This is a genomic window from Haloarcula marismortui ATCC 43049, assembly GCF_000011085.1.
GTDB classification, from domain to species: domain Archaea; phylum Halobacteriota; class Halobacteria; order Halobacteriales; family Haloarculaceae; genus Haloarcula; species Haloarcula marismortui.
In genome coordinates this window covers 2,525,306-2,580,211 of sequence record NC_006396.1, presented here as the reverse complement: position 1 = coordinate 2,580,211, position 54,906 = coordinate 2,525,306, and the positions used below count along the sequence as shown (strand labels likewise).

The 54,906-nt window shown below is 64.0% G+C and carries 58 protein-coding genes (2 of these 58 only partly in view); 26 read left to right on the top strand and 32 right to left on the bottom strand.

The window, feature by feature from the left end; translation table 11 throughout:
• Window positions 1-812, top strand: the 3' portion of a protein-coding gene (locus RR_RS16940) for an aldo/keto reductase (RefSeq protein ID WP_007187909.1). Its footprint begins 241 nt before the window's first position; the window shows 812 of its 1,053 coding nt (coding positions 242-1,053); the start codon falls outside the window, past its left edge; its stop codon occupies window positions 810-812.
• 431 nt (window positions 813-1,243) lie between these two features.
• Here RR_RS16940 and radA read toward each other — a convergent pair whose 3' ends face one another.
• The 4 genes from radA to htpX all read right to left on the bottom strand — a co-directional run bounded on the left by radA (window position 1,244) and on the right by htpX (window position 4,808).
• Window positions 1,244-2,293 (bottom strand): DNA repair and recombination protein RadA, encoded by a 1,050-nt coding sequence (gene radA / locus RR_RS16935; RefSeq protein WP_007187908.1) that lies wholly within the window; start codon window positions 2,291-2,293, stop codon window positions 1,244-1,246.
• Between the two features lie 141 nt (window positions 2,294-2,434).
• Window positions 2,435-2,893: a hypothetical protein gene (locus RR_RS16930; RefSeq protein WP_011224503.1), complete on the bottom strand. Its 459-nt coding sequence runs from the start codon at window positions 2,891-2,893 to the stop codon at window positions 2,435-2,437.
• A 1-nt stretch (window position 2,894) separates the two neighbouring features.
• Window positions 2,895-3,512, bottom strand: a complete 618-nt coding sequence (locus tag RR_RS16925; RefSeq protein ID WP_004960279.1) for a PspA-associated protein PspAB — start codon at window positions 3,510-3,512, stop codon at window positions 2,895-2,897.
• A 417-nt stretch (window positions 3,513-3,929) separates the two neighbouring features.
• Window positions 3,930-4,808: a zinc metalloprotease HtpX gene (gene htpX, locus RR_RS16920; RefSeq protein ID WP_011224502.1), complete on the bottom strand. Its 879-nt coding sequence runs from the start codon at window positions 4,806-4,808 to the stop codon at window positions 3,930-3,932.
• 127 nt (window positions 4,809-4,935) lie between these two features.
• Here htpX and RR_RS16915 point away from each other — a divergent pair, with 127 nt between their 5' ends.
• From RR_RS16915 to RR_RS16905, 3 genes are all read left to right on the top strand, one after another.
• Window positions 4,936-5,829: an NAD-dependent epimerase/dehydratase family protein gene (locus tag RR_RS16915; RefSeq protein ID WP_007187905.1), complete on the top strand. Its 894-nt coding sequence runs from the start codon at window positions 4,936-4,938 to the stop codon at window positions 5,827-5,829.
• An 86-nt stretch (window positions 5,830-5,915) separates the two neighbouring features.
• On the top strand, window positions 5,916-7,055 hold the full coding sequence (locus tag RR_RS16910) for a 60S ribosomal export protein NMD3 (RefSeq protein ID WP_007187904.1): 1,140 nt from the start codon (window positions 5,916-5,918) through the stop codon (window positions 7,053-7,055).
• Entirely contained in the window at window positions 7,048-8,142 is a 1,095-nt protein-coding gene (locus RR_RS16905; protein WP_049939069.1) for a class I SAM-dependent methyltransferase, read from the top strand. The genes RR_RS16910 and RR_RS16905 overlap by 8 nt, the downstream gene beginning before the upstream one ends.
• A gap of 173 nt (window positions 8,143-8,315) precedes the next feature.
• On the opposite strand, the gene RR_RS16900 is transcribed toward RR_RS16905, so the two are convergent.
• Window positions 8,316-10,043 (bottom strand): ATP-dependent DNA helicase, encoded by a 1,728-nt coding sequence (locus tag RR_RS16900; protein WP_049939068.1) that lies wholly within the window; start codon window positions 10,041-10,043, stop codon window positions 8,316-8,318.
• Window positions 10,044-10,204: 161 nt separating this feature from the next.
• On the opposite strand from RR_RS16900, the gene RR_RS16895 reads away from it, so the two are divergent.
• Window positions 10,205-10,399 (top strand): cold-shock protein, encoded by a 195-nt coding sequence (locus RR_RS16895; protein WP_004516469.1) that lies wholly within the window; start codon window positions 10,205-10,207, stop codon window positions 10,397-10,399.
• A 108-nt stretch (window positions 10,400-10,507) separates the two neighbouring features.
• On the opposite strand, the gene RR_RS16890 is transcribed toward RR_RS16895, so the two are convergent.
• A complete protein-coding gene (locus RR_RS16890; protein ID WP_007187901.1) occupies window positions 10,508-10,729 on the bottom strand; it encodes a DUF7561 family protein in 222 nt (73 codons plus the stop codon).
• 109 nt (window positions 10,730-10,838) lie between these two features.
• Here RR_RS16890 and RR_RS16885 point away from each other — a divergent pair, with 109 nt between their 5' ends.
• The 3 genes from RR_RS16885 (at window position 10,839) to RR_RS16875 (ending at window position 13,570) form a co-directional block, all read left to right on the top strand.
• Window positions 10,839-11,825: an SDR family oxidoreductase gene (locus RR_RS16885; RefSeq protein ID WP_049939067.1), complete on the top strand. Its 987-nt coding sequence runs from the start codon at window positions 10,839-10,841 to the stop codon at window positions 11,823-11,825.
• Between the two features lie 75 nt (window positions 11,826-11,900).
• The gene (locus RR_RS16880) at window positions 11,901-12,839 is read left to right on the top strand and encodes an NAD(P)H-binding protein (protein WP_011224498.1); all 939 of its coding nucleotides are present in this window, start codon (window positions 11,901-11,903) and stop codon (window positions 12,837-12,839) included.
• On the top strand, window positions 12,836-13,570 hold the full coding sequence (locus tag RR_RS16875) for a DUF7530 family protein (protein WP_004960298.1): 735 nt from the start codon (window positions 12,836-12,838) through the stop codon (window positions 13,568-13,570). The genes RR_RS16880 and RR_RS16875 overlap by 4 nt, the downstream gene beginning before the upstream one ends.
• Here RR_RS16875 and RR_RS22535 read toward each other — a convergent pair.
• Window positions 13,557-13,730 carry a DUF5786 family protein gene (locus tag RR_RS22535; RefSeq protein ID WP_004960301.1) on the bottom strand — a complete coding sequence of 58 codons (174 nt, stop codon included), beginning with the start codon at window positions 13,728-13,730 and terminating at the stop codon, window positions 13,557-13,559. The genes RR_RS16875 and RR_RS22535 overlap by 14 nt on opposite strands.
• 154 nt (window positions 13,731-13,884) lie before the next feature.
• On the opposite strand from RR_RS22535, the gene RR_RS16870 reads away from it, so the two are divergent.
• The 4 genes from RR_RS16870 (at window position 13,885) to RR_RS16855 (ending at window position 18,365) form a co-directional block, all read left to right on the top strand.
• Window positions 13,885-14,859: a DUF5784 family protein gene (locus RR_RS16870; protein ID WP_049939066.1), complete on the top strand. Its 975-nt coding sequence runs from the start codon at window positions 13,885-13,887 to the stop codon at window positions 14,857-14,859.
• Between the two features lie 146 nt (window positions 14,860-15,005).
• The gene (locus RR_RS16865; RefSeq protein ID WP_011224496.1) at window positions 15,006-16,001 is read left to right on the top strand and encodes an ATP-binding protein; all 996 of its coding nucleotides are present in this window, start codon (window positions 15,006-15,008) and stop codon (window positions 15,999-16,001) included.
• A gap of 146 nt (window positions 16,002-16,147) precedes the next feature.
• Window positions 16,148-17,830 (top strand): thermosome subunit alpha, encoded by a 1,683-nt coding sequence (thsA, locus tag RR_RS16860; RefSeq protein ID WP_049939188.1) that lies wholly within the window; start codon window positions 16,148-16,150, stop codon window positions 17,828-17,830.
• Window positions 17,831-18,140: 310 nt separating this feature from the next.
• Window positions 18,141-18,365, top strand: coding sequence for a hypothetical protein (locus RR_RS16855; RefSeq protein ID WP_011224494.1), 225 nt, complete (start codon window positions 18,141-18,143; stop codon window positions 18,363-18,365).
• A gap of 8 nt (window positions 18,366-18,373) precedes the next feature.
• Here RR_RS16855 and RR_RS16850 read toward each other — a convergent pair whose 3' ends face one another.
• From RR_RS16850 to RR_RS16830, 5 genes are read right to left on the bottom strand one after another with little or no spacing between them, the layout of a single operon-like run.
• A complete protein-coding gene (locus RR_RS16850; protein WP_011224493.1) occupies window positions 18,374-18,832 on the bottom strand; it encodes a TIGR00725 family protein in 459 nt (152 codons plus the stop codon).
• Window positions 18,833-18,871: 39 nt separating this feature from the next.
• The gene (gene phaC / locus RR_RS16845) at window positions 18,872-20,299 is read right to left on the bottom strand and encodes a poly(3-hydroxyalkanoate) polymerase subunit PhaC (protein ID WP_011224492.1); all 1,428 of its coding nucleotides are present in this window, start codon (window positions 20,297-20,299) and stop codon (window positions 18,872-18,874) included.
• A gap of 2 nt (window positions 20,300-20,301) precedes the next feature.
• Window positions 20,302-20,847 (bottom strand): poly(R)-hydroxyalkanoic acid synthase subunit PhaE, encoded by a 546-nt coding sequence (locus RR_RS16840; protein WP_004960317.1) that lies wholly within the window; start codon window positions 20,845-20,847, stop codon window positions 20,302-20,304.
• A 45-nt stretch (window positions 20,848-20,892) separates the two neighbouring features.
• A complete protein-coding gene (locus RR_RS16835; protein ID WP_007187894.1) occupies window positions 20,893-21,450 on the bottom strand; it encodes a hypothetical protein in 558 nt (185 codons plus the stop codon).
• 7 nt (window positions 21,451-21,457) lie between these two features.
• A complete protein-coding gene (locus RR_RS16830; protein ID WP_011224491.1) occupies window positions 21,458-21,757 on the bottom strand; it encodes an AbrB/MazE/SpoVT family DNA-binding domain-containing protein in 300 nt (99 codons plus the stop codon).
• 300 nt (window positions 21,758-22,057) lie between these two features.
• On the opposite strand from RR_RS16830, the gene RR_RS16825 reads away from it, so the two are divergent.
• A complete protein-coding gene (locus RR_RS16825) occupies window positions 22,058-22,603 on the top strand; it encodes a MaoC family dehydratase (RefSeq protein WP_004960322.1) in 546 nt (181 codons plus the stop codon).
• Here the strand turns inward: RR_RS16825 and RR_RS16820 are convergent, their stop codons facing one another.
• The 5 genes from RR_RS16820 to RR_RS16800 all read right to left on the bottom strand — a co-directional run bounded on the left by RR_RS16820 (window position 22,604) and on the right by RR_RS16800 (window position 28,076).
• Complete coding sequence (locus RR_RS16820) at window positions 22,604-23,446, bottom strand: alpha/beta fold hydrolase (RefSeq protein WP_011224489.1); 843 nt, start codon at window positions 23,444-23,446, stop codon at window positions 22,604-22,606.
• A 76-nt stretch (window positions 23,447-23,522) separates the two neighbouring features.
• Window positions 23,523-24,827 carry an NADH-dependent flavin oxidoreductase gene (locus RR_RS16815; RefSeq protein WP_049939065.1) on the bottom strand — a complete coding sequence of 435 codons (1,305 nt, stop codon included), beginning with the start codon at window positions 24,825-24,827 and terminating at the stop codon, window positions 23,523-23,525.
• Window positions 24,824-25,111: a hypothetical protein gene (locus tag RR_RS16810; RefSeq protein WP_011224487.1), complete on the bottom strand. Its 288-nt coding sequence runs from the start codon at window positions 25,109-25,111 to the stop codon at window positions 24,824-24,826. The genes RR_RS16815 and RR_RS16810 overlap by 4 nt, the downstream gene beginning before the upstream one ends.
• A gap of 38 nt (window positions 25,112-25,149) precedes the next feature.
• Window positions 25,150-25,677: a KEOPS complex subunit Cgi121 gene (gene cgi121 / locus RR_RS16805; protein ID WP_011224486.1), complete on the bottom strand. Its 528-nt coding sequence runs from the start codon at window positions 25,675-25,677 to the stop codon at window positions 25,150-25,152.
• Complete coding sequence (locus tag RR_RS16800) at window positions 25,677-28,076, bottom strand: ATP-dependent DNA helicase (RefSeq protein ID WP_011224485.1); 2,400 nt, start codon at window positions 28,074-28,076, stop codon at window positions 25,677-25,679. The genes cgi121 and RR_RS16800 overlap by 1 nt, the downstream gene beginning before the upstream one ends.
• Before the next feature lie 115 nt (window positions 28,077-28,191).
• Here RR_RS16800 and RR_RS16795 point away from each other — a divergent pair, with 115 nt between their 5' ends.
• Window positions 28,192-28,437 carry a ferredoxin gene (locus tag RR_RS16795; protein ID WP_004960333.1) on the top strand — a complete coding sequence of 82 codons (246 nt, stop codon included), beginning with the start codon at window positions 28,192-28,194 and terminating at the stop codon, window positions 28,435-28,437.
• On the opposite strand, the gene RR_RS16790 is transcribed toward RR_RS16795, so the two are convergent.
• From RR_RS16790 to RR_RS16770, 5 genes are all read right to left on the bottom strand, one after another.
• The gene (locus RR_RS16790) at window positions 28,427-28,873 is read right to left on the bottom strand and encodes a MaoC/PaaZ C-terminal domain-containing protein (protein ID WP_011224484.1); all 447 of its coding nucleotides are present in this window, start codon (window positions 28,871-28,873) and stop codon (window positions 28,427-28,429) included. The genes RR_RS16795 and RR_RS16790 overlap by 11 nt on opposite strands.
• A 72-nt stretch (window positions 28,874-28,945) precedes the next feature.
• The gene (locus RR_RS16785; RefSeq protein ID WP_011224483.1) at window positions 28,946-29,752 is read right to left on the bottom strand and encodes an ABC transporter permease; all 807 of its coding nucleotides are present in this window, start codon (window positions 29,750-29,752) and stop codon (window positions 28,946-28,948) included.
• Window positions 29,746-30,588: an ABC transporter permease gene (locus RR_RS16780; protein ID WP_011224482.1), complete on the bottom strand. Its 843-nt coding sequence runs from the start codon at window positions 30,586-30,588 to the stop codon at window positions 29,746-29,748. The genes RR_RS16785 and RR_RS16780 overlap by 7 nt, the downstream gene beginning before the upstream one ends.
• Window positions 30,575-31,666, bottom strand: coding sequence for an ABC transporter ATP-binding protein (locus RR_RS16775; protein ID WP_004960350.1), 1,092 nt, complete (start codon window positions 31,664-31,666; stop codon window positions 30,575-30,577). The genes RR_RS16780 and RR_RS16775 overlap by 14 nt, the downstream gene beginning before the upstream one ends.
• Window positions 31,666-32,733 (bottom strand): ABC transporter substrate-binding protein, encoded by a 1,068-nt coding sequence (locus RR_RS16770; RefSeq protein WP_165896789.1) that lies wholly within the window; start codon window positions 32,731-32,733, stop codon window positions 31,666-31,668. The genes RR_RS16775 and RR_RS16770 overlap by 1 nt, the downstream gene beginning before the upstream one ends.
• Window positions 32,734-32,829: 96 nt before the next feature.
• Here RR_RS16770 and RR_RS16765 point away from each other — a divergent pair, with 96 nt between their 5' ends.
• Entirely contained in the window at window positions 32,830-34,296 is a 1,467-nt protein-coding gene (locus RR_RS16765) for an MATE family efflux transporter (protein WP_007187886.1), read from the top strand.
• Window positions 34,297-34,320: 24 nt separating this feature from the next.
• Here RR_RS16765 and RR_RS16760 read toward each other — a convergent pair whose 3' ends face one another.
• Window positions 34,321-34,707 carry a Rid family hydrolase gene (locus RR_RS16760; protein WP_004960360.1) on the bottom strand — a complete coding sequence of 129 codons (387 nt, stop codon included), beginning with the start codon at window positions 34,705-34,707 and terminating at the stop codon, window positions 34,321-34,323.
• Window positions 34,708-34,874: 167 nt separating this feature from the next.
• Here RR_RS16760 and RR_RS16755 point away from each other — a divergent pair, with 167 nt between their 5' ends.
• Window positions 34,875-35,660, top strand: coding sequence for a DUF7089 family protein (locus RR_RS16755; RefSeq protein ID WP_011224478.1), 786 nt, complete (start codon window positions 34,875-34,877; stop codon window positions 35,658-35,660).
• A gap of 6 nt (window positions 35,661-35,666) precedes the next feature.
• Here RR_RS16755 and RR_RS16750 read toward each other — a convergent pair whose 3' ends face one another.
• The 3 genes from RR_RS16750 to RR_RS16740 all read right to left on the bottom strand — a co-directional run bounded on the left by RR_RS16750 (window position 35,667) and on the right by RR_RS16740 (window position 39,970).
• Window positions 35,667-36,524: a hypothetical protein gene (locus tag RR_RS16750; protein ID WP_007187884.1), complete on the bottom strand. Its 858-nt coding sequence runs from the start codon at window positions 36,522-36,524 to the stop codon at window positions 35,667-35,669.
• Between the two features lie 168 nt (window positions 36,525-36,692).
• Entirely contained in the window at window positions 36,693-37,820 is a 1,128-nt protein-coding gene (locus tag RR_RS16745) for an ORC1-type DNA replication protein (protein WP_007187883.1), read from the bottom strand.
• A gap of 83 nt (window positions 37,821-37,903) precedes the next feature.
• Entirely contained in the window at window positions 37,904-39,970 is a 2,067-nt protein-coding gene (locus RR_RS16740) for a helix-hairpin-helix domain-containing protein (protein WP_004960373.1), read from the bottom strand.
• Window positions 39,971-40,111: 141 nt separating this feature from the next.
• Here RR_RS16740 and larE point away from each other — a divergent pair, with 141 nt between their 5' ends.
• Entirely contained in the window at window positions 40,112-40,984 is an 873-nt protein-coding gene (gene larE, locus RR_RS16735) for an ATP-dependent sacrificial sulfur transferase LarE (RefSeq protein WP_007187881.1), read from the top strand.
• Between the two features lie 11 nt (window positions 40,985-40,995).
• Here larE and RR_RS16730 read toward each other — a convergent pair whose 3' ends face one another.
• A complete protein-coding gene (locus RR_RS16730; protein ID WP_049939064.1) occupies window positions 40,996-41,625 on the bottom strand; it encodes a histidine phosphatase family protein in 630 nt (209 codons plus the stop codon).
• Window position 41,626: 1 nt separating this feature from the next.
• Window positions 41,627-43,246, bottom strand: a complete 1,620-nt coding sequence (locus tag RR_RS16725) for a twin-arginine translocase subunit TatC (protein ID WP_011224475.1) — start codon at window positions 43,244-43,246, stop codon at window positions 41,627-41,629.
• Window positions 43,247-43,350: 104 nt separating this feature from the next.
• Here RR_RS16725 and RR_RS16720 point away from each other — a divergent pair, with 104 nt between their 5' ends.
• From RR_RS16720 to RR_RS16710, 3 genes are all read left to right on the top strand, one after another.
• Window positions 43,351-45,546 carry a twin-arginine translocase subunit TatC gene (locus RR_RS16720; RefSeq protein WP_049939063.1) on the top strand — a complete coding sequence of 732 codons (2,196 nt, stop codon included), beginning with the start codon at window positions 43,351-43,353 and terminating at the stop codon, window positions 45,544-45,546.
• Window positions 45,547-45,812: 266 nt separating this feature from the next.
• Window positions 45,813-45,989 carry a ribbon-helix-helix domain-containing protein gene (locus RR_RS16715; protein ID WP_004960391.1) on the top strand — a complete coding sequence of 59 codons (177 nt, stop codon included), beginning with the start codon at window positions 45,813-45,815 and terminating at the stop codon, window positions 45,987-45,989.
• Complete coding sequence (locus RR_RS16710) at window positions 45,979-46,677, top strand: queuosine precursor transporter (RefSeq protein WP_011224473.1); 699 nt, start codon at window positions 45,979-45,981, stop codon at window positions 46,675-46,677. Before RR_RS16715 ends, RR_RS16710 begins: the two co-directional genes overlap by 11 nt.
• A 17-nt stretch (window positions 46,678-46,694) precedes the next feature.
• Here RR_RS16710 and RR_RS16705 read toward each other — a convergent pair whose 3' ends face one another.
• Window positions 46,695-47,486 (bottom strand): 23S rRNA (uridine(2552)-2'-O)-methyltransferase, encoded by a 792-nt coding sequence (locus RR_RS16705; protein WP_011224472.1) that lies wholly within the window; start codon window positions 47,484-47,486, stop codon window positions 46,695-46,697.
• A gap of 314 nt (window positions 47,487-47,800) precedes the next feature.
• Between RR_RS16705 and nirK the strand changes: the two genes are divergently transcribed.
• The 4 genes from nirK to RR_RS16685 all read left to right on the top strand — a co-directional run bounded on the left by nirK (window position 47,801) and on the right by RR_RS16685 (window position 51,341).
• A complete protein-coding gene (gene nirK, locus RR_RS16700) occupies window positions 47,801-48,886 on the top strand; it encodes a copper-containing nitrite reductase (RefSeq protein WP_011224471.1) in 1,086 nt (361 codons plus the stop codon).
• 160 nt (window positions 48,887-49,046) lie between these two features.
• Window positions 49,047-49,790, top strand: a complete 744-nt coding sequence (locus RR_RS16695) for a DNA polymerase sliding clamp (protein WP_007187874.1) — start codon at window positions 49,047-49,049, stop codon at window positions 49,788-49,790.
• Window positions 49,791-49,796: 6 nt separating this feature from the next.
• The gene (locus RR_RS16690; RefSeq protein ID WP_011224469.1) at window positions 49,797-50,693 is read left to right on the top strand and encodes an alpha/beta fold hydrolase; all 897 of its coding nucleotides are present in this window, start codon (window positions 49,797-49,799) and stop codon (window positions 50,691-50,693) included.
• Between the two features lie 36 nt (window positions 50,694-50,729).
• Window positions 50,730-51,341 (top strand): DUF7139 domain-containing protein, encoded by a 612-nt coding sequence (locus tag RR_RS16685; protein WP_011224468.1) that lies wholly within the window; start codon window positions 50,730-50,732, stop codon window positions 51,339-51,341.
• Window positions 51,342-51,344: 3 nt separating this feature from the next.
• Here the strand turns inward: RR_RS16685 and RR_RS16680 are convergent, their stop codons facing one another.
• On the bottom strand, window positions 51,345-52,295 hold the full coding sequence (locus RR_RS16680; RefSeq protein WP_011224467.1) for a DUF4382 domain-containing protein: 951 nt from the start codon (window positions 52,293-52,295) through the stop codon (window positions 51,345-51,347).
• Window positions 52,296-52,487: 192 nt separating this feature from the next.
• Between RR_RS16680 and hjc the strand changes: the two genes are divergently transcribed.
• Window positions 52,488-53,006 (top strand): Holliday junction resolvase Hjc, encoded by a 519-nt coding sequence (hjc, locus tag RR_RS16675; RefSeq protein WP_011224466.1) that lies wholly within the window; start codon window positions 52,488-52,490, stop codon window positions 53,004-53,006.
• 18 nt (window positions 53,007-53,024) lie between these two features.
• Here the strand turns inward: hjc and RR_RS16670 are convergent, their stop codons facing one another.
• Window positions 53,025-53,672, bottom strand: a complete 648-nt coding sequence (locus tag RR_RS16670; protein WP_011224465.1) for an SWIM zinc finger family protein — start codon at window positions 53,670-53,672, stop codon at window positions 53,025-53,027.
• Between the two features lie 129 nt (window positions 53,673-53,801).
• Here RR_RS16670 and RR_RS16665 point away from each other — a divergent pair, with 129 nt between their 5' ends.
• Window positions 53,802-54,011, top strand: a complete 210-nt coding sequence (locus RR_RS16665; protein WP_004960423.1) for a DUF7472 family protein — start codon at window positions 53,802-53,804, stop codon at window positions 54,009-54,011.
• Here the strand turns inward: RR_RS16665 and priL are convergent.
• On the bottom strand, window positions 54,008-54,906 hold the 3' portion of the coding sequence (gene priL, locus RR_RS16660; RefSeq protein ID WP_011224464.1) for a DNA primase regulatory subunit PriL. Its footprint extends 178 nt past the window's final position; the window shows 899 of its 1,077 coding nt (coding positions 179-1,077); its start codon lies off the right edge, out of view; it ends in the stop codon at window positions 54,008-54,010. The genes RR_RS16665 and priL overlap by 4 nt on opposite strands.

Below are 54,906 nucleotides of genomic sequence, written 5' to 3'. Positions count from 1 at the left end.
CGAAAATCGGGTACGACTTCTACAATAATCCACAGGCCGGCCACGGCGAACTCCCGAAGAAGGTCACGCCCGAATGGGTGCACACTGCTGTTGACCGCTCGCTCGACCGCCTTGGCATGGACCACGTCGAGCTCCTGATGCTCCACAACGCCAACGTCGACGAGGTCGACGAGGACGTGCTGGAAGCGCTCGACGAACTCCGCGAGGAGGGGAAGGTCGACGCCATCGGCTGGGCGCTTGGCCCCTCTATCGGCTGGCTCGCCGAGGGCGACGCCGCAGTCGCAAACGAGTTCGACGCGCTCCAGACCGTGTTTAACCTCTTCGAACAGACCCCCGGACAGCACTTCATCGACACCATCCGCGAGCAGAACGCCGACACGTCGGTGCTGGCTCGCGTCCCTCACTCCTCTGGGCTGCTGAACGAGCAGGTGACCCCCGAGACAGAACTCGGTAAGGGCGACCACCGCTCGCACCGACCGAGCGAGTGGTACGAGACCGGCTGGGAGAAGGTCGAGGAAATCCGGTTCCTCGAACGTGACGGGGCACGCACGATGGGCCAAGCCGCCATCCAGTGGCTCCTCTACAACGACGAAGTGGCGTCGGTCACCCCGACGTTCCGGACGAACGCCGACATCGACGAGTGGGCCGGCGCGCCCGACACGCCGCCGCTCAGCGACGAGGAGTACGACCGCGTGCAGGAACTGTACCGAGACAACTTCGGCATCGACCGCGACGACGGGATGGACGCCCTGCGCTCGTCGGTCGGCGGTGCGGACCTCGAAGAGACCGGTATGAAATCTGCCGGGGACTGACAGCGAGGCGTTGGAGCGCCGACGCACAGGCACGACAGAACAGGTCGGCGACTAAGTTTACCGCCACTCACCTGCTTTTCGCACCGTCCGAGCAACGACAGTTTGAGACTAAAATCTCCAGTCGACGGTTTACCCTCCGCAACCATCGACGACCAGACAGCCGTCTGTCGGTTCCCGACTGCTACCCCTCTGTTTCGACAGGAGATGTACCGCCGTCCTGCGGTTAGGGTGTCGAAGTTTCACATTCACCACGGTGCGTCTGACGGGCGCAAGACGGCAGACGGAAGCCGGTTCGAGATGAAACGAAGGGGTTCGAGGCGAGGGAGCAGTCCACATACCAGTCCGGATGACGGCTGTAGCAGGTGTCAGAGACTGCCGCAAAAATGGTCTGCAATCGTGGGTCAACGATGGCCGCTACTGCTAGGTCCGGGCTACTCGTTCAGCAGGCCGTCTTCTTCGACACGCATGACACCCTCGCCGTCCGGGAGGTTCGGCGCGTCGACGAGCTTGACGATACGCTTGTTCCCCTTGGACTTCCGGAGGTACATCCGGAACGTGGAGGTGTGGCCGAGGATGTTGCCACCGATGGGCTGGGTCGGGTCGCCGAAGAAGGAGTCAGGGTTGGAGGCGACCTGGTTCGTGACGACGACGGCGGTGTTGTTGAGGTCGCCGACCCGCATCAGGTCGTGGAGGTGCTTGTTGAGCTTCTGCTGGCGGTCGGCAAGTTCGCCACGACCGACGTACTCAGCGCGGAAGTGAGCGGTCAGCGAGTCGACGGCGAGCAGGCGAACGGGGAACTCCTCTTCCTGACTCTCGCTGGCGATTTCCTGTGCCTTCTCGGCCAGCAGGATTTGGTGATTGGAGTTGAACGCCTTCGCGACGTGGATTTTCTCCAGCACAGAGGCAACGAGGTCGTCAAGTAGCGCCTCGTCGGTTGGGTCTGCGTCGGCCTCCTCTTCGACAATGCCGTGGAGGACCATCGTATCTGCCAGTACCTCGTCGGCGAGGCCCTTGACCATCTGTTCGATACGCTCAGGTCGGAACGTGTCCTCGGAGTCGACGAAGATAGCGCTGCCCTCCAGCCCGCCGTGTTCGGCCGGAAGCTGGACGTTGACTGCGAGCTGGTGCGTTACCTGGGACTTCCCCGCGCCGAACTCACCGTACACCTCGGTGATGGACTGGGTCTCGACGCCGCCGCCGAGCAGGTCGTCGACCTCGTCGACGCCCCAGGAGAGCTTCCCGATCTGCTCACGGCGTTCGAGCACCGTCGACCCGGTTTCGAAACCACCGATGTCGGCCGCTTCGCGGGCAGCCTGAATGATATCTGCCGCCGACGACTCGCCGATGTCGGCCGTATTCGACAGTTCGCCGGGGGAGGCGACTGCAATTCCCTGATAGGAGTCGTAGCCGTTGTCTTCGAGTTTCTCTGCTGTCGCCGGACCGACACCCGGCAGCTCTTCGAGGTCCTCACTTGCGGACATAGACATGCCTTGTGCGTCCGGGGGTATAAAGCCTCGTTAACACCAGAGTGAAAGTGAAAGTGTCGGACGGAAGCGGGACGCTTCGAGATGGTATCGGGAGTTTTAGATGGGAAGGAGGGTCGGTGGGCGGTGGAAACGGATTCAGGCCGGACCCGCTCGACCGAGATAGACGAGCAACAGCGTCCCCAGCAGAACGAGTACAGTCAGCACCGTCTCGGACACCGGCAGTATCCCTTCGCCGAACGTGCCGACGAGGAGGAGCGTAATCGCAGTCGTGCCGGAAATCGGCTTGGAGCGGATTGAGCGCCAAAACAGCCAGAGCGACCACCGGAGGCCGGCAAGCTGTGAGAGAATGCGTGTGGCAAGTGAGCGACTTGCGTCCGGGTTCTCGGCGAGCTCGAACGTGTCGAGTTCCTCGCAAGCGACTGTCACTATCTCGCCGGTGTGGACCCGACGGCCGGCCGCGTCGCCGACCACCAGTAGCGTCACAGCGTCTTCGTCCGTACCGACGACGCGGTAGACACCGGCGGGAACGCGGCTGTCGCGGCCGGCCTCGGTCGGCCGGACGTGGTCACCGACAGCGACGCTGCCGTCGGCCATGTCACTCCCAGGGGTGGTAGCCGGGACGATCCGGCCACAGCGGATACCAGTACTCCTTGTCGTCCTCGACGGTGATTTCGTCGCTGAGGTTACTGTCCAGTTTGAACTCTGCGGAGGTGTTGCGCTCGTGGCTGTCGTGTGGGTCCGGCGCGAACGGGTAGTACGCGCCCCGGCGGAAGGAGTACACCCAGTAGACGGTCTGATCGCTGCGCGCGTCCTCGAACGAGAACAGCGCCGCGAGCAGGCGGGAGCCGTAGCGCCGTTCGACGAGCGTGTCCGCCGCGAAGTGGATCGACGTGAGCAGGTCCTCGAAGTCGTTGTCGTGCAGCACGACCCACTGATAGCCGTGGTCGTCGGTCTCGAAGGTCGCCCGGGTGCCCGTCTCGACCATTCCGGCGTCGAGAATGGATTCGACCTCGTCGATAGCGTCCTGAAAGTCCGTACTGTCGACGTCGGCGAAACACAGCGCCGCCTCGCCGGTCGGTTCGTACCCCAGATCGGCCTCCATCGTGATGTAGGCGGTACTCATCCCGAACAGGTCGTCCGGGTCGGCGTCCCGTGTCGCGTCGGCCTCGGCTTTCACCCCGAGGACGCTCTTGAGTCCGTCGAGCAGTCCCATATGCGAGCCCCTACGGGCCGGAGACCAAGGTGGTTTGTGTCTCGACTAGTTGCTGTGGTTGCGTACGAAGACAGGGACAACTGTTCTAACAGCCAGAAAGCCCCGAGTCGCTGGGCTACTGCGACTCGCTGCGCTCCTCACTACGTTGCGGTGCTTACGTCGCCTCGTACGCCCAGCGACTCGCCCCTTTCAGTCCCACCCGTTTCGGCTGCTCAATCAGCCACAGGAGGGACTGAAAGGGGCGGCTGGCTGAACGACGGCGGACGACGTAAGCACTGGAACGAACGGAGTGAGTGAAGCGCGCAGCGAGTCCCCCGAGTTCAGACAGCCGGGGCTTTCTGGCTCTGTATAGCTGTCACGGTGAGAATCCACACTATCGCGTAGACGACTGCCGGCAAATCAGATAATAAACAGACGTTACCGACTTTCGAGTTCGCGTTCGAGGTCCTGCAGGCGGTCGATGCGCTTCTCGGTCGAGGGGTGAGTGCTGGCCAGACGGCCGATCCACCCGACGTTAATCGGGATGATGAAGAACGCGTTCATTTCAGCCTGGTCGCGCATATCCTCTTTGGGGACCTTGTCCATCCGACCGTCGATTTTCATCAGTGCGTTCGCAAGGGCGGCGGGCTTGCCGGTAATCATCGCGCCGCCGCGGTCGGCGGCATACTCGCGGTAGCGGCTGAGCGTCCGGATCAGGAGGAACGAGATGACCCAGACGACCAGCGAGATGAGGATGGCGACGATGACGGGCACCTGCTGGCCACCGCGCTCGCGGCCGCCGCTGAACAGCCAGCCCCACCGGACGATGAGGAAGGCGATAGTCGAGAGGAACGACGCGATGGTCATCACCATCACGTCGCGGTTCTTGATGTGGGCCAGTTCGTGGGCGATGACCCCCTCCAGTTCGTCCTGGTCCAGCGTGTCCATGATGCCTGTCGTCACGCAGACAGCCGAGCTGTCTTTCGACCGGCCGGTGGCGAAGGCGTTGGGCACCCGCGAGTCGGCGACGGCGACCTTGGGCTTCGGGAGGTCGGCCTGCTGAGCCAGGCGGTCGACGGTCCGGTGAAGTTCCGGATATTCCTCCGGTTCGACCGTCCGGGCTCCCATCGAGTACAGGGCGAGCTTGTCGCTGAAGAAAAACTGCGCACCGAGGAACAGTCCCATGACGACAACGATAAGCGCGAGGTTGCTGAAATACAGCGTGAGCGCTCCAAGGAAGACGATGTACAGCGCGAACAGCAGGAACATCGTCAGGGCCATCCGGCCACGGAGCCCCCAGTCTGTTTGCCACTCCATACCCTTGATAGACGGTCGACACTCTAAAACCTCGCTATCGTGAGAAAGTGCCACACGGCAGGGGCCAGTGGACCGTCAGCGGGCCAACGGTCCACACGCATTTACTCTCCGGGCAACAATCGGATGCATGACCGACACAGTCGTCGTCACTGGCGGGCGCGGGCGGTCCGGGCGCTGGATTTGTGACCACCTCGCCGGCGAGTATCACGTCGTCTGCGTGGACCGTGACCACCCCGGCTGGGAGATTCCGACGCGGGAGTACATTGATTTCAAAGCCGTCGACGTGACTGAAGGAGTGGAGGTCCGGGACCTCTTCAGCGAAGTTGACCCAGACGCCGTCGTCCACTGGGCCGCGCTCCCAGCGCCGGAGCGTCACGCGGGCACGCGGGTGTTCGACACCAACGTTTCGGCGACGTACAACGTCATTGACGCCGCAGGCCGCGCTGGCGCAGATGTCGTCTGGGCGTCCTCCGAGAGCGCCTACGGGCTGGCCTTCGCCGAAGAGACGCCACTCCCGGCGTATCTCCCGATAGACGAATCCCATCCGACCGCGCCGGAGGACCCGTACGGCACGTCGAAGGTCGCCGGCGAAGAGGTGGCGAAGATGGTCACCCGGCGCGACGGCGTCGACGTTGCTTCGATACGGCCGTCGTGGATTCAGTACCCCGGCGAGTACAACTGCCGGGACGTGGCCACGGGCGACCTCGCCGACGGTGCGGGTAACTGCTGGTCGTATGTCGACGTGCGCGACGTGGCGACAGCCGTCGCGGCAGCGCTCGATGCCGACATCGGTGGGCACGAAGCGTTCAACGTCGCCGCCGCCGAGAACTACGTCGGTCGGCCGACGGCTGCCCTCGTGGAAGAGCAGTGGGGTGACCTTCCCGCGGAGTGTAAGCTGGACGACGACCAGTCAGCGCTCTCGACGGCAAAGGCCCAAGGGCTGTTGAACTGGGAACCCCAACACAGTTGGCGTGATGCCGTCGACGCCGATGTTGCAGCGCCAACTCTCACGGGCAAGTAATTGAGAGCAGTCCCGGGCCTGCCGGCGGCGGCCGGCCGCGGTGGCGGAACACACGGCTTAAACGGGTCAGTACAGTAAGACCGGTAATGAGCCGGTCGGGAGAGTTCTGTCCACGCTGCGGTGACGAGATACCAGAGGGCACTGACGAGCGCCCGGAGCTTGCGGGTGCCGGCGGTCAGCGCAACTCCGAGCACGTCCTCTGTGACGCCTGCTACTTCGAGGAGTTCGACCTGGTGGACGCCCCCGACACCATCCAGGTGCGGGTCTGTTCACGGTGTGGCGCGGTCCACAAGGGGAACCGCTGGGTCGACATCGGCGCGGAGGACTACACCGATATCGCCGTCGAGCAGGTCAGCGAGGCGCTCGGTATCCACGTCGACGCCCAGTCGGTTGCCTGGCAGGTCGCTCCCGAGCAACTCGACAAGAACAACATCCGGATGCACGCGGAGTTCTCCGGCGTCATCCGCGGGACGCCGGTCACCGAGGAGGTCACCGTCCCTGTTCGCATCTCCCGGCAGACGTGCAAGCGCTGTGGGAAAATCGCTGGCGGTTCCTTCGCCAGTATCGTGCAGGTGCGGGCCGACGGCCGCGACCCGACCGACGACGAGCGAGAGCGCGCTGAAGAAATCGCACAGGAGTACGTCGCCGCCCGCGAAGAGACCGGCGACCGCAACGCCTTCATCACCGAGACCAAGTCCGTCGATGACGGACTGGACATGAAAATCTCGACCAATCAGATGGGGCTGGGCATCGCCAAGCGAATCACCGCCCAACTCGGCGGCTCGTACTCCGACTCACGGCGTCTCATCTCCGAGGACGAGGACGGGCAGGAGCTGTACCGGATGACCTACGCCGTCCGCCTGCCCCGCTACCGACAGGGCGAGGTCATCGACCCGGAGGACGGCGACGGGCCGGTGCTGGTCCGCTCGGTTCAGGGGAACCTCAAGGGCGTCCGTCTGGCGACCGGTGAGGACTACGAAGCGAGTTTCGAGGCGGGCGAAACGCCCGACGCCCGCCGGCTGGGGTTCCGTGAAGACGGACAGCAGACGACTCTCGTCGCAATCGAGGACGAGAGAGCCGTTCAGGTCCTCGACCCCGAAACCTTCGAGAGCAAGACCGTCCCCCGGCCGGACTATCTCGACATCGACGCCGACGAGGTGCCGGTGCTGAAAAGTCATGCGGGGTTGCACATTCTCCCTGCCGCCGACGCGGATACCGATGAGTGAGGACACGGAGACAGCGGACGACCAGCAGCTAGCTGTCGTTGTCCACAAACCCCGTTCGCAGGTTGCTATCGAGTCCCTGGGAGCGGAGGGCGTCTACGACGACACCAGAAGCGTCACCGAGTGGACCGCGGACAGCGTCGCAGTTCCGGTGACTGCCCCGCCACAGGAGACGCAGTTCCGGGAGGTCGTCCGGCAGGTCGGGAAGCGCCGCCTCCGAACGCTCGATGACCACCTCCGAGAGCGAGGCTGGACCGACACGGAAATCGCCGCCGCCCCGAGTTCCTGGGCCGTGCTCGGCTCCGTCGTGCTCGTCGACATCGGCGACAGCCCCCGACCGGCGGAGGTCGGTGACGCCCTGCTGGCCCTCCACGGCGAGGCCGAGACGGTGCTGGCTCGCCACGGCATCTCCGGGGAACACCGCGAACCTAGCGTCAAGGTCATCGCCGGTGACGGCGACACAGAGACGGTCCACACCGAACACGGCACGCGCTACGCGATGGACCTCGCGGAAGTGATGTTCTCGCCCGGCAACAAGGCCGAGCGGGCGCGGATGGGTGAAATCGTCAGCGAGGGGCGGGGGACCCGGCCCTCGGAACGGGCGAGCGGTGAAGCCGCGAGAGAGGGCGGCGAGCGCGTACTGGATATGTTCGCCGGCATCGGCTACTTCACCCTCCCGATGGCCCGCGCCGGCGCGCACGTCACCGCCGTCGAGCGCAATCCCACGTCGTTTCGCTTTCTGGTCGAGAACGTCATGTTGAACGATGTGGACGAGCGGGTGCAGCCGTATCGGGCCGACTGTCGAGACGTTGTGCCGGGCTTCGCCAGCGAGGGACGCGCCGACCGAGTCGTGATGGGCTACTACGAATCACACGAGTACCTCGATAGCGCGCTCGACGCGCTCACACCCGGCGGCGTCCTCCATATGCACGAAGCGACACCGAATTCGCTCGTGTTCGACCGCCCGATAGAACGGCTGGAAGCGGCCGCCGGCGAGGCCAACCGAGCCGTCGAAGTTCTGGACACTCGGCGCGTCAAGGAGTATAGCGAGGGCGTCGCCCACGTCGTCGTGGACGCTAAGATACAGTAGGGCGTTTTTACTCAAACAGTCCCGGCCAGAGCGGCGAGTACCACACACGGTCGTAACGCATAATTGGGCTAGTAGTCAAGAAGGGGCATGAACAGACAGCAGATTATCGCCATCATTCTCGTCGGCCTGATGGTCGGGTCGTCAGTGGTCTATGGATTAGCCTTCGCCTTCTTCTAATCCCACACGTCCGAAAGCGGGTGGTTTCCGTCCCCGGACCGCGAGCGGGAGCGGTCGTGCCGGCGCTTCGTGCCCGAACTGAGCGCCGAGAGCGCCTGGTCCGGCGCAAACCGCGGCAAATCTGGCTGTGAAAGGCGGTCGACCTGCGCGCGGAACCAGTCGGGCATGTCGTGGTCAGCGCGCTCAAAGAGGTCAAGTAGCGACGTGTCCGCGAGGTAGGTCGCACCGTGGTCGTCGGGCGCGCGGACGACCCGGCCACAGGCCTGGATGACCGTCCGCAGTGCCGTCCGATAATACCAACCCCACTGGTCGTCTTCGAGCCGTCGGGCGACGCGAGAGTCGCGAGTGTTGGGGTAGGGGGCCTTGCACAGCACCTGCCAGCGACAGAGGTCGCCTTCGAGGTCGAGGGCTTCTTCCATCTTCACCGAGAGGAACACGTCGGGGTTGTCGCTGCGCTTCCAGGCGGACAGCGCCCCGTCTCGGCCTTCTTTATCATGGGTGCGGACGCGAGCGCCGACGCCGAAGTCATCAAGCAACTCCTTCAGTTGCTCCTGAATAGCATACGAGTGGCAGTGGATTAGCCCCTTCTCGTCCGTGTGCCGGGCCATGATACGCACGATAGTGCGAGCGATGTCTGGCAGCGTGTCGTCGCGGTGCTCGTAGGTCATTTTGCCCTGAGCGACGTCGTACAGTGGCCGGTTCTCGACGGGGAAGGTGTGTCCGACCTCCACGAGTGCGACGTTGCTTGGGTCAAGACCGACGTTGGCGCAGAACGCCTCCTTGTTGAGAATGGTCGCCGACAACAGGGCAAAGCGATTGCCACGGTCCCAGACGGTGTGTTTGAGGTACCGCTCCGGATTCATCGGCTTGATTGTCACCGGTGCGTGCTCGCCGTCGGCCTGGTCGACGACCCACGTGGTCGCGCTCTCGGTGTCGGTGTAGTCCTCGCGGAACCACCCGAGGTCCTGCCGGAGCGTGTTCAGCGAGTCCCGCTCGGCGACTTCCTCGCCGGTGAGTTCCGCCTTTTTTCGTAGTTCCTTCACGCGGCGTTCGGCGAGGTGTTCGACGCGCTCGGTGAAGGCGACAGCCTCGTCCAGCCCGTCGATGTCAGGCACGTCGATATCGTTCCACATCGGGATGGACTGCGGCGAGAGGTCGATGGTGGCGTACATCTCCGCCCATTCGCCCAGACCGTGGGCCTCGTCGATGACGACCACGTCGCGCTTGCCGAACACGTCGCTGCCGGCGGTCTGCATGAAATACGCGAGTGTCATCGCGGCGATGCGCCGGTTCGAGGCGATGGCACGGTCCGAGAAGTACGGGCAGCGGTGCTTGACCTGACAATCAAACTTCCGTTCGCGCACGCACGGGGCCTGATTCACCGGCGTGTCAGTCTCACCGGGAAGGATGCAGTCGTAGTTGTTCTTCCCCCGGATGACACAGAGGTCCTCCAGCAGGGCGTCCTCGGCCACGTCATCCAGTTGCGAGACCTGTGGCGTGGTGTAGTAGGCGTCGATGACCTGTTCGGCGGCGGCCTCGCCGGCGGTTCGAGCACACCCGGCGATGGCCCGGGCGAGCAACGATTTGCCGCTGCCGGTCGGGGCGCGAACGAGGACAACGTCCTTGCCGCGCTCGAAGGCCGCACGGATGTCAGCCAGAGCCTGCTTCTGGTTGCCCCGGTAAGACGGGGCTGGGAACTCGTCGGTAATCCGCGCGGGGTACACGCGAGAAAGCAACGGACGAGGCGGCCTAAACCTTTCCTGTCACCGGATGTGTGTCAGCAGCTACCCGAGATGACGGGGGTGGGTCGTGTTCACAGGCACACGGTCATGTCACCTGTACTCTCGGAACTCTTATACATATACCCCCTGTACGTATATTTGCAATGGCAAACGGTAAGGTTGATTTCTTCAACGACACAGGCGGTTACGGTTTCATCTCGACTGAGGACGCGGACGATGACGTTTTCTTCCACATGGAAGACGTTGGCGGCCCTGACCTCGAAGAAGGCGAGGAGATCGAATTCGACATCGAACAGGCCGACAAAGGCCCCCGCGCGACGAACGTCGTCCGCAACTAAGGCAGATTTCCGGTCGCCTTCGGGCGACCACATCTGACACTTTGTTTTATCAGACTACTCGAAAAGCGACAGCGCCCGGTTCGCAGTAACCCAGACAGGAAACAACGATCAGTTGTCAGTCTGTGCGGAGAGAGCGGCCACGTCCGCCGCAGTCACGTCCCGGTCGTCGGGCAGCCGGTCGATGCAGTCATAACAGAGGAAATGCTCCGTATCGTCGCCGAGTTCGAGGACGATGCCTTCGGTCGGTCTGGACTCCTGCGACCAGATGTTGGCGATGCCGCCAGCTATCGAAACGTTCGTATCGCACCCGTCGCAGGCTCTGGAGGCCATTATTCGAATTTTATGCACTGTATACACTTCAAGGTAGCTGGCCCCTTCGAACAGTTCAGCCGAGTAACTCTCGGCATACTTTTGTCGTCCGATGGGCACCATCCAGATAATGCAAATACTGGTCACAGGGGGTGCCGGGTTCATCGGCGGTCACCTGGCACAGCGGTTCGCCGCCGACGGCCACGATGTCGTCGTGCTGGACAACCGCGACCCGTTCTACGATCTAGATATCAAACAACACAACGTCGATGCCGGACAGGAGGCCGCCCGGAACAGCGACGGGAGCTACGAGTTCATCGAGGGCGATGTACGTGACGCGGAGCTTGTCACAGATCTCGTCGCCGACGCCGACTACGTCTACCATCAGGCCGCCCAGGCCGGCGTCCGCCCAAGCGTCAAGAACCCCCGCAAGTACGACGAGGTCAACGTCAACGGCACGCTGAACCTCCTCGATGCCTGCCGCGACGAGGGCATCGAACGGTTCGTGATGGCTTCCTCCTCCTCCGTCTACGGGAAGCCACAGTACCTGCCCTACGACGAGCAACATCCCACGACACCCGTCTCGCCCTACGGCGCGTCGAAGCTCGCCGCCGAACGGTACGCCTGCGCCTACAGCGAAGTGTACGACCTCTCTACGGTAGCTCTTCGCTATTTCACCGTCTACGGCCCCCGGATGCGCCCGAACATGGCGATCTCGAACTTCGTCTCCCGGTGCCACAACGGCGAGCCCCCGGTCATCTACGGCGATGGCACGCAAACACGCGATTTCACCTACATCGAAGATGTCATCGACGCGAACATGACGCTGCTGCATGAAGACGCCGCCGACGGGAAGGCCGTGAACATCGGGTCGACGGACAACATCGAGATCAAGACGCTCGCGACGGAGATCCGCGACCAGATCGACCCGGACCTCGATCTGGTCTACGAGGAACGCCACGACGCCGACGCCGAACACACCCACGCCGCGACCGACCGTGCCGAGGAACTGCTCGGCTACGACCCGGACCACACCATTCGGGAGGGCGTCGCGAAGTTCATCGACTGGTACCGCGACAACCGCGACTGGTACGAACCGCTCGTTCGACAGTCCTGAAACGAGCAAGCGGTCCGACACGGCTCCGAACAATCAGACGGCGGTTTTAACCCCGTTCCGTTCTGCAGGAAGGGTATGCATGTGCTCGTGACCGGTGCGACGGGGTTCGTCGGGAGCCATCTCGTCCCGGCGCTCCTCGCGGCCGGCCACAGCGTCCGGGCGCTCGTTCGCGATCCGAGCGAGTACGACCCACCCGACGGCGTCGACGTGGCGACAGGTGACCTGCTCGACGCGGGCAGTTTCGACGCCGGCCTTGACGGCGTCAACGCCGCGTACTACCTGGTCCATTCAATGCGTGCCGGGAGCGACTACGCCGAGCGGGACCGGCGGGCGGCGCGGAACTTCCGTCGGGCAGCTGACGAGGCCGGTGTCGACCGGGTCGTCTACCTCGGCGGCCTCGGCGAGGAGGACGAGACGCTGTCCGAGCACCTCCGGTCACGCCGTGAGGTCGAGTTTATTCTCCGAGAAGGAGCGTACGACCTGACGACGTTCCGGGCGGCCATCATCATCGGCGCGGGCTCGGCGAGCTTTCGGATGATACGCGAGCTAACGACGCGATTGCCCGTGATGCTGACACCGCGCTGGGTGCGGACAGACTGTCATCCGATCGCTATCGACGACGTCATCGCGTACCTGGTCGACGTGCTCGACAAGCCGGAAACAGCCGGCGAAACCTACGAGATCGGGGGGCCGGAGGTACTGACATACGCAGAGATCCTGAAGCGAACGGGCCGGCTCATGGGGTCCGGTGAGCCGACAATCGTGCCGATACCGGTGTTGACACCGAAGCTGTCGGCGTACTGGGTCGCCCTCATGACCGACGTGCCATCAAGCGTCGCCCGGCCGCTCATCCACGGGCTGAAGACGCCAGTGGTCGCAGACACCGAGGCTGCACAGGCACAGTTCGCCGTTGCCCCGACATCGTTCGGGGATGCGGTCAAGCTAGCCCTCAGCGAGCCACGGAGTCGAAACGCAGCACGGGCGGCCGCAGCTACGGGTGGTGCGGGCAGATGAGCGGGGATAGCGCCCGTCCCGACTACGGCGAGACGTGGGTGTACGAGAGCATCATCGGCGCGCTGCCGGGAATCCGGCTGCCGACGTGGGCAGCGATGGCGATTCAGCTCCTCATCTTCGAGGTTGCCATCATCGCCCTGTCGTGGTACTACGAGGTCTGGAGCGCCGCAATCGCCGGCACGGTCGTCGTGTTCGTCGCCACCATCGGGAGCGCAGAGATGCTCCGCATTAGCACGCTCATCCGGCGTATCGACGTGCCGCCGACCTACCGTGCACTGCTGTTCGCCTCGAACGTCGAAGTCGTGTTGTCCGTCCTCGCATACATCGCGCTACTCACCCATCTGTTCGTCTTCGACCCACAGGTTAGCTCGATGCCGCTACTGGGCCGGCTGTTCGGGCCGGAGCCACCGGTACTGGTCGTGTATCTAACGCTGCTCATCCTCTGGGACGTGAGTTACCGCATCGGGACGGGCTGGTGGGCCAGCGTCACGGGCCTGTGGCGGTCGGCTCGCTACCGGTTCGACCCAGAGACGGCACGGGTGTTCATGCGAGCCGACTTAGAGATATGGGGCTTTGGCGTCCTCCAACTCGTGCTCGTGCCGTTCGTGCTGGACCAGCCGGTGCTGCTCGCGGCGCTGGTCGGCCATGTGATAGCCGTGACTGCCGTGACAGCCGTCTCTGTCGGACTATTGCGCTACCGGTCGAGAACGACCGCAGTCAGTCGGAGTTAATCTGCTTGAACTGGTCGAGCAGCTCTTCTGTCGACTCGTCACCGTCGTAGTCGACGCTCCCGTGGTATGTACTCCGGTCGTCGTCTTCCGACAGTTCGACCTCGCTGTTCTTACGCTCACGGCGTTCGTGTTCGTCGTCGTCGTACGCTCCCATCGACATAGGTTACCACGATAAATCTTGGCTGCTAGTGATTATCAATGTAACGGTGGTTCCAGAAACCGCACCATACAGGCGACAGAGCAGTCGAGCGGGCCGAACGAGGGCGTTCCGATAGGGCGGAACGCCCAAGACCACTGACCGTCTACACGACCCTGTGGCTGGTCCCTTACGCCTGCGGCGGTCGAACGAGCGATGGAGCGAGAAGCGGGTCCGGACAGACCTGCTGTCACCGTTGCAGAACACCTTCGGTGCGACGATGAACGGGCCGTGGTTCGCTCCGCCAGAGGGGTGGGCTGCGCGCCGGCTGGAGATGGATAACGGCGACCTGGCGCTGTTTTGCTGGAACGGCCAGCGGGCGTACTGGGTCGGTAACACCGAAACCCCGGAGACGCTGTGGCGGACGGAGAAGTACACGTTCGACGAGGTCCCAGACGAAATCAGCGAGTGGGTCCAGCGTGAACTGTTCGCACAGTTGGAGGTCGAAGACCCGTGGCTCACCGAGTACGAGACGCTGGCGCACTTTTTCCTGCCTGTGTTCCTCTCGAAAGACGGCCGGGAGTCGACGCGGACGTTCTTCCGGGACCACGCCGGCGGCTTCCCGGACGCCGACCGGGCGGACGGGCTGGCGTTCTACGACGACTTCCTCGCGACCGGCGAACTCGACGACTACCGCTACACGATGGCGAGCAAACTCGGGACCAGCGAGGGCTTTGACCTCTCGCGGATGCGGGCGACGATGGGCGAGTTCAACGTCGCCAAACTGCTCGTCGATGCGGGCAACGACATCAGGCCCGAGGTCGAACTGGACTCCGGCCACTCCGTCGATTTCCGGGTCGAAGACACGCTCGTTGAGGTCACTCGCCCGCGGCCGCCGTCCCGACGGCAGGTCGACACCGCCGTCGGCGCGGTGAAGGCGTCCGGCGATGCGAAGACACGCGACCAGCTAGCGGCCCACCCCGGTGCGGTCCTCGTGGTGGACTGCAGTTCCTTCCCGGACGACGACTGGCATCGGGTCTACGGCGAACAGCCAGACGTGGGGTACTCGCCGACTATCGTGTTCCGCGCTCGACCGGACGGCAGCATGGAAGGATACGCCTACGGCTCGGTTCCGTTTCCACTGCCGTTCTAGGTAGGACGGACAGGTCACGTTATCTTCCTCGAAATTCGGGGCGTAACATATAACGCGCCGGACGGGTAAGGCTGAGAGAGATAGCCGTGGTGGACGACACAGAGCAACCGGGTTCTAGCGGCGCGGGACAGTCGGTCTCGGAGGTAATGGACCGCCTCGAATCGCTCCGGTCCGAAGAAGAAGAACGTGCCGAGAGCGCCGCTGCCGGCGTGCTATTGGACCAGCTACAGGAGGTCGAACAGCGGCTGCTGGCCTTTGGCGAGGCGCTGGGCGGCACGGCCGACACAGTGACAGACCTCCCGTTTACTGAGGAAGCCGGGCTGGACCATATGCCCGAACCGCTGTACGTCCGCCACGACACCGAGATGCTGAATCAGGTCACGTCCTGGCTCCTGCAGGACCAGCACATCGGGTTAGTGAGTCCCTACGGCACCGGAAAGACCGCCTTCCGAGAAATCGTGCTGCGGGACCTCTCGAAACACGAGGGCTTTGTCATCACGCATCTGGACAACCCCCGTGAGACGACGCCCCGGAAACTCTACCAGACGGTTCTGACAGCCGCCTACGCCGCGGGCTATTCCATTGACCAGCGTAACTACTCGCAGGTTCGTGACGGAATTCCGTGGGCGACCGCTGAAGCGAAAGACGCTGTTCACGAAATCGTTCGTCGCGTGCGCGAGGACGGCAAGACGCTCTTACTGGTCGTCGACGAAATTGAAGTGCTTGAGGCGGACCTGCTGTCGCCGCTGCAGGTGGCCGGCGACGCCGGCGTTCGGCTGTTCCTCACCGGCACACCGGAAGGGAAACGGCGGGTGGCGGAGATTCGCGGGACACTCGACTCCCGGCTGCGATATTATGAGGGTATCGACCCGTTTTCGCCGGACGACGTAGCTGAGTACGCCGCCCGCTCGCTGGCGTACTTCCGAGACGAACCCTACGAGGGGCAGGCCCCGAACCTGTTCACCCGGGCCGCAATCGAAGATATCCACGAGCGGACCGATGGCAATCCCCGGGAAGTCCGCATCGAGTGTCGTGAACTGTTCACAAGGGCGGCGTTCGTCTGGTACCGGACCGGGCAGGACATCTCTCGCATCCAGATTACGCCGGAACTACGCCACCGTCGGTTCGGAATGGGCCGCTAAGCGGCAATAAACGGGTATATAAACCACCCACGTTACACGGTGTCACACCGTCGAGTATGGCGTGTAATAGGGCGATACACCGACGGTCACCGTGGCTTTTATATAGAAGCACATTCAATCATCGTTTGACTATGGCTCAACAGCAGATGGGCAACCAGCCCATGATTGTACTTTCCGAGGAGTCCCAGCGGACATCCGGAAAGGACGCGCAGTCGATGAACATCACGGCCGGGACGGCCGTCGCCGAGGCCGTTCGGACGACTCTGGGTCCGAAGGGCATGGACAAGATGCTCGTCGACAACTCGGGCTCGGTCGTCGTCACGAATGACGGCGTCACCATCCTCGACGAGATGGACATCGAGCACCCCGCCGCCAACATGATCGTCGAGGTCGCCCAGACCCAGGAAGACGAAGTGGGCGACGGCACGACCACGGCGGTCGTCATGGCCGGCGAACTCCTCTCGAAGGCCGAGGAACTCCTCGACCAGGACATCCACGCCAGCATCCTGGCCCAGGGGTACCGCCAGGCCGCCGAGAAAGCCAAGGAAATCCTCGAAGACAACGCCATCGACGTCGACGCCGACGACACGGAGACCCTCGAGAAGGTCGCCGCGACCGCGATGACCGGCAAGGGCGCGGAGTCCTCCAAGGACGTCCTCGCCGAGCTCGTCGTCCGCGCCGCACAGTCCGTCGTCGACGACGACGGCAGCGTTGACACCGACAACATCCAGATCGAAACCGTCGTCGGCGGCGCAACCGATGAGTCCGAACTCGTCGAAGGCGTCATCGTCGACAAGGAACGCGTCCACGACAACATGCCGTTCGCCGTCGAGGACGCCGACGTGGCCCTGCTCGACACGGCCATCGAGGTTCCGGAAACGGAACTCGACACCGAAGTCAACGTCACCGACCCCGACCAGCTCCAGCAGTTCCTCGACCAGGAAGAGGAACAGCTCAAGGAAATGGTCGACCAGCTCGCCGAGGCCGGTGCTGACGTCGTCTTCTGCCAGAAGGGCATCGACGACATGGCCCAGCACTACCTCGCACAGGAAGGCATCCTCGCTGTTCGCCGCGCAAAGAAGTCCGACATCGAGGCGCTCTCGCGCTCGACCGGCGCGCGCATCATCTCGAACATCGACGACATCGAAGCCGACGACCTCGGCTTCGCCGGCTCCGTTGCCCAGAAGGACATCGCTGGCGACGAGCGCATCTTCGTCGAGGACGTCGAGGACGCCCGCGCTGTCACGATGATTCTCCGCGGCGGCACCGAACACGTCGTCGACGAAGTCGAGCGCGCCATCGAGGACTCGCTTGGCGTCGTCGCCGCCACGCTGGAGGACGGCAAGGTCCTGCCCGGCGGCGGTGCCCCCGAGACGCAGCTCGCACTCGGCCTGCGCGACCACGCCGACTCCGTCGGTGGGCGCGAACAGCTCGCCGTCGAGGCCTTCGCCGACGCCATCGACGTCATCCCGCGCACCCTCGCGGAGAACGCCGGTCTCGACCCGATCGACTCGCTGGTCGACCTCCGCAGCAAGCACGACGGTGGCGCAGTCACCTCCGGGCTTGACGCCTACACCGGTGAGGTCGTCGACATGGAAGAGGACGGCGTCGTCGAGCCCCTCCGTGTCAAGACCCAGGCTGTCGAAAGCGCAACCGAAGCAGCCGTCATGATCCTCCGCATCGACGACGTCATCGCTGCTGGCGACCTCAAGGGTGGCCAGGGCGACGACGACGAGGACGAAGGCGGACCCGGCGGCCCAGGCGGCGCGCCCGGCGGAATGGGCGGCGGCATGGGCGGCATGGGCGGCGGTATGGGCGGCATGATGTAAGCGAGGTTTCGAAGAAACCTCGGCACGCCGAGCGGGGAACGAAGTGACCCGCGAGGCAAGCCACATTGGCGAAAAAGGCGGAATCGCCGCTTTGCGGCGATTCCGAGAACCGCGGCCTTCGGCCGCGGATGCCTGCCTCGCCCGTCGACCTCGTGAAGAATCGGTGCGATTCTCTATTTTTGTTTTCAGTATAGGTGGATAACGACGCTATGACGATAGCGTAGCCGCGGTGAACGCCGTCTCGCTCCTAAGAATCCTACTATCACGAAGTAGACGCCACGGTCAAACCGACGTATCCCTTTGAGTCGGTATGGACCTGACACGGACCGAACGGCGGTTGCTGTGGGTCGGAACAGCACTAGCGGGCGCGCTTCATCTGCTCGTTCCGGGGCTGTTACTGTCGATGGCGCAGCTGGGCTATCGCTGGGTGCTGTCGGTGGAGTTCACGCCACAGGACGGGGCCCGTCGTCGGGTCAGGCTGCTTGGCGTTGGGAACCTCATTGTTGCGGCGATACTGCGGCGGCTACTCGACTGAAACAGCGGCTACTGCACGGCAGACTCAACGTATGCGACAGCCTCGGCAGGGGTGTCGACGTGTTCGATAGCGTCGCCGACCGGGCTGTCGAAGCGGTGTGTTCCGAGCCCAGCGACCGGCCGGTCTATGTCGAGGGCGTGGCCGAGTTCCGAGAGCGTTCCGGTGCCGCCGTCGACGGCGATGACGGCCGCACCGTTCATCACGACGAGGACGTTGCGGGCGTTGCCCAGCCCCGTCGCAATAGCTGTCTGGACGTAGTCGTTCGCTGCCGCGGTACGCTCGCCGGGTAAAATACCGATAGTGTGACCGCCGGCCTCGCTCGCACCCCGGCAGACTGCTTCCATCACACCGGTGAGGCCGCCACAGACGACTTCGTGGCCATGCTCACCGAGCAGTTGCCCGACCTCACGTGCCTGTTGGTACTGTTCGTCAGTGACCGTCGAGCCGCCGATGACCGAGACGCGCATGGCTGGTCGTGCAGCGGGAAACAGAAAAGGGGCGCCGAATTACAGTTGATCGAGCCAGTCCTGTGCTCGGGATTCGGTGGTTTCGGCGATGTCGGCCAGGTCGGCCGCGTCGTACTCGGCCAGGTCCGCGACGCTGTGAATGCCGGCGTCGTGCAGCCGTTCGGCGTAGGTCGGGCCGATACCGGAGACGCTATCCACGTCAGCGGGTTCGTCGGTCGCATCGTCTTCGGTAGCGTCGGCATCGACATCGTCGGTCGCGTCAACGTCGATGTCGGTGAGTTCCGACTGGTCTACCGCGTCGTCTTCGGCCGCTTCGGGGGACTCGACCTCGATATCGACTTCCTCGCTCCCCGTGCTGCGCTCGGAGTACCACTCGGCGACCTCGGGCCAGAGGTCAGCGTGGGTCGACGACGAGACGGAGAGACCGATGTGGCCCGTCGAGAACTCGATGGTTCGCGTGTCGTCGCTGGCGATGACATCGTTGAACGGCTTGGAGGCCTCCGGCGGGATGAGGTGGTCGTACTCACCCATGAGCTGGAGGACAGGCATGTCGATGTTGTCCAGGTCGACGTGCTTGCCGTCGAGTTCCAGTTCGTTCTTGTAGAGCTTGTTGTCCTGGTACACGTCTTCGAGGAACTGGACGTAGGCCTCGCCGGCCACGTCGATGCCGTCACCGAGCCACTGCTCCATGCGGCCGAAGTTCTCGACGAAGCCCTCGTTCTCCATGTTCTCCGCGAACCGGATGTACTTCGTGACGTAGTTTTCGACGGGGTCCATCAGCGCGAAGCCGATGTCGAGCATATCCGCGGGGACGTTGCCGAACGTGTCGACGACATCCTGCGGGGAGTAGTACTCCTCGGAGCCCCACTCTTCGAGGACGCCGCCAGTGTGGTCGAAGCACAGTCCGGCGGCCATCAGGCCCAGGGTGTTGACCTTCTCCTTGTGGAGTGCGGTGTACATCACCGACATCGTGCCGCCCATACAGTAGCCGAGGATGTTGATCGCGTCCTGCCCGGAGCGGTCGCGGACCACGTCGACGCAGTTGTCCATGTAGCGGTTAACGTAGTCATCGAGAGTGAGGTGCTGGTCAAGCCGCGACGGCTCGTTCCAGTCGATGAGATACACGTCATGGCCCGCCTCAAGCAGGCGTCGGACGACTGACCGCTCCTCCTGCAGATCAAGGATGTACGGTCGGTTGATGAGCGCGTAAACGATGAGTATCGGAACGTCTTCCTTCTCCTCGTCCGGCACCTCAATGCCAGCGGCTTCGGCGTCGTAGTGGAGGAGTTCGAGCTTGTTCTCCTCGTAGACGACGTTACTGGGCGTCTGGCCGACGTCGACGGACTCCATCAGCTCCAGTCGCTCATCGGCGACCTGACTGGTCTCAGCGGCGTCGGTCATGTTCTCCAGCGTCTTTCGCTGCCAGTTGAGCGCGGCCTCGAACGGATTGAAGGGGTTGCTGGACATGGTTATTCTTCTAAGTGTTCGAGAACGCGGTCAAGCTTCTGTTCGACCGCGTGCTGGCGGCGCTCAAGCTCGATGAGCCGCTCAGCGATTTCGTCGACGTCGTTGCGCGTTGGGAAGCCGAGCTGTTCCAGCGTGTCCTGGCTCAGGTCGTCCGCTTCCTGTTGCATCTCCATCATCGACTCGACGAGCTGGCCGTTGGCGGCCGCAAAGGCCGAGGTGCCCATGACGTGCTTGAACGCCTCGTTTGCGGACTGCAGCCAGATGTCACGGAACTCGGCCGGGTCGACGTCCTCGCCCTGTGCGGCATCGGTCGAGCGTTCGACCATCTGCTCTGCGGCGTCCATCCACTCCTCGTAGGCGCGGTTGTAGCCGTCCATCCCGTCGGCAAGGTCATCCTGCTCCGGGATCGTATCTTCGACGGCATCGGCCCACGACTCCACGAAGGCCGCCTGGGCCTTCATGTTCTGCTCCATCGAGTCAGCGACCGCGTTGTTCATCTCCTCAACCATCTCCGTCCATTCCTCCTGAATGTTGTTTGTATTACTCATAATAGTACCTCGGCGGCGGGCGCACAAAAAAACCGACTGTCGTACTTACGCTTCGACGTCGACAGCGTCGGCGGCTTCGGCCTGCACTTCCTCGACCTGCTCCTGAATCTCTTCGACTTGCTCCTGCACTTCTTCGAGCTGCTCGCCGAACTGTTCGGCAGCCTCAACGGACTGCGCTTCGAGTTCCTCGTGGGCCTCGACGAGCATATCGACCTGATCGTTGACGGCCGTGACGTACTCGTCGGTCATCTCGTCGTAGGTGTCGACGCCCTCTTCGAGTTCAGTTTCCATGTTGTCGAAGACCTCGGCGTGGTTCTCGAGCAGGAAGTCGAACTGCTCGTCGACGGTCTCGCGGATCTGCTCGACAGTTTCGGTCATGCCGGGCATCGTCGACGCCATCGCGTCGAGGTAGCTGTGGAACGCGGTCTGCTGAAGCTCGACACCGCGGCGCTGCGCCGACTCCTGTGTGTCGAGGCTGTCGATAACCGCGCTGTTGACGTTTTGCTGGAAGGAAACGCTCTGTTCGAGCGCCTTCTGGCTCTGTTCAATCGTTGCGCGCTGCATCTCGAAGGCTGTCGTGACGGGGGTTGTGTAGTCTACCATTGTTGGGTTACTCGTTGTTGTTGTTAGTGACCGGGAGGACGACGGCTTGAACGATATCACCTTCATCGATGCCCAGCGCCTCTCGCTCCGCATCGGGGATACTGATCCGACCCCCGCTTTGCACGCGGGTCTTGAACGTCGCCATCTGGCTCATAGCACCGAGCTGATTCATATCGAAACTCGGCATGCCACCGCTGGCGAACATCTGTTTCATCAGCTGCTGTTGCTGTTCCATCGCATTCTCGCTCGCCTGTTGCATCCCCTTGAACATCGGAGGCCACATCAGGCCATCATCCTCGTCGGCCATCGGTCATCTACATGTACTCTCCTCAACAATATAAACCTTCCGCAGAAAACCACTGAGTACCATTGAATGGTAGAGAATGGTATTAGCGGTTAAGGGGCGTCGATGGGCGTGCTACGCCCTGCAGCACCGATAACTGGAACCCCAAATACGCGTCTGACGCCCGTTAGACGGCGTTTACCGACAGCTGAAGCGAAACCAACACCAAGGTTTAATACTCCGACCAATAAATTACCAGAACAGATGAGTTCTGAATCGCCACGAAACCCGCTGTTAGACACATGGACTGAAACATCGTCACATATGTTCAACAGCGTCGTCGCAGCTAACCGGGCAGCGTTCGCCGCGTTCGGCGTCCAGCAGGAGGAGGAGAACGGCGTAACGCCCGCAGAACGTATCGAACCGGACGAAGACCTCCCGGAATGGCACGTCTCGATTTCTGAGGAGCACCCTGGCCGCCTCGGCGTCGGTGACCACGTCGATTTCACGAAAACGATCTCGGAGCACGACGTACAGCAGTTCGCCGCCGCGAGCGGCGACACGAACCCGCTCCATCTTGACGACGAGTTCGCGGAGCAGACGCGCTTCCGCGGCCGTATCGCCCACGGGACGCTCGTCGGAAGCCTCATCAGCGCAGCGCTGGCACGCCTGCCAGGGCTGACGATCTATCTCTCACAGGATCTGGAGTTCCACAACCCAGTCCGTATCGGCGACCGCCTCACCGCCGAATGTGAGATCGTCGAAGACCTCGGCGACGAACAGTACCGGCTGACCACGCGCGTCCTCGCAGACGACGAAGTTGTCATCGACGGCGAAGCGGTCGTCCTCATCGATGACCTGCCAGAGTAGTCAGCAGAACGCTCGAACGGCCCGGTTGAAACGGTCGGGATGTTCCCGCGGCGGACAGTGCCCGCAGTTCTCGAAGATTTTCAGCGTGCTGTCAGTGACTGTCCCAGCAGCCTGCTCGGACCATCGACGGGGGAGCAGTGGGTCGACGGCCCCGTGAATCAGCATCGTCGGCACGTCTAGTTCTGCTAACCGGTCGGAGTAGTCCGTCCGGAAGCCAGACCATCGGAACTCGCTGCGCTGCCAGCGCCGCATCGCCCGGACGGTCTGTCGGTCGACAGCGCTATCGACATCCTCGACCAGTTGCTGGGGCGGCTCACCGGGACCCATGCTTCGGAGGCTGTTCCGGATAGCTGATTGGGACGACCCCACGCCCTGCCAGAGCATATTGCCGAGTATCGGCGTCTGTAAGACACTGCTGGCCGCCGTTCGCCAGTAGGCGTCGGCACCCAGCCCGTAGCTGTCGACTAACACCAGCCGTTCGACGGGGCCGCCGTCAAGCGCGTGGCCGAGCGCAACTGCGCCGCCCATCGAGAGGCCAGCTAGCGCGGGTTCCTCAATGGCGAGTGCGTCGAGAAACTCGGACAGCGTCTCAAGATAGTAGTCAGTCGTATACGTGCGGTCAGGCTTGTCACTGTCGCCGTGGCCCGGCAGGTCAAGCGCATACACCGTTCGCTCCGGCGCGAGTGCGGGCAGCGCGTGTCGCCACGAGACGGTCGCGGCGTCCAGCCCGATACCGTGGAGAAACACCATCGGCGGCCCCTCGCCACCGGTCCGGTAGTGAATGTCAACGTCCTCGCCGTCGACGGACAGCTTGACGCGTTCGGACGAAATCCCTGTAGTCATCGGCACTCGTTCGGGACCGAGCGCGTATGAGCCTTTGTATCGGCTCAGTGACGGTGGCGGCAGTATCGGGGGCCGGTCACTCAGTTCGCTCGTAGGCGCCGTCCCGCCGGAGTCGGGCTTGCTCGCGGACGATGGCCGGCGTTCGACAGCGGCCCGGTTCGCCGGTGACCTGCGGGATGGTACAGTTGTTACAGCTCTCACACAGCGCGTCTGCGCCGTCAAGCAGGCGGGCGCCGAGTCGGGGTTCGGCGTAGAACGGGCGGGCCATCCCAACCGCGTCAGCGGCGGGGGTCGCTCCAGTCGCTCCGAGATACCGGTCACAGTCGGCACGCGTTCGAAGACCGCCCTCCAGCAGAACCGGTACGTCCACACGCTCGCGCAGCGCTCGACAGAAGTCGGCGTTCCAGCCCGGGTCGCGGCTGAAACGGCGGGCTTGCAGGCGATTAAGCAACTGAATGGCACGCGCTCGTAGTCGGCCGCCGAAGACTGCTGCGTAGTCGTCCTGCAGGTCACTCGCGTCCCAGGCCCGGTCCGGAAACGCACCACGGACAATGCTCATGTCCCAGAACGGGGACACCTCGACCGGAACAAGGCCGTCATAGCCGATAGCCGCCGCTCGCGTCGCGATAGCCACGCCATCCCTCCGAGTGAGATGCCGTCGAACGAAACTCGGCGCAGCGGTCTCAGCTGGGACCTTCGTGACCAGCGGCACGTCGCCGGCGTGTTCCCGAACGGCGTCGTGGATTGCTTCGAGGAAGCGGACGCCGTCCCGGAACTGGTCGTTCCGACGGTTGTAAAACGGCGAGAGGAACTGCTGGATAAGGCTCATGTTCGCCGCAGAAAGGTGGATGCCGTCGTATCCCGCCTCGACGGCGTAGCCGGCACAGCGCCCGAACTGCTCGGCCAGGGCCCATACCTCCTCTGTCGAGAGCACATCCGGCTGGAGCGAAATCAGGCCAAGCCGGTCAAGCATCTGGAGCTGCCACGGCGGGCGGCTGACGGCGAGCTGGCGCTGGTCCGGATGCTGACGGCGGTACTCGGCGTGCCACGTCGCCATACTCCGGAGGCCACCGTGGGCCAGTTGGAGGAAGATGCGACCGCCGTGGTCGTGAATCGTCCCGGTAAGCCGTTCGAGGCGCTCGACGAAGGCCGGGTCGTGGACTCGCGTCATGTTCGGCGCGGCACAGCCGCCGCGGTCGGTGACGATGCTTGCCCCTTGAAAGAGGAGGCCAACACCGGAGGCTGCCGTCGGTTCAAGTTCGTCGATGAGTGTGTTGACGGCGGTCTCACCGTTACCTGCACACTCCAGTACCGGTGCGCGATACAGCCGGTTGGGTACCTCGACGCCACCGATAGACACCGGCGTCTCCAACGCGGTCACGAATGCTCGCGCTCGTCGAATGTCGCCTCGCTACGGGCGCTGTTCGGTGGTGTCACCTGCTGAATTGCCGCCCGGACTTCCGTCGGCGAGTCGAACTCGCCGTCGGTGCAGTGCTCGATTGCGGCTGAGAAGTCCTCGACGGGCGGGTCGGCGCTGCCGTATTCGTCTGCCAGTTCCTCCACGCGGACCGGATACGCGGCCGCACCGGTGGTGCGGTCGACCGTTGCCGCAACCCGGCGGGCGCGCTCACTGGCCCGCTGCCGTGCCGTCCGCTGTGGGTTCATGTGTATAACTAACACATCCGTCGGCAAAAATACTGCCGTTACTTCTCGACCGGGAGCAACGCCACACGCTCCCGAACGGCGTCGGGAAGGTCGCCGGCTGTCGCAGCGAGCTCAGTGTCCGTCACGTCGAAAAACGACCGGATGCGGTCGGGGTCGTACTCGCCTAAGGTGGACATCGCGGTAAGCTCCTCACGAACGTCGTCTTCAGCTGCCTCAATACCGTTCTGTTCGCTTTTTCCTACGTGAGTATCCGTCCGTTCGTGGTCGACGATGACCGCGACGACGGGACAGGCCCCCTCGCTGACGCCCATCGTCAGCGCGCGGTTTATCTGGCGGCGGCCGGCCGCGTACAGCAGTATCTCGACGCCGAAATCCTCGGCGATGGCGTCGCCCCGGTCGTGAGCCCGGGTCGCGAGTTCGACAGCCAGTTGAAGATGGGGGCGGTCCACGACGTAGCGGGCGTCGAACGCCTGCACCGTGACGCCGTAGCGGTCACCGATTGCACTGAGCGTCTCGACGAAGGTGCCCACGTCGTCGATTTCAGCAGTGCCTTCGACGACCCGCATCAGAAATCACCCAGACTGGCCTGGTCGTCGTTGGCTGTCGATTCGGCGCTTGCGTCCCCGTCTGCACCATCGTTGAGGTCGACAGACACGTCGGGCGCGGGCTCGACGCCTTCCATCGACGGGTCACGGTGGCCGGCGTTTTCGAGGACGTTCTCGGCCGTCTTCCGGCGGCCTCGAAGCGCCGCCAGCACGACGGCTTTGTCCGCGTCCCGGAGCTGTGCGCGGTCGGTGATACCGGCCTGAAACAGCCGGCGGGCGCGCTTGCGGCCGACGCCGCGGACGCCGGCCAGGTCAACCAGTTCCTCGCGCACGCCGTGTTCGACGCGGATGCGGGCCTCGCTGATGGCGCGTGCGGCGTCCAGATCGACCTCGCTGGCCAGCGATTCGGCGGCCCCCAGCAGCCACTGGGCAGTTTCGACCTTCCCGCGGATGTCGCCCGGGCCGACGCCGTACCGGTCCGTGATGGTCGCCTCGTCGACCTCCGTGGCCCAGTCTTCGAGCAGGCGGGCGGTCTTCAGCGCCGAGAGCCAGTCCTCGAAGCGGCCCTCCTCGAACTCCGATGGCGTGGGACCGAGCAACTCTTCTTCGCGCTCGAACAGCTCCATCTCGTACTCCTCGCGGTCGCCCGAGCGGAGATACAGCTGGTACATATCCGGCGTCCGCGAGACGAGATGGTACAGGCCCAGCGCGGAGATATCGTCCGGGTCCCTGTCGGCGTCGCTCTCGTCAGCGTCCTCGGCCAGTTCACTAGCGGTCGTGAAGCCGCTGTTAGCCGGCGGCTCCGCTTGCGCGTCAGCCGGCGACCCGCTCGCCGACGTGCTGTCGCTTGCTCCCCGCTCCCAGTCGCGCAAGCCGTCGACGATTTCCGCGGCGCTCATCGGGTCCAGATAGAGCCGCGAGACGGTGTGGCCCAGCGAGGTAGCGTCGAGTTCGCCAGCTTCGATTTCTAAGAAGTCATTGCGCTGGAGGTACGTGAGCACGTCGTCGACGACGCGTTCGAGCTGGCCGCTGTCGTCGGTCTGGCTGGCGTACAGCGTCTGTTCGAGGAACTCGAGCAGTCCCTTGCGGGAGCGTGCGAAGCCAGAGGCGACCGTCGCGAGGATGTGAGTCCGCAGTGCCGGTTCGGCCGCGAGTTTCGACCGGACCGGCTCCGGGTCGGCCCAGACGTAGCGCTCGAACAGTTCGTCCACTTCGTCGTGGCTGGACGCGATGAGGACCGCCTCGCCGTAGGGGTCGAGCCCCGGGCGGCCAGCCCGCCCCATCATCTGATGGACTTCGAGCACGGACAGCGGGGCCATCCCACCCGCCGAGCCGTCGTAGCGCCGCCAGTCGCGGACCACAACGCGCCGGGAGGGCGTGTTGACGCCGGCCGCGAGCGTCGGCGTCGCACAGACGACCTTCACCAGCCGGTCTCGGAAGGCGTCCTCGACGAGTTCGCGGTGGCCCCGGGAGAGTCCGGCGTGGTGGAACGCCGCCCCGTCCGCGACGGCGTCCGCGAGGTCGTCGCTCGTCTCCGTGTCGCTCACATCCCGAATTTCCTCGGCAATGTCGGCCAGCTGGTCCCGTTCCTCGGTACTGAGGTGGGGCCGAACCGTGTTCGCTAGCCGGCCCGCTGCCGCCTCGGCGTTACGCCGGGAGTTGACAAACACCAGCGTCGACCCGTCGTCTTCCAGCGTATCGCGGACGATAGCCGCCGTCTGCTTCTCGTTGTTTTGTACCGAAAGCCGCTGTTGGCTCCCGTCTTCGAGGTGCAGCGCCTGCCCGTAGTGGACCCCCTTCTGGAGGTCGATAGGCCGCCAATCAGAGTCGACGAGCCCCGCATCGAGCCACGTCGCCAGCGCCTCGGCGTTGCCGATGGTCGCCGACAGCGCGACGGTCTGCAGGTCGGGGTTGAGCCGCCGGAGTTTCGCCAGCGTCACCTCCAGTGTCGGCCCTCGCTCCCCATCGTCGACCAGATGGACCTCGTCGGTGACGACGCAGGTGAGGTCCTCTATCCAGGGGGCGTCGTTGCGGACCAGCGAGTCCACTTTCTCGCTGGTGGCGACAACGATGTCCTTGTCCGCGAGCCACCCACCCTCGGATTCGTAGTTCCCCGTCGAGACACCGATGTCGAGGCCGTACTGTTCGAACTCCTCAAAGTCGGCCTGCTTCTCGCTGGCCAGCGCTCGCAGTGGAACGATGTACAGCGCTTTCCCGCCGCGAGCAACCGATGAAAGCATCGCTAGCTCGGCGATGAGGGTCTTTCCGCTCGCCGTCGGAATCGACGCGACCAGATTCTCCCCCTCGGTGACGCCGGCCTCGACGGCCTCGGCCTGTGGCGGGTACAGCTCTTCGATGCCGTCGTCGCGCAGGTGGTCCGGGAGCCACTCGGGCACGCCCGGCAGGTCCGCAACGTCCATTACACCCCGCTTGGGTCCTGCCCCGATTTAAACTGTCGCACTGCAACCGCGTCGGTCCGCTGGCGCATCGAGCACCGAGGGGAACGCCTTTGCCCGCGAGCGGCCAACACAGGGTATGCGAGTCGAATATGACTATGACACCTGTATCGGGATGTTCCAGTGTGTCGCGGAGTGGGACGCCTTCGAGCGCGACGAGGACGCCGGCAAAGCGGTGCTGGCGGACAGTGAGGAACAGGACGAGGACGTGTTTGTTCGGGAGGTCCCAGACGACGCCGAACTGGACGCGAAGTTCGCGGCCCGGACCTGTCCGGTCGACGCCATCACGATCTACGATGACGACGGCGAACAGCTCATTCCCTGATTAGTCCTTCGACGGTCGCTTCAAGCACGACGGTTCCGGCGGGAGCACTATCTGCCGAGTTCGGGGCGGCTGTGTCAGCCTGACCAGAGTTATCGTCGCGATTGACTCGCCGGACAGCCACATCGCCCACAAGAGCGACGCCACCATCGGTATGCGGGTCAGCGCTCACAACTGTTAGTTCACAGACCAGCGTCTCACCGGTGTACACCGGGCGCTGGAACTGCAGGTCCATCCGCGAGGCAAGCACTTCGAGGTCGCCGCCGATACTGGTCAGCAGTGACGCGGTGAGCAACCCCTGAACCATCCGCCGGCCGTCCCCATCGGGTTCCGTGTGGCGGGGCTGGTCGTCTCCGGAGAGAGCGGTGAACTGGTCGACATCTTCGGGTCGAAACGTCCGAGTTTCGGTGAACGTTTCACCGACTTCGATAGCTGGCATCACTTCGGCGCTCGGTGCTCGGTGACAAAAGCGTGCCGCCGGTTCGGGGAGCCGACTGGGGGCTGGAACCGCTCACACAGGACGGCGCAGCGTCGAGGCCACGCCGGCCGCCACAGCGCTGACAACGATAACGAGCACGCTCGCCGCGTTCAGGAAGGCCGTGGCACCGATTCTGACCTTGCCGAATATCTCCAGCGGGACCGTCGTCACGCTCGACCCGGCGAGGAAGAACGTGATGAGGAACTCGTTGAACGAGAGCGCGAACGCGAACAGTACACTCGCCATCAGTGCCGGCCACAACAGCGGGACTGTGATCGTCCGGAACACAGTCCGGTCGTCGGCACCGAGGTCGCGGGCCGCAGCCGAAAGACGGTTGTCTAGCTCCGCGTAGCGGGCGGCGATGAGGAACGTCGTGAACGGGAGTACCCAGAACAGATGGCCGAGGATGACCGGAAGGTAGCCGTAGCCGAGGCCGACGAGCGCACTGGCGCGCCCGATACCGAACGCAACAACAACTGTTGGAACGAACAGCGGCAGGGCGATAATCACGGCAATGCTTCGACGGGCAAGCTGAGGGAGCTGACTCCGAACGATCACGTATGCGCCGGCCAGCCCCAGCGCAGTCCCACCAGTAGCTGTGACGACGCCGATGCCGAGGCTCGTCAGTAGCGCCCGGATGAACCGTGTGTCAGTCAGAACTGCGGTGTACCACCGCAGCGAGAACGCGTCAATGGGAATCGTCGGCTGGCCGGCCGGTGAGAGCGACAGATACCCGATGACGAGAACAGGGGTGTACAGAAACACGAGCGTCAGCGCAACAACGATGCCCGGGAGCCGGCCAGCCCCGCGTTCAGCCAGCCGCGTGACGCGGCTCACCATTGTCGTAACTCCCGTCTGACTCGCGGCGAAAGCGCCCCGAGCCCGAGCGTTCCAAGCACCAGCAGCAGGAACACGAACGATAGCGCCGCCGCGAACCCGTAGTTCGTGTACTGCCGAAACGCCTGAACGACGAGCCGTGCAATCATGACGTTCCCGGGACTGCCGAGTATTTCCGGGGTCGCAAACGCCCCGGCGATGCGTGCGTAGACGATGAGCGTCGCCGCCGCCGCGCCGGGAAGCGTTCGCGGGAGCACGATGTCGAGAAACACCCGGACATCACTCGCGCCGAGGTCTCGTGCGGCCTCAATGAGCTGGTAATCGAGCCGCTCCATCGAGACATACATCGTCAGGACGACGTACGGAAGGTAGATGTACACGAACCCGATCCCCATCGAGATATTGTTGTACAGGAGGTCAAGAGACGAATCGAGGAGGCCTGTCCCGACGAGGATTCGGTTCACCACGCCGCCCCGGGCCAGAATCCACACCCAAGCGTAGTTGAGCACTACGTAATTGAGCCACAGCGGCAGCGTCACTGAGACCAGCGCGATGAGCCGGTACCGGTCCGGACACCGGTGGGCAATCCAGTACGTAATCGGATACGCAACGACGAGACAGACAGCAGTGACGCCGACACCGACGCCGATAGAGTACAGCAGTGCGCCGCGGTACAGGGGCGACAGCACCTCCGCGTAGTTCTCGCCGCCGAGGCCGGGGCCGATGCTCTCGACGAACAGCGTCAGGAGCGGAAACACGCCCAGTGCCAGTGCCAGCAGGAGCGGGCTGCCAGCAACGAGCCAGTCCCGGAGCCGACCGGGTGTGTTAGCGACGCTCATCTCTGACGAGAACAGCCCGGCTCACGCCCAGTTCGACGGTCTCGCCGACGCGGAACGGGAGGTCTGTGCCGCCGTCAGCGGATGCTGCGGTGTCCGGTGCCGCCGTGTTGCGTTCGCGTCGGACGACCAGTTCCGCACCGCTGCAATCGACGGTCGCTTCCTCGTAGAAGCCCTTGTACGCGACGTCGGTGACGGTGCCGGTCAGGTCGCCGCCGCCGAGCGTCACTGCTTCCGGTCGGACTGCGACCGTCACCGTGTCGCCCACGGCGTAGCTCGCTGCGTCTGCGTCGGCCCGAAGTGGTCCAGCACCGGTCTGGACAACAACGTCGGGACCCTCGCGGCGGATAACGTCGCCGTCTAGCAACGTGGCGTCACCGAGAAACGACGCGACGAACCGGGTCTGTGGGTCCGTGTACAGCTGGCGAGGCGGGCCAACGTTGACGATGCGTCCGTCCCGCATCACGGCGACTCTGTCGGACATACTCATCGCGCTCTCTTGATCGTGTGTGACGTACAGAAAGGTCGTGTCGCTGTCGCGCTGTATCCGGCGGAACTCCGCCTGCATATCTTCCCGAAGCGCCCGGTCGAGTGACGCAAGCGGTTCGTCAAGCAGCAGTATCGCCGGGTCGTTGACCAGCGCCCGGGCCAGTGCGACCCGCTGGCGCTGGCCGCCAGAGAGGTCAGACGGGTCACGGTCGCCGAATCCCGCCAGATTGACCAGTGCCAGAGCGTCCTCAACGCGCTGTCCGCGCTCCGGCTCTGTAACACCACTTCGGGCCAGCCCGTAGCCGACGTTCTCCGCGACGCTCATATGGGGGAACAGGACGAGGTCCTGAAACACCATGTTCGTCGCTCGCTCGCGGGCGGGTCGGTCCGTCACGTCCTGTCCATTGAGCAGCACCTGTCCCGAGTCCGGCGTAAGGAGGCCAGCAAGCATCCGGAGCGTCGTCGTCTTGCCGCAGCCGGACGGTCCGATGAGCGAGAAAAACTCCCCCTGCTCGACAGTCAGCGAGATATCGTCGACGGCAGGCGCTCCGTCGAAGGTCTTGCCGAGACCGTCGACAGCGAGCGCATTCACTACAGATCAGCCTCCGTCTTTGCCCGGTTCCACGTCTCAGTGTACTGTTCAATGAGCGGCTGGGGTTTCGGTTCCTCGTAGATGAACTGGTCCGGGTCGTCGAGTCCGTACGCCGCCTTCTCGACGTCCTGTTCAGAGAATACCTGCTCGTTCGGGACGGCGATATTGCTCGGTTCCATCAGCGACTTGTAGCCCATCTGCGTGTGCCACTCCTGAATAAAGGTGTGTGCCAGCTCGGGGTTCTCCGCACCGTCTCGGATACAGTGCTGGATGAACCACGCTTTCGTTCCCTCAGCGGGGTAGACCCGCTCGACGGGAATACCGTCGGACTGCATCGACTGGATGACGTAGTTCCAGACCGGCTGGACACCGACCTCCTCACTGCGGAGCAGTTGTTCTGACTCGCCTCCGTTGTTCCAGAGCCCGGAAGTCAGTTCCAGTCGGTCGATGAGGTCGGTCCGGAGCGAATCGAAGTCCACGTCGTCGGCACGTGTCGGGTTGAGCGGCTCGCCTTTCGCGGCGTTTCGGTACAGGACCTGTAGCCGCGCGTCGTCGCGACCACCGACGACGCCGGCGAGCGGTTCGGTCCAGAGGTCAGCCAGCGCGGTGACGTCCTGCTCGACGATGTCAGTATTGACGGCGAGCGGCGTCTGGCCGAAGCTCCGGGGAATCCCGTACACTTCGCCGTCCTGTTCGAAGTAATCCGCTTTCAGGAAGTCGAACACGTCGTCGTATGCCGGCACCTGGTCGAGGTCGAGCGGCTGGAGGTAGCCCTCTTCCATCGCCGGCGTCACCGCGTAGTTGCCAAGCGGCACCAGGTCGTAATCGGCTCGTCCGGCCCGCAACTGCGCGAGCGTCTCGGCCGACCCCTGTGCGGCCTGTCGCTCCACCGTCACCCCGTGGCGCTCCTCGAAGGCTTCGATGACGTCGTTACTGTAGACGTACCCCCAGTCGATCATCGTCAACGTCTGGTCCCCGAATCCGAGGCCTGTACACCCGGCAAGCCCGGCGGTGGCAGCAGCCCCGACACCGGTCAAAAACGACCGTCTAGAGGCGGATTGATCCATAGCCATAGAAAGGGATTTGCGTAGATAAGCGCTGTGTGCAATCCTACGGGGTATCGAAGTCGTAAGCTACGTTTGCCTGCTCGCCGTGGCACAACTGTGCTCGGCGACGCCCTCCGCCGGCTGGTACGCACCGTCCCGGTCGCGCTCTCCAGATTGGATGCTGTCGACCGGGACCGGGCCATTGAGGCGACGGACCTGGCCGCGCCGGTGATGGTCACGGGCGGCCTACGAATCCTGCTGCGGCTCGCGGACTTTCTGATGGTCGGTCTGGCACTTGGCGACGCCGCGCTGGCCGGTCTCGAACTGGGATTTCAGTACTACTTCGTGGGGTTCGGACTTGCACTCGCAGTCTCCTCTGGCACAATTAGCGTCGTCTCCCGCCTGCAGGGGAGCGGCCAGCCGGACCGGGCAAATCTAGCCGTCAAGCAGTCGCTGTGGCTTGCAATCGTGCTATCGTTGCCACTGACTGCTGTCGCGTGGGTGTATCCGACTGCGCTGCTCGACGTTCTCTCCGATGACCCGGCCGCAATACAGTACGGCGCGACGTATCTCGCGATTGTGATGCTGTCGATGGTGCCGCGGTTCTGGAGTATGGTCGCTGCTCGTGCCCTCGCGGGGAGCGCCGACACGCGGACGCCGATGTACGTCCGGTTGCTGACCGTGCCGACGAACGTCGTGCTCAACGGCGTGTTGATATTCGGCTTCGGACCGATTGCACCGATGGGAATCGCGGGGGCTGCGTGGGGGACTGTCGCAGCGAACACGCTCGCTGCAGTCATCTTCTTCGGACTGTTGGCCTCCGGTCGGTACGCGACGGCGCTCCCGCTCGGTGGCAAGCAGTTCGACCTCGGCCTGCTGACCGAACTCGTCCGTGTTGCGCTCCCGCTGTCGGGAATGCGCCTGCTCCAGACGTTCGGTCGGTTCCCGTTTCTGTTCATTCTCGGCGTGCTCGGCACGCCGACGCTCGCGGCCTACGCCATCGGCCGCCGAGTCATGCTGCTCGCGCTGATGCCGGCGTGGGGCTATGCGACCGCTGCGTCGACGCTGGTCGGACAGTCGTTGGGCGCGGACGACCCGAAGGAAGCGACGGCGTACGGCTGGCAGTCGCTCGGTGTCGCACTCGCGGTCCAGTTGGCCGTCGCGCTGCTCCTCGTGGTGTTCGCCCGCCCCATCGTGTCCCTGTTCGGGACCGCCTACCCGGACTTGGCGGCGACGTTTGTCCGCGTCTTCGGACTGCTCGTCGCTGGCTTCTCGATGTCACGGACGATGCGCGGAAGCCTTCGGGGTGCTGGTGACACCCGGTGGCCGCTGTACGGGACCGTGCTTGCAAGCTACTGCTACCGCCTCCCGGTCGCCGCGCTCGCATTGCCGACGGCGTTCGTCATACCGATCCCCGTCATCGGCGTTTCGTTCTCTCCGGGGCTGGGACTCGGCCTGCCGGCTATCTTCGCCGCGCTGATCGGCGATTTCTACTTAAAAGCCGCTGTCAATGTCGGTCGGTTCCGCTCCGGGAAGTGGCGTGCCGTCGCCCGCCGCGCGGGTGTCGGCAGGACTGACAAGTAATCGCGGAGAGAGTCGCCCAGCGCCTTACTCGACTTCTGCGACGGCTTCGACCTCGACAGCGGCCTCTGGTGTGGCCAGCCCGCTCACTTCGACCATCGTCGCCACGGGACGAACGTCGCCGAAGAACTCGCTGTGGGCCTCGCCGACCCGTTCCTGATCGTCGATGTCGGTGACATACATCCGGGTCTGGACCACGTCCTCGATAGCGGCATCAAGGGCTGCCAGTGCGTCCGAAACAATACCGAAGGCGTGTTTCGTCTGTTCGTACGGGTCACCCGGCGCGACGACCTCCCCGCCGTCATCCGTTGCGATGGTGCCGGCGACACGGACGGTATCGCCAGTGCGTATCGCCCGCGAGTAGCCAACCTGCTGTTCCCAGGCGGTGCCCGTCGAAGTGCGTTCGCGGCGCATACTCGACACTCACTGTGGACCCCGAAAATCGTTTCTCAAGTTTTAATGTCTGGCCCGAGATACTCATTGGCATGAGCAAGGCCACAAAAATCGTCCTCGGAACAATCGGCGTGTCGGCACTACTGTCGGTCGGCATCATCATCAACCTCGTCCTGTTCTCGGCGTAGATGTTCACCGACCGTTCACTGACCGGCGATCTGCCGGCAGTACGTGCGGCCTACGCCCCCGAGACGCTCGTACTGAACTGCGACCGTGACTTCGAGACACTGGACCCTGCAGTCGCCGAGGAACTCCTGCTGGTGACCGACAGCCTCGACCAGATTTCCTACGACGGTGCGTGGCTCCCGACCACAGCGCCAGAGGTGCTACAGGAGTACATCGGGAATGACCTCACCATCGGGATGCCCGGCGACGGCGGCGTCGCCTGGACGCGCCAGACGGTTCCGCCCTGCGTGTTCGTCAAACCGCGGCTGGAGACCTCGCCGGACGACTTCGTCTCGTTTCTCGTCGCGGAGGCGCTCGTCGAGGTCAGCCTCGACGAACCCGAGCACTTTCTGGGCTTTTTCGGCGAACAGTACCCGGAGTTCGTGGCTGCCACAGAGGACCACCTCGATGCGAACGCCCGATACCAGCTCGCAGCGGCGGTGTACACGGCGTACCTCGGGCTCCAGACCCGCGCGGAGTTCGGCGACTGGGCCGACGACTATCCAGATCTGTACGCGGCGTGGGACGACGCCGGCGAGCGCCTGCAACCCCGCCTCGAAGACCTCCCCAGCGAGATTGCACAGGGCCAGACGGAGTTCGCCGCGGCCGCCGAACTCGCCTGCAGCGGCGTCAAGCACGGCCTCGACCTGCCCGCGCCGTTTGCCGCACTCGACACCGAGGCCTATCTGGAGTACGGCGCTGACTACGCCGTCCAGTGGGCCGAGACGACGTTCGAGAAGATGGAGTGAGGCGTGCTATTTCGGCGGTTTAATCGTGAACGGGAACTCTACGTCGAGTTCCGGAATCTGGTATGTGAACTCGCCGGCCACTCTGAATGAGAGGTCTGCTTCGTCGAACTGCTCCCGGCCACCCTTCGGGATGTTCCCAGTGATGTCCCGTTCGAGTTCAATTCCTTCTAGCTCTTGATGATCGATGAATACTGTGTCCACGACGAGGCTCGAGTCCCTGTCACTCACATTCCGGATGTTGTACGTCAGGTCAAACTCCTTGTTTACCCTGATGGTCGTCGGTTTCTCGACCAGTTCAAGTTCGACATCCTCGGGACCCAGTGGCTTAACGACATCAAACTCGACGGACATTGGGTCACTGGTTGTCCCGTAGTTTGTGGCGTTGATGACCAGTTCTATCGTGTGGCTCCCGGTGGTCCAGTCATCTGTTTCGACCGCGAACCACCCCTGCCGTGAGATGAACTCCGATTCGTCCTGTACAACTCTGTCGACATCCATCGACGACTGGGTGATCTGGGTGCCGGCGTCGTCGTACACTGTTGCCTGAGCAATAGCCGATACGGCACCGTCTTTGACCGGGAGGTTGTATTCCATCCCGACAATAGCCTCGCCGCCAAGGCCAACGCCAGTAATACTCCGTGCCAGATCGGTGTACCGGCCCCGTTCTCGGATCAACCCTGCATCGGTGATGACTGCTTTCGGGTCAGGCTCCGGTGTCGGCGTCGGTGTCGGCGTGTCGGTGGCGGTTTCCGTCTCCGTCGCTGTCGAGTTCGTCTCGCCCTCACCGCTCCCTTCTCCCGTAGCACACCCGGCCAGCAGCGTGAGACCGCTCCCCAGGCTGGCAATATAATTTCGTCTTTTCATCTGTTCAAAATAGATAGTTAGATGTTGAATTATCTTTCGGAATAGTGCCACTAACTCCTAGCAAAGAATCTATAACAGTCATAACCCCAGACAGAGTCCGGAAAGCTATCAGTTGTCTCCAAACAGGGGGCGGGTTTTCCACCGGCGTAAACAAACCAATACAGTGTCTTACAGCCGTTCCAGCACCGCGTCGGCGTCGTAGTTGAGCGTCAACTCCCGCGAGCGGCCTCGTCCCTCGACGTTAGTGTAGTCGGCGTCGATGATGTCCAGCTGGTCGAGTTTGTTGATAATTTCGGAGTACCGGGTGTAGCCCAGGTCCGTCTGCTCTGAGAAGGCGTCGTAGATATCGCCGGCCTGCTGGCCGTCGTGAGCGGCGATGACCTCCACGAGCGCGGTCTCCGAGTCCGACAGCTCCCGCAGCCGGCGGGAGAGGTGAACGTATTTTGACTTGTCGTAGGCTGCCTCGACGTCCTCGGTTTCGACGGAACGGGAGGCGCGCATTTCGGCGTTCATCCCGGCCCGGCGCAGGAGGTCGATACCGACCCGGAGGTCCCCGCCCTGTTCTTCGGTCAGTTCGGCGACGCGGTCAAGCACCGTGGGGCCGACGACACCCTCGTTGAACCCCCGGTCGGCACGCTCGCCCAGGATATCTGCGATTTCGGCCTGTCCGTACGGGTTGAAATACACCTCCTCCGGGCGAAATACGGACTGGACGCGTGTATCGAGGGCGTCGATGGTATCCAGTTCGAGGTCCGAGGAGACACAGATGACGCCGATTTTCGCGCCCGAGTGAGCCTCGTGGGCACGCAGCAGTGAGTACAGTGTGTCGCTGGCCTCGCTCTCGTAGAACAGGTAGTTCACGTCGTCCAGCGCGACGACGAGTACCTCGTCTTCCTCGACCAGTTTGTCGGTTATCTGGGAGAACAGCTTCTTGAACGAAATACCCGAGGACGGCGGCTCGTAGTCGAATATCTCGGCGAACAGGCGGGAAAAGACGGCATAGCGCGTCGAGTCCATCTGGCAGTTCACCCGGACAGTTTTGACATCCGTCTGGGCGGTGAGTTCGTCGAACAGGATCTGGACGGCCGTCGTCTTCCCCGTCCCGGGCGGTCCGCGGGCGATGACGTTGAGCGGGCGCGACCCGCGGACGGCCGGCCGGAGCGCGTACTTCAGCGTCTCCATCTGGGTATCCCGGTGTTTGAACGTTTCCGGGAGCCAGTCGATTTCGAAGACGTGTTCGTCCCGAAAGACGGACTCGTCCCAGCCGAGCATCCGGTCCTCGGGGTCGTCACTCATCACTTTCACCGAGCTTCGCGGCCCACTTAACCATTTGCCACAGCTTCACCCACAGTGACAGGTCAGTGCGTCTCGGGCAGTCGCTACTCGAACTTCCCGAGTAGATCACTGTAGAACCCATCGGCATCGTCGGCACCGTCGTCGGCGAGCTTCTCGACGATGAGTTCCGGCGTCGAGCGGGCGAGCTTCCCTTTGACCGGGGAGCGCTCAACCCGTAGTTCGCCGTCTTCCAGCCCCTTCGCCTCGATGCCGTCGATGCTAATATCGGTTTCAGCGGCCGCGCGGATGTCGCGTGCGAGGTGTGAGACGAAGATGGCCGTGGCCTGCCGTTCGCCCAGCGCTTCGAGGATGCCTGCCATAATCTTCGCGCTGGCACCGGGCTCAGTGATCGATTCGAGTTCGTCGACAAGCACCATCACCGGGCGGTCGTCGGTCCCGGCCGCTGGGTCGTCCGAAGTCACCCCGCTGTCTCCATCCGTCTCGGCCCCCGCTGGCCCCGAACGGTAGTCGACATCCGCGACGAGGTCGCCGAACTCCCGCAACGTGGCCTCAAACGCGCCGGCATCCAGCGTCCCCTGGGTCTTGGCGTGGTAGTGGAGTTCGGAGACCCGGCCGACGCGGGCCGACTCCGCCGGAACGGGCAGGCCCATGTGGGCTAGGGTCGTTACCAGCGCCACGAGGTCCAGCGTCGATGTCTTGCCGCCGCTGTTGACCCCCGAGAGGACCGTCACACCCTCGACAGCGTAATCGACGGGCTCGACGGCTTCGAAGGGGACATCCAGCAGCGGGGAGCGCCCGCCCTCGATGGCGACGCCCTCAGACTCGGTCAGCGCTGGCATCGTGCAATCGAAATCGTCGGCAAAGCGGGCAATCGCCAGCTCTACGTCGAGTTCCAGCGCGGCGTCGACCAGCGCCGCGGCGTCGTCGCGCATCTCGGCGAGGTCGTCGGCGAGTTCCCGCTTCCGGCGGGTCGCGCGCTGGTCGCGTGCGGCGGTCAGTTCCTCGCGGAGACGGGCAACGACATCCTCGCTGTGTTCGACGGGATAGGCGGGCTCGTCGGGGAACGCCCGGCGCGCCGTCGCCTCCATGTCCCGGAGCGCCAGCGCGTCGACGAGGTGGTCGCGGGCCTTCCCGACGGCGGCGGCGTACTCGTCGGCCAGTTCCCGCTGGAGCAGCGAGTCGACACCCGCGCCGCGCTCGACCAGCGACAGCAGGTCCGTCCCCTCGATGGTCACGTCCTGCTCCTCGATGGCCTCGCGGAGGTGGTCGTTGGCGACGCTCTCGGCTGTCGACACCGCCGCGTCGAGGTCGTCGACAGCAGTGGCGAGCCGGTCGAGTTCCTCGTCGCCGCTGACGCTGCCGTCCGCATCAAGCTGGGCAAGCGCCGACAGGAGCGTCTCAAGGTCACACGGCGCGTCGAGGTCGGCGACGCGGTGGACCTCGGCGGCGGCCCGTATCCGGTCGCGGTTGCGGGCGAAGAAGGTGAGCACGCGTTCTGGGACGACCGATTCGGGCTCTTCGAGCGCGTTTGGCTCCACCCGTACGTCGCCCTCGATATCGACGCCGGCGAAGGCCTCGTCCAGCGCGACGACCGTCGAGTACGAGCGGGCGAGTTCGGCCAGCTGGCGGGCGTCGTCGACGACCTCGACACTGACCTCCGGAATCGCGGCCTGCGCGTCGGCGTAGCGCTCGGCGTCGCGGGTCGCCAGACAGCGGTCCCGGACCCGCACGTCGCCGGGTTCAGCCAGCGGCTCAACGGCCGAGAGGGCGTCGAGAACTGCCGGGTCAGGCTTGCGGGTCATCGCCGACTCGGCGAACGAGCGGACTTCCTCGATACGGCTGCGGACGCCGCTGGGATAGATCGTCTCCAGTCGCTTCGCGGCGTAGTCGGTCACTGTCCGCTCGGTCAACAGGGCCAGTGCATCCTCGTGGATCTCTCGGGCGCGTTTCGTCGCGGTGAACCCACCGGGGTCGTCGTGTTCGGCCCGGATCGCACCGCGAGCGATGCGGGCGGCCCGGCCCTCGCTGATTCCCGGTGCGCGTGCGAGCGACGCCACGTCGCCGTCCCGGAGTGCCGCCTCCGGATCGTCTAGTTCCCGGAGCGCCGCGGCTGTCTTCGCCCCGACGCCCGGAACCGATTCGAGCTCCATCTGCCCGCCCATTCGACGCCAGCGAGAAAAAACCCGTTGCCAGCGGCTCCGGCGGCGGAGTGGGCGGTCGACACCGCTCGGCCCGGCCAGCCGAACACCGAACGCGAAGGCGTTTTTGCGCTCCACCGAGAAAGAAATTCTATGTCTGCTGTTTCGGAGAAGCTAGCGGCCGCCCGCGAAGACCTCAAGTCGCGAGACGGCGTGCTTATCGCCTTCTCCGGTGGGGTCGATTCGAGTGTCGTCGCCGCACTGGCTTACGACGCCCTCGGCGACGACGCCATCGCCTGTACCGCCAAATCTGAAACCCTCCCCGCTGCCGAGCTGACGGACGCGACTCGCGTCGCCGAGGAGATCGGCATCCGTCACGAAATCGTGGAGTTCTCCGAGCTCGACAGCGAGGAGTTCATGCAGAACGACGACATGCGGTGTTACCACTGCCGGTCGATGCGGCTGGGGGCGATGTACGACCGCGCCCGCGAACTCGGCATCGACATCGTGTGTGACGGGACGAACGCCTCCGACACGGGCGAGGGCCACCGCCCTGGCCTGCGCGCCGTCGAGGAACTGGACGCCTACTCCCCGCTGCTGGAACACGACATCGAGAAATCCGAGGTCCGGGAAATCGCCCGCGAGTACGACCTCTCGGTCGCCGACAAGCCCTCGATGGCGTGTCTCTCCTCGCGGATTCCGACCGGTCTCGAAGTGACCGAGGAGCGCCTCTCCCGCGTCGAGAAGGCCGAGCGACTCCTGCGGACGTGGGGCTTCGAGCAGTTTCGCGTGCGCGACCACGACGGCCTCGCCCGCATCGAGGTCGGCGAAGAAGAACTCGAAACCGCGCTCGACCCTGACTTCGTTCGCACCGCCCGTGATCACATCGAGGACTGCGGCTTCGACCACGTGACGCTTGACCTCCACGGGTACGAAACCGGCAGCGTAAGTCCGGAAACAGAAGAATCAGCCGAAGAAGACGTGGTCAGCAACGTTTTCGACGCGGACTATCCGTCCGTCGACTGAGCAAGCCGCTCTCAGTCCAGCAACGTCCGCCAGCCGGTCATCTCTTCGCTGACCAGTTCGGGACTGCCCGCATCCAATCGAATTTCATTGGCCGCGCAGTTCGGCTGTGAGCTTTTGGCCAGCGCCGCGTCTGGGTCCACATCGGTGAGTTTCGCCAGCAAGACCTTGATGACGCCGCCGTGGGTGACCACCAGCGTCGTTTCACCGGCGTCGGTGGTCGCGATTGCCCGGTCCCAGGCCGACTCGACCCGTCCGCGGAAGGTCGGGATGCCCTCGCCGCCTTCCGGGGCCGCATCGAGTGAGATGACGCTCGCGTCCCGGTCGTGGCCGGGAAACTCATCGAGCAGTTCCTCCGCGTACAGGCCCTGCATGGTTCCGAAGCCGCGCTCACGCCAGTCAGTCTCGAACTCAGGGTCGGGCAGGCCACCGTAGCCGTCGTTGGCTGCGGCGGCCGTCTCGCGGGTGCGTCGGAGGTCCGACGCGAAGACGCGGTCGACGCCGTAGCGCTCATCGAGCCACGTTCCGAGCGCCGTGGCCTGCTTCTGTCCCTGGTCGGTCAGCCGACTCGGGGCCCACCCCTGAATACGACCGTCGCGGTTCCACGTCGTCTCGCCGTGCCGGGCGACGAGGAGGGTCCCCATTTTATTCCTCCCGGCTTCGCCAGCGCGCGACGGCGATGGTCCCCTCATAGAGGAGGACGAGGCCGGCAGCGACGGCGATTGCGGCGTTTCTCGGGAGGCTGAACTGGTTGATGAGGCGGAACAGCGTCGGGTCGGGGCTGCCGAGGTAGCCGACGACGATGGCGACGGCCCACACCGGCAGGCGGGCGGCCCGGAACCCGCGCCAGAGTTTGACCGAGCCGTAGTAGTTCTTGTTCGCGTACGCCAGCGCCTCGAACAGGACGATCATCCCGCCGCCGACAAGCATCGGCGTGGCGTTCCCGAGGCCGACGGCTGCAAGCGTCTCAGTAACTGTGGCTGGCAGTTGCTCGTAGTAGCCCGTCGGGACCGGCGCGGGGCTGAGGACGTAGCCGGCGATACCGGCGGTCAGCCACGCGACCGGGCGGCGAGCGGCGAGGTCGTCCGCCGTCGGGACCGGCGACGTGCTGCCGGTCCAGCGAAGGAGCAGCAGGGTGCCCTCGAACAGGCCGATCATCGTCACGGCGACCATCAGCGGGGCCATCCCGGTCGGGTCCGGGCTGAACAGGAACGCCACAGCGGCGAAGCCACCCCAGAAGTACAGCCGCCGGTCCTGCAGCCACTGGCGGGTCGTCACGCCCATCATCACTGCAAGCATCACGAACAGCGGAATCTGGAAGATGAGCGCGAACAGCCCCAGCATCAGGATGATGAGGTTGAACGTCTCGCTCAGGCCGAAGGCCAGGTCGGCCGCGCGGTCAGAGTAGGTAATGAAGTAATCGAACATCGCCCGCAACACGGCGAAGTACGCGAAGCCGACGCCGACAGCTGCGAGAACGAGGCTTGTCGGAACCGCGGCCAGATAGTAGCGTCGCTCGCGGGGGTACAGCCCCGGTCGCATGAACAGGTACGTCTGGTAGACGAACACCGGCAAGGCGACGATAAAGCCGACTAGCGAGGACACTTTCAGCCGCGCCAGAATCAGCGCGAGCGGGTTGTACACGTTCGGACAGTCCGCCCCTTCGACGACACTGCCATCGGCATTCGTCGCGACCTGACCGCATTGGCTTGCCGGGCCATCGAGGAAGGAGTACCACAGGAAGTTGATGAGTTCGTCGGAGTACGGCAGGGCGATAACGGCGACGACGGCCATCACGCCGACAACGACGAACAGCCGCATCGCCATCTCCTCGACGTGGTCGGCCAGCGGCATCTCCTCGTCGTCAGGGGCACCCTCGTCGACGATGTCGGCGTCCGGGTCGTAGGTGGGCGCGTTCCCGCCGCCTGTCGTCGGCGCGGCACCACCGGCACCAGCCGGTGACGGCGTCGACTTGCCCCAGTCGGTCGGAACGTCCGCCGGGACAGCAGCGGAGATATCGGACGCATCCCGGTCGAACAGTCCCGCACTGGATTCGGATTCGATTGGAGCAGCGTGAGAGCCAACAGCGTCCTCGTCACCGCCGGCCGGCGCTGGACCGGGACCCGTCACGTCGTCCGTCTCCCGATCGGCATCGGCCTCGGCCACGGGGTCGGTGGGGATTGACGAATCGTCGGATTCGTCATCGGACGGTAGTGGCGGCTCATCGGGCCTGCGCCGCTCGTCGTCTGCGTCACCGTCCTCCATCTGTCCCGGGCTTAGACGGTGGGTGTTGTAAACTTTCTTTTCGAGCAGTGGCCGTCACCGGGATGAATAAATTGATAACGCCCACTGGGCTAGGCACAGAGAAGATGGCGAGTGCTATCGACGAGGACACCGTCCAGACGGTCCAGAGCGGGCGCGCGACGCTCGGCGCGATGCTTCGCTCGGCGCAGGTGCACCTCCAGAAGGTGTTCATCGTCTTCGTCATCGGGATGATCGGCACGATCATGGGACTGCAGTACGGCGTCTGGGACACGCTGCGTGCCGATCTCCTGTACTCGCAGATGGACCTCACCACACAGGAGGCCACGAGCATCGTCGCGGTCACGCCGTTCGACGTGATCCTCCTGCAGGTGAAAATCGGAGCCGTCATCGGGATTCTCATGTCGTTGCCGCTGCTGATCTACTTCGGCCGCGACGGGCTTCGCCAGCGCGGCTGGTGGCCGGCCGAGCACATCCCGACATGGAAGGGTTCGCTGTTTGTCACAATAAGTCTGGGCCTGTTTTTCGGCGGTGTCGCCTACGCCTACGAGCTGTTCTTCCCGCTGATGTTCAACTTCCTCGCCGGAGATGCCTTCAAAGCAGGCTTCACGCCGCAGTACTCCATCGTCAAGTGGTTCCAGTTCGTCTTCCTGCTGGCCGTCTCCTTCGGGCTCGCCGCCCAGTTGCCGCTCGTGATGACGGTGCTTTCCTACACCGAAATCGTCCCCTACGAGACGTTCCGGGACAAGTGGCGCTACGCAGTGATGGGGATTTTCGCCTTCGGCGCGCTGTTCTCGCCGCCGGACCCCTTCACCCAGATTATGTGGGCCGCGCCGCTGTGTGGCCTCTACGGTATCAGCCTCGCGCTGGCGAAGCTCGCGATGCTGGTCCGTCGCTCCGGTGACCTCGTCAGTACGTGGAACGTCGCCCGCGGGCACTGGAACACGATTCTCGGCGGTGCAGTGCTGGGCGGCGGTGTGGTGTACTACGTCTTGGCGACGCCAGCATTCCAGTACATCCAGCAGTTCGCCGAAGTATTCCCGTCCGACCGTCTCACCGGCGACATTCAGCCGCCGGCGCTGTTCGGGCTGCCGGTCGAGAGGACAGCAGTACTTCTCGCCGCCGTATTCGGCGTCATCGGTGCTGTTGCTGTTCTGTACTACCACGTCCTGACCGCCCTCTCAGAGAAAGCCGGTCCCGGTCGGGTCGGCGACCCGACGGCCATCGACATCGAGGAACTCAATGCCTCGGCCGTCGAGGTCGCGCCCCCCGAAGTGTTCGAGGAGATGACCGAGGACGAGGCGCTTGCTCACGCCGACAGCGCTCTTGCGGACGACAACAAGGAGAAAGCTCAGGCCGTCCTCGACCGCTGGGACATGGCCCACCAGGACGACCCAGAGCCGGAGGGCGAGGGCGACGGTGCCGACGGGACCGCCGAAGCGGACGAGGAAGACGCAGGCGTGTTCACCTCGACGACCGCTGGCATGGTCGACGCCTTCACCGAGGACGAGACCACTGAAGACGAGATCGGCGGCTACTACTACGACATCCAGTTCATCCTCAGTGCGCTGGCTTCCCGGGCGTTCGTGATTCTGGGCATCTTCGGGGCGGTGCTCGCCGCCGCGTTCCTGTTCCTCTATCAGGGCGGCATCGGGTCGATACAGCGGACGTTCGTCAGCCGGCTCCCGCCGGAGATGGCCGCTGACGTGAGCATCGTCACGCTCCACCCCGTCGAGCACCTCGTGTTTATCGTCAAGTTCTCGACGATACTCGGCGCTGTCTCGGTCATCCCCGTGGTGCTGTACTTCGCGTGGCCGGCGATGCGTGAGCGCGGCCTCGTCATCGGGAACCGCAATATCCTCGGCATCTGGGGCGGGACGCTGTTCGCCGCACTCATCGGCGGAAGCCTGCTCGGGTTCCTCTACGTGGCCCCGACGACAATCTCCTGGATCGCCTACGACCAGCTGAACTCGAACATGGTCATCGCCTACCGGGTGAGCAACTTCGGTTGGCTCGTGTTCTTCCTCACCATCGGCATCGGCCTGCTGGCTGAGATTCCGGTGACGATGTTCCTCTTCCACAAGGGCGGCATCATCCCGTTCCGCCTGATGTACGAGCGCTGGCGGGAGGTCGTCATCGCTATCGTCGCCCTCTCGGCAATTCTCTCGCCCAGCGGCATCTTCACGATGTTTATCGTCGGCATTCCAACAGCGCTGGCGTACATGCTTGGGCTCGGCATCCTCTGGGTGTACACGCTTGGCGGCCGGCGGACGACGAACCGCCGAAGCGAACCGGCTGACTGATAGCTGTGTGCAGCGCCGAGTCGTGAACCTCGACGATTATCGCGCCGCGGTCGCAGTCGTGGAACGCGCAGTGCTACTCGTAACGACCTGAAATCCCGATAGCAGCCCCGCGAGACGCTCCTCTACTGGCCGAAATCTGGGCTTTTCCGCCATCCGGCCTGTCGTGAGTGCAGTAGCCCTCGTGGTGTCTGGAGATCGCCTGCGAGTCGATACGTCCGGTCAATAAACCACAGTGGCTAAGCTTATGCCCGGTATATTCCTCAGATATGCCCAAGATAAGCGTCGAAGTCCCGGCCGAACTGCTGGACGACATCGACAAGCACGTCGGCGAAGACGGGAAGTTCGTCAACCGGAGCGAGGCTATCCGCGCCTCGGTACGAAAGACCCTTGACATGCTCGACGACATCGATAAACGCCAGGGACGACTCGACGATGACCAGTGAGCGGTCGGAGGCGGTGCGCGTCGGTCTCGTCGCGCTGTTCGTGACAGCGCTGGTCACCTCACAGGTGACGGCCTCGAAGCTACTCGCGTTCTCGCTGCCGTTCTCGCTCCCGCTTGCGGGGTCGACGCTCGTCCTGCCCGGGGCCGCGCTGGCGTACGCGCTGACGTTCTTCGCGTCCGACTGCTACGCCGAGCTGTACGGCCGCCGGGCCGCGACTGTCGTCGTCAACGTCGGCTTCGCGATGAACTTCGTCCTGCTGGCGCTGGTCTGGAGCACCATCTTCGCGCCCGGCCTCCCGCAGGCGGCACAGCCGGTCGACCTCGCAGCCTTCCGGAACGTCCTCGGGGCCAGCACGGCCATCGTCGTCGCCAGCCTGTCGGCCTACCTCATAAGCCAAAACTGGGATGTGTTCGTCTTCCACTGGCTCAGAGACCAAACAGACGGCAAGAAGCTCTGGCTCCGGAACATCGGCTCGACAGCCACCAGCCAGCTTATCGATACGGTCATCTTCATCGGCGTCGGCTTCGTCCTGTTTCAGGGCGTCCCGCCGAGCGAGGCGCTGGCACTCATCGTCGGCCAGTACCTGCTAAAAGTCGCTATCGCCGTTCTCGACACGCCGTTCGTCTACGCTGTCGTCGGCTTTGCTCGGCGAAACAACGTCGTTACGACCCCGGCGAGCGCCGATTAAAAACGACTGGAAGCGGCTTATTCGACCGGTTCGGCGAACGCGTACCGTGGTTTCACGTCATCGATTCGGACCTCGACCGTTTCGCCGTCCTCGACGCCGCTGACGAACACAGTGAAGTTCTCGACCTTGGCGATACCGTCGCCCTCCTCACCGATATCCTCGATAGTGGCTTCGACGATGTCACCCTCGCGGACCGGCCCAGTCAGGCGGTGTTTCGCCACCAGATACAGCTCCGAGGAGGAGTCCCGCGAGGCGTCGGGACGGACCTCGCGGACGTACTCGAACTCCGGTTCGATGTCGGCGATGAGGTCATCGAGGTCCTGTCCGTCGAACACCTTCGCACAGAAGTCCCCGCCGGCGTCGAGCAGGTCCGTCGCGACCTCGAAGGCCTGCCGGACCAGATGGACCGACCGGGCGTGGTCGAGGTCGTACTGCCCGGTCATGTTCGGAGCCATGTCTGAGATGACAACGTCGACCGGGCCACCGCTACCGTCGCTTTCCCCGACGATCTCGCGGATCTCGTCTTTCGTGCTGTCCTCGGTCATGTCGCCGCGGACGTACTCGACGGTCGGTTCGGGGTCCTCCAAGTCGTCGATTGTCTGGCGGTCGACGCCGACAAGCGTCCCGCGTTCGCCGATGCGCTCGGCCGCGACCTGCATCCAGCCGCCGGGTGCAGCACCGAGGTCAACGACGGTCCGCCCCTCGCCGAGGAGGCCGGCCGTGTCGTCTAACTGCTGCAGTTTGTACGCCGACCGCGCGCGGTACCCTTCCTGCTTCGCTCTGTTGTAGTAGTCGTCTTTGCCCGACATGGTTACCACACACCGGGAGCGTCTCGACTGCCGAAATATGGCGAACTCGTATTCATAGTATCACGGAGACGGTCAGCGCTCAAATGGATGCCGACTCGAAGTTTCCGGCCGAGCTACTGCACGACAGTCGCCAGTCGGTTGTCATATCTAGAAATTAAGATATGCTACCGGTTCTAGACGCCATGCTTTACCACCGACCCGAACACGTTCACTGTCGTTCTTACCGCGTAAGAACGCGTCTCAGCGGCTGAGATCTGCCGGCCCCATATATACAGGTCACGCACTGAGTCCAATCTGTAGGAAGTGACCTCCCCATGTCAACCATTCCGACGGCGACGCGGAGGCGGGTGTTAGAAGCCCTGGGCGTCGGCACGGCCGCACTCGCGGGCTGTGCCAGCGCGCCAGGCGCAAAAGAGCAAGCGACCGAAGCGGAGACGACTCCACAGGAGCCAGCTATGAACGCCGCACAACAGACCGACGTCGACCGTATTGCCGCGGACCCGACCGCGATCCCGGACCCCATCGACCGGTCGGAGCCAAAGACCGTGTCGGTCGAGATGACCACCAAAGAGCAGGTCGCAGAGATCGAGCCGGGCGTCACCTACACGTACATGACGTTCGGCGACCAGATCCCCGGCCCGATGATTCGGGTTCGCCGGGGCGACACCGTCGAACTCACCATCACGAACGAGGAGGGGAACTCGATGCCCCACAACATCGACCTCCACGCCGTCCGCGGCCCCGGTGGCGGTGCTGAGGCGTCGATGGTCACGCCGGGCCAGACCAAGACGTTCCGGTTCAAGGCTACCTACCCCGGCGCGTTCATCTACCACTGTGCCGTCCCGAACCTCGATATGCACATCTCCTCGGGGATGTTCGGGATGATACTCGTCGAGCCGAAAGAGGGGCTCCCCGAAGTGGACCACGAGTTCTACTTCGGCCAACACGAACTGTACACTACCGGCGACACCGGCGAGAAGGGGCACCACGACTTCGACATGGAGGCGATGGCGGCCGAAGAGCCGACGTACGTCCTGATGAACGGCGAAAAGTACGCCATCACGCCGGACCGACACGGTTCGCCGAGCATGCAGGTGGGTGAGACAGCCCGGGTGTACTTCGTGACCGGCGGCCCGAACCTCGACTCCAGTTTCCACCCCATCGGGTCCGTCTGGGACGAGGTCTGGCAGCAGGGCTCTATCGCCGGGCCGCCGAACAGGTACGTCCAGACCACGCCGGTCAAGCCGGGGTCCTGTGCCATCGCCACGCTCCACGCCGAGGTGCCTGGACCCATCAAACTGGTCGACCACGCGCTCTCCCGGGTCGCCCGCAAGGGCACGATGGCCATCATCAACCGCGAAGGGGCGGCAAACCCCGACGTGTTCGAACCGGAAGCCTGACCCGTTCAACGACGGAGCGCGCCACACTGTCTGTTCCCGGTTGGGCTTGATTACGCACAGTACGGGCCGCTGCCGACTGTCGTTCTCGTCCGCGGTCGCTCGCGCGCACGCGGTTTCAATGAGGGACTTTTTAATGGATGGGGGCATAGTCCGGTTCAAGATGTTCAACGCCATCGTGAGCGCAGACACGCTCCAGGCGACTCTCGACTCTGTGAGCGTGCTGGTGGACGAGTGCAAGATCCACCTCGAAGAAGACGGGCTGGAAATCCGGGCAGTCGACCCGGCAAACGTTGGAATGGTCGACCTGCGACTCGACGCGGCGGCCTTCGAGTCCTACGAGACTGATGGTGGACTCATCGGCGTCAACCTCTCCCGCCTCGAAGACATCGCCGGGATGGCCGACGCCGGCCAGCTCGTCCACCTCGATCTGGACGAGGAGACGCGGAAACTCCACATCTCTATCGACGGCCTCGAATACACGCTCGCGCTCATCGACCCCGACTCCATCCGGCAGGAGCCCGACCTCCCGGACCTCGACCTCTCGGCGAATATCGTCATCGAGGGGAAGGATATCGACCGGTCGGTCACCGCCGCGGACATGGTCAGCGACCACATCGCGCTGGGCGTCGACGCGACCGATGAACTGTTCTACGTCGACGCCGAGGGCGACACCGACGATGTCCACCTCGAACTCACCCGCGACGACCTCATCGACCTCACGCCCGGGGACGCCCACTCCCTGTTCTCGCTGGATTACCTGAAGAACATGAACAAGGCCATCCCGAAAGACGCCGAGGTCGAGATGGAACTCGGTGAGGAGTTCCCCGTCAAGATGCACTTCAGCTTCGCTGAAGGCCAGGGCCGGGTCACGTATATGCTCGCGCCGCGCATCCAGAGCGAATAACGACGGATGGGGTCCGCGCCGCCGATTCCGGCCACCGACTGGCTGCCGAACGATTCCGAGACCGAGTCGCTCTCGCTCCCTGACGGTCGGCGGCTGGCCTACGCCACCTACGGCGACGCCGACGGCTATCCGGTCCTTTTTTGTCACGGTACCCCCGGATCACACGTCGCCGCACGGCTGCTCGCCGCGCCGGCTCGCGAACGCGGCATCAACCTCATCGCTCCGGACCGGCCGGGCATCGGGAACTCCGAAGACGCAGCTGTTACGTTCGAGGACTGGCCGGACGACGCCGCGAACCTCCTGTCCCATCTCGATGTCGACACGGCCGGAGCCATCGGTTTTTCCGGCGGCGGCCCGTTCGCGCTGACCTGTCACCGACTGCCCGAGATACAGCGCGTTGCACTCCTGGGAAGCAGCGGCCCGCCGTCAGTCGGCGCGACGGGGCGCGTCCAGCAGTTCGTGGGGGCACTGTCCCGGCACGCTCCGTGGGCGCTCGGGCGACTCTTCCGGCTGCAGCGATGGTTCGCCCTCCGCCGGGATCCGTCCTACGCTGTCGGGTTCGTTGCCGAGGAGACGCCTGAAACGGATGCCCTGACAGCCGACGAGGTGGCCCGGGTCGTCCGTGCGGACATGCTCACGTCGATGGCACGCGGTCCAAGCGGGATCATCCGCGAGCAGCGACTCCTCTCACAGCCATGGCCGTTTGCCCTCGAAGACATTTCAGTGCCGGTTACTGTGTTTCAGGGGCAAAACGACGCCAACGTTGCCCCGGCGACGGGGACCGCCCTCGCACAGCAGCTTCCGGACGCCTCGCTCGAACGCGTCGACAGCGACCATCTCGGTACGTTGACAGCTGCTGGCGACGACGCGCTGGCCGCCGCACAGCGTCGCACGCGCGTCTGACGTACCGTTTTGTGGGCCGGGTGCCAACGGGCCGGTATGGAGAACCTCGGGGACGCGTACAGCAACCGGCGGTGGGAGGGGCGCGACCCTCGCCGCGTCGTTGCCGGTGCGACCCTGGGGGGTGTCGGCGCGCTGGCAGTGGTTGTGGCGATACTGCTGGTGACGACCCCGCTGTCGGCAGTCGTCGGCGCAACTGAACCCCACGCCGCCGAGAAACTCGGCGGGACACTGGGTGGCCTTGGCATCCCCGCGATGTTTCTGAGTGTCGTCGCTGTGCTTCCCTCAAGCCGTCGTGAACAGAGTGGTGTCGCCGTCGGCGCGGTCCTCTGTCTGGTCGGAATCGGACTGTTTCAGGCCGCCTATCCATACAACTGGACGGTCGGCGAGCAGACACTGGCCTTTGAGACGACGATGGCGTACTTTATCGGGACGTGCGTGGCGTTCTGGTTCGTCTTCACGGCGATGGCAAGCTTCCGGCGTCGCAACGACCCGCACGGAACCGTGAAGCTGGAAATTTCGCACAAAGGCGAAACTAAGACTGTGGAGGTGTCCCCCAAGGAATACAGGCGCTACACGCAGGCGGTTCGCGGCGACGGCGGCACAACCGACGAGGTCATACAGGAACTGGAGTCGCGAATCGAAGACTGAGCGCTACTCGGCAGCCGTCGTTTCGTTGCCGCGCTGGTCCGACTCCGTCACCGAGTCGCGGTCGGTCTCGTCAATCTCCGTCGTCTCGGCTTCGGTCTCCTCGTCATCGTCGGTATCGTCGCTGTCCCCTTCCGCATCGTCAGCCCCGTCTTCCGCACCGTCGTTGCCAACCTCCGCCACATCAACGTCCTTGCCAGCGACCCCGCTCTCCGAGATGACCGGCAGGAGGTTGTAGCCGCCGTTGCCCTTCTTGACGACGTTGATGTCGAAGACGAAGTCGACCGATTCACCGGCGACGACCTCGAAGGGCTTGGTGAGCTGGAGCTTCTCGCTGGGAATCTTCACGTCGACCGACTCGCCGTCGACGACCCCGTCGACGGATTCAGCGTACAGTTCGATCTTGCTGTAGCGGCCCGCTTCGAGTTCGCCGTCGAGGACACCGATGGCTTTGTCCCCGACGACTTCGGTAAGGTCGACGGTTGCGCCGTCGAGGTCACGAACCTCGAAGCCGCTGTCGCCTCCGTCGGCTTCCTCGTCCTCGCCTTCGGCTTCGGTTTCATCCTCTGTGTCGTCATCATCCGCTGTCTCAGTCGCTTCGGCCGTCTCTGTCCCGGTTGCTTCTGCTGTGGCCGTTTCTGTGGATTCGGTCTCGGTCGCGTCGTCGCCTTCGTCCGTCTCCTCGTCGCCCTTCGCGTGGAAGATGCGGGCTCTGGAGAAGGATACGTCGAGCGAATCGAAGTCACCGATAGCCGCCGGCTGGTCGCTGATTAGCAACCGGAACGTCCCGACGGTTCCACCGTCGTTCGTCATCGCGTCCTCGTCAGTGGGGCCCCCGTCGCTGGTTCCGTCACCGCTGGTTCCGTCGGACCCGCCGGAATCGCTCGACCCGGAACAGCCGGCGAAGAGACCGACTCCGACGCCCGCGCCTGTCGCGATGAACCGTCGCCGCCTCATCGGCGTCGCCCCTCGTTCCGCGCCACTGTCATTACTGTCTCCGCTGGTACGTACGGACTCATTCCATGACGTGGGATGATACTGGCGCGTATATGCCCCGCGATAGGTCAAACCGATGGACGCCCGTTTGAACGGAATGAACGGTCTGGCTGTATCTGAACGGTTTTACCCCCGACGCTCCACGACCTGATAATGGCAAACTCGAACGCGAAGGGCGACCGCCGCGAGCGCGAACTGGTCAACGCACTCGACGAGGCGGGCTTTGCGGTAATGCGCGCGCCAGCCAGCGGCAGCGCGACCGAGCGGGAACTGCCGGACGTGCTCTCGGGCGACGGCGAGACGTTCTACGCTATCGAGGCGAAATCCAGCGCCGGCGACCCCATCTATCTCACCGGCGAGGAGGTCGAGGCGCTACTGTTTTTCGCCCGGAACTTCGGCGCGAAGCCGCGTATCGGCGTCCGGTTCGACCGCGAGGACTGGTACTTCTTCCACCCGGCAGACCTCCACACGACCGACGGCGGCAACTACCGTGTCAAGAAGGAGAAGGCCCTCTCCGACGGGACCGACTTCGACGAGTTCGTGGGTAACTCCGAGAAGGTCACGCTTGACGAGGTGGGCGACGACGGCCCCGACCAGAGCGTGCTGGACGTGCTGTCGGCCTTCAAGCGCGGCGATCTCGACAAAGAGGAAGCCGCGACAATGCTGGAGTAGCGGTTCGCAGGCGTTCGATTACTGGGTCTTACTGCCGACGAGTTCGGCGTCCTCGACGCGGCGGAGCCGCGACAGGGGAAAGGCGTATTCTCGTGGCTCAGTCGCGCTGACGGCGTCGGAGAGATACGTCGCTAGCACAACGAGGTCGTCAGGCGGGTAGCCGTCGTTGGTGTCGTAGTCGGCGACTGTCCCGTCGGTCGCCTCGATGGTCCAGTCGTCGGCTGGCGTGTCGGTGACGGCCGTAACGACGAGGCTGTCGTCCGTCTCGTGGTCCCGCACGATATCGCCGGTTTCCAGTCGGCAGTTGCCACAGAGGTGTGGCGTTCCCGCGTCCGCGGCGACGAAGGTAACGGTGCCACAGGCGTCACAGACCGCCCGTTGCTTGCCGGGCGGTGCGACCCGCCGTGCAGTGATTTCGATGGCAACGCGCCGGAGGTGTTTGCAGTGCTCGCCGCGGATTCGGTTGTCCGGGCAGGAACAGGCGTGCTGTGCGATGTCGACGAGGTATGTGCTGTCGCTTTCCGTCGTCACGGCATACGTGCTGTCCGCTCGTGGGCGAACGGCCATGCGCTCGGTCCAGGCGCGGGCGGCCCGGTCCGGGAGGGAGCGGAGGTCCGGTGCAAGTGCGGTACTCTGCCGGTCGGCTGTTGGCTCGATGAGCGTCATAGGTGCGGACACGGCTGTATTTTCCAATGTGTCCAGTTGAAACGTAGGTGCTACACAGGCCTAAATGGCTCGGCCAGCGGGCTCCGGCGCTTCGATACCCTTTTTGCCGGCCCTGTGAAATCGCAGAGCATGGATACCGAGCGGGAGACGGTCCTGCAAATCGTCATCTCGGCGGTCGCCGTCGTGCTGTTCGTCGGCGCAACTGTTACCGCCTCACAGATGTATCTGAGTGGGTCAACCGTAGAGCCAACGGGCGGCTATGCACTCATCGGCGCAATTGGGCTGTTCGTCGTGTTTATGACCGCTGCTGGCCTCTGGCTCGAACGCCAGCAGTTCTAGGCGTCAGCTTCTTCCTCGCCCTCGTCCTCGCGCCAGTCAACCAGTTCCTCCTCGTCGGTGTCGTCTAACTTCTGTTCGTAGTAGCCCATCGGGTGAGAAATCGCCTCACAGAGGTCGTCCATGTTGACACAGTCGCCGTAGGACTGCATGGTCGAACACGCCGGCGTCGAGTATTCCGTCGGGCTGGTATCCCCGCGGATGTGGTCGACCTGATAGCGGGTCGCTTCCTCGCCGAAACCGGGGTTGACCTGGAACAGGTCGACAATTTCGTCCGTCGTCATTCCGATGCCGACGAGGAAGGTCGCAATAGCAAACCGGGAGTGGTGTTCGAGGTGTTCGCCCTTCTGCACCTGATCGAGGAGGGACTTCATGCAGGGCGGGAACAGTTCCGGAACGACAGTGTCGATCTCGCGGGTGAGTTCCAGTTCCGAGAGCACTTCCTCTAACTGCTCGACCTCCGCCGTCAGTTCGTCAGCGATCGCGTCCGGGACGGTGAACGGCAGGCCGTCAGTGACCCGATGGCGAATCGCCTGTTTTAACAGAACGTTCAGTTCCTCGGCGGTGACCCTGACCTCGCCGTCAGTCAGTGGCCGATTGACCAGCCGCCAGGAATCGCCCCGCTGGTCGGCCGCCAGGTCGAGATACGCGCCAACCTCGACGCGGTACCCGTCGCCAGCGTCGCTGACAGCGCTTGCAAGGTCGAACTCCCCGAGCAGTTCTGTTCGGTCCAGTGTCTCGCGCTGGGTCGATTTCAGCTCTGTCGTCGTCGCAAACTCCTCTGTGAACCGGTCGTAGGCCGCCTCAGCCTCAGCCTGTGCGTACTTCCGGGTGCAGATGTGGACGTCGACGAGCGACACCAGCACACGGGCGACCGGGTACGACAGCAGTTCGACGC

Excerpts from the sequence above, each read along its gene's own strand:
- RR_RS16685 (WP_011224468.1), top strand. The coding sequence starts at position 50,730 with ATGGAGAACCTCGGGGACGCGTACAGCAACCGGCGGTGGGAGGGGCGC.
- RR_RS16895 (WP_004516469.1), top strand. The coding sequence starts at position 10,205 with ATGGCAAACGGTAAGGTTGATTTCTTCAACGACACAGGCGGTTACGGT.
- RR_RS16750 (WP_007187884.1), bottom strand. The coding sequence starts at position 36,524 with ATGAAAAGACGAAATTATATTGCCAGCCTGGGGAGCGGTCTCACGCTG.
- RR_RS16875 (WP_004960298.1), top strand. The coding sequence starts at position 12,836 with ATGAGCGGGGATAGCGCCCGTCCCGACTACGGCGAGACGTGGGTGTAC.
- RR_RS16725 (WP_011224475.1), bottom strand. The coding sequence starts at position 43,246 with ATGGAGGACGGTGACGCAGACGACGAGCGGCGCAGGCCCGATGAGCCG.
- RR_RS16840 (WP_004960317.1), bottom strand. The coding sequence starts at position 20,847 with ATGAGTAATACAAACAACATTCAGGAGGAATGGACGGAGATGGTTGAG.
- RR_RS16855 (WP_011224494.1), top strand. The coding sequence starts at position 18,141 with ATGGACCTGACACGGACCGAACGGCGGTTGCTGTGGGTCGGAACAGCA.
- thsA (WP_049939188.1), top strand. The coding sequence starts at position 16,148 with ATGGGCAACCAGCCCATGATTGTACTTTCCGAGGAGTCCCAGCGGACA.
- larE (WP_007187881.1), top strand. The coding sequence starts at position 40,112 with ATGTCTGCTGTTTCGGAGAAGCTAGCGGCCGCCCGCGAAGACCTCAAG.
- RR_RS16705 (WP_011224472.1), bottom strand. The coding sequence starts at position 47,486 with ATGTCGGGCAAAGACGACTACTACAACAGAGCGAAGCAGGAAGGGTAC.
- hjc (WP_011224466.1), top strand. The coding sequence starts at position 52,488 with ATGGCAAACTCGAACGCGAAGGGCGACCGCCGCGAGCGCGAACTGGTC.
- RR_RS16800 (WP_011224485.1), bottom strand. The coding sequence starts at position 28,076 with ATGGACGTTGCGGACCTGCCGGGCGTGCCCGAGTGGCTCCCGGACCAC.
- RR_RS16820 (WP_011224489.1), bottom strand. The coding sequence starts at position 23,446 with ATGACTACAGGGATTTCGTCCGAACGCGTCAAGCTGTCCGTCGACGGC.
- RR_RS16835 (WP_007187894.1), bottom strand. The coding sequence starts at position 21,450 with ATGGTAGACTACACAACCCCCGTCACGACAGCCTTCGAGATGCAGCGC.
- RR_RS16925 (WP_004960279.1), bottom strand. The coding sequence starts at position 3,512 with ATGGGACTGCTCGACGGACTCAAGAGCGTCCTCGGGGTGAAAGCCGAG.
- RR_RS16730 (WP_049939064.1), bottom strand. The coding sequence starts at position 41,625 with ATGGGGACCCTCCTCGTCGCCCGGCACGGCGAGACGACGTGGAACCGC.
- RR_RS16680 (WP_011224467.1), bottom strand. The coding sequence starts at position 52,295 with ATGAGGCGGCGACGGTTCATCGCGACAGGCGCGGGCGTCGGAGTCGGT.
- RR_RS16905 (WP_049939069.1), top strand. The coding sequence starts at position 7,048 with ATGAGTGAGGACACGGAGACAGCGGACGACCAGCAGCTAGCTGTCGTT.
- RR_RS16865 (WP_011224496.1), top strand. The coding sequence starts at position 15,006 with ATGGACCGCCTCGAATCGCTCCGGTCCGAAGAAGAAGAACGTGCCGAG.
- RR_RS16850 (WP_011224493.1), bottom strand. The coding sequence starts at position 18,832 with ATGCGCGTCTCGGTCATCGGCGGCTCGACGGTCACTGACGAACAGTAC.
- RR_RS16740 (WP_004960373.1), bottom strand. The coding sequence starts at position 39,970 with ATGGAGCTCGAATCGGTTCCGGGCGTCGGGGCGAAGACAGCCGCGGCG.
- RR_RS16915 (WP_007187905.1), top strand. The coding sequence starts at position 4,936 with ATGACCGACACAGTCGTCGTCACTGGCGGGCGCGGGCGGTCCGGGCGC.
- RR_RS16755 (WP_011224478.1), top strand. The coding sequence starts at position 34,875 with ATGTTCACCGACCGTTCACTGACCGGCGATCTGCCGGCAGTACGTGCG.
- RR_RS16830 (WP_011224491.1), bottom strand. The coding sequence starts at position 21,757 with ATGGCCGACGAGGATGATGGCCTGATGTGGCCTCCGATGTTCAAGGGG.
- RR_RS16825 (WP_004960322.1), top strand. The coding sequence starts at position 22,058 with ATGTTCAACAGCGTCGTCGCAGCTAACCGGGCAGCGTTCGCCGCGTTC.
- RR_RS16785 (WP_011224483.1), bottom strand. The coding sequence starts at position 29,752 with ATGGTGAGCCGCGTCACGCGGCTGGCTGAACGCGGGGCTGGCCGGCTC.
- RR_RS16665 (WP_004960423.1), top strand. The coding sequence starts at position 53,802 with ATGGATACCGAGCGGGAGACGGTCCTGCAAATCGTCATCTCGGCGGTC.
- nirK (WP_011224471.1), top strand. The coding sequence starts at position 47,801 with ATGTCAACCATTCCGACGGCGACGCGGAGGCGGGTGTTAGAAGCCCTG.
- RR_RS16770 (WP_165896789.1), bottom strand. The coding sequence starts at position 32,733 with ATGGATCAATCCGCCTCTAGACGGTCGTTTTTGACCGGTGTCGGGGCT.
- RR_RS16710 (WP_011224473.1), top strand. The coding sequence starts at position 45,979 with ATGACCAGTGAGCGGTCGGAGGCGGTGCGCGTCGGTCTCGTCGCGCTG.
- RR_RS16795 (WP_004960333.1), top strand. The coding sequence starts at position 28,192 with ATGCGAGTCGAATATGACTATGACACCTGTATCGGGATGTTCCAGTGT.
- RR_RS16890 (WP_007187901.1), bottom strand. The coding sequence starts at position 10,729 with ATGGCCTCCAGAGCCTGCGACGGGTGCGATACGAACGTTTCGATAGCT.
- RR_RS16930 (WP_011224503.1), bottom strand. The coding sequence starts at position 2,893 with ATGGCCGACGGCAGCGTCGCTGTCGGTGACCACGTCCGGCCGACCGAG.
- htpX (WP_011224502.1), bottom strand. The coding sequence starts at position 4,808 with ATGGAGTGGCAAACAGACTGGGGGCTCCGTGGCCGGATGGCCCTGACG.
- RR_RS22535 (WP_004960301.1), bottom strand. The coding sequence starts at position 13,730 with ATGTCGATGGGAGCGTACGACGACGACGAACACGAACGCCGTGAGCGT.
- RR_RS16695 (WP_007187874.1), top strand. The coding sequence starts at position 49,047 with ATGTTCAACGCCATCGTGAGCGCAGACACGCTCCAGGCGACTCTCGAC.
- RR_RS16885 (WP_049939067.1), top strand. The coding sequence starts at position 10,839 with ATGCAAATACTGGTCACAGGGGGTGCCGGGTTCATCGGCGGTCACCTG.
- RR_RS16790 (WP_011224484.1), bottom strand. The coding sequence starts at position 28,873 with ATGCCAGCTATCGAAGTCGGTGAAACGTTCACCGAAACTCGGACGTTT.
- radA (WP_007187908.1), bottom strand. The coding sequence starts at position 2,293 with ATGTCCGCAAGTGAGGACCTCGAAGAGCTGCCGGGTGTCGGTCCGGCG.
- RR_RS16810 (WP_011224487.1), bottom strand. The coding sequence starts at position 25,111 with ATGAACCCACAGCGGACGGCACGGCAGCGGGCCAGTGAGCGCGCCCGC.
- phaC (WP_011224492.1), bottom strand. The coding sequence starts at position 20,299 with ATGTCCAGCAACCCCTTCAATCCGTTCGAGGCCGCGCTCAACTGGCAG.
- RR_RS16880 (WP_011224498.1), top strand. The coding sequence starts at position 11,901 with ATGCATGTGCTCGTGACCGGTGCGACGGGGTTCGTCGGGAGCCATCTC.
- cgi121 (WP_011224486.1), bottom strand. The coding sequence starts at position 25,677 with ATGCGGGTCGTCGAAGGCACTGCTGAAATCGACGACGTGGGCACCTTC.
- RR_RS16690 (WP_011224469.1), top strand. The coding sequence starts at position 49,797 with ATGGGGTCCGCGCCGCCGATTCCGGCCACCGACTGGCTGCCGAACGAT.
- RR_RS16780 (WP_011224482.1), bottom strand. The coding sequence starts at position 30,588 with ATGAGCGTCGCTAACACACCCGGTCGGCTCCGGGACTGGCTCGTTGCT.
- RR_RS16910 (WP_007187904.1), top strand. The coding sequence starts at position 5,916 with ATGAGCCGGTCGGGAGAGTTCTGTCCACGCTGCGGTGACGAGATACCA.
- RR_RS16720 (WP_049939063.1), top strand. The coding sequence starts at position 43,351 with ATGGCGAGTGCTATCGACGAGGACACCGTCCAGACGGTCCAGAGCGGG.
- RR_RS16670 (WP_011224465.1), bottom strand. The coding sequence starts at position 53,672 with ATGACGCTCATCGAGCCAACAGCCGACCGGCAGAGTACCGCACTTGCA.
- RR_RS16760 (WP_004960360.1), bottom strand. The coding sequence starts at position 34,707 with ATGCGCCGCGAACGCACTTCGACGGGCACCGCCTGGGAACAGCAGGTT.
- RR_RS16745 (WP_007187883.1), bottom strand. The coding sequence starts at position 37,820 with ATGAGTGACGACCCCGAGGACCGGATGCTCGGCTGGGACGAGTCCGTC.
- RR_RS16715 (WP_004960391.1), top strand. The coding sequence starts at position 45,813 with ATGCCCAAGATAAGCGTCGAAGTCCCGGCCGAACTGCTGGACGACATC.